Origin of the sequence: Nostoc sp. NMS9, assembly GCF_017114995.1 — a bacterium.
Lineage (GTDB): Bacteria > Cyanobacteriota > Cyanobacteriia > Cyanobacteriales > Nostocaceae > Nostoc.
In genome coordinates this window covers 1-45,996 of record NZ_JABXKL010000002.1, presented here as the reverse complement: position 1 = coordinate 45,996, position 45,996 = coordinate 1, and the positions used below count along the sequence as shown (strand labels likewise).

The following is a 45,996-nucleotide window of genomic DNA, read 5'->3' as shown; positions in this document are numbered from 1 at the left end:
GATCAACAAGCCACCGAAGAGATACTCTTCAACTTCACTGTCCCAGATGACACCTTCACTGATGCGGATGTTGGAGACATCCTCACCTACACTGCAACCCTAGAAAACGATGCTCCTCTGCCAAATGGGTTGAAGTTCAATCCTACTACCCGTACCTTCAGTGGCACTCCTGAAAATAAGGACGTAGGTAGTATAAACATCAAAGTTACCGCTAAAGATGTTGCTGGAGATCAAGCCAGTGATGTGTTTAAAATCACGATTAATAATGTCAATGATCCTCCAGTCTTGGTAAAAGAAATTGTAGATCAACAAGCCACCGAAGAGATACTCTTCAACTTCACTGTCCCAGATGACACCTTCACTGATGCGGATGTTGGAGACATCCTCACCTACACTGCAACTCTAGAAAACGATGAACCTCTGCCAAATGGGTTGAAGTTCAATCTTACTACCCGTACCTTCAGTGGCACTCCTGAGAATAAGGACGTAGGTAGTCTAAATATCAAAGTTACCGCTAAAGATGTTGCTGGAGAGCAAGCCAGTGATGTGTTTAAACTCACGGTTAATAATGTCAATGATCCTCCAGTCTTGGTAAAAGAAATTGCAGACCAACAAGTTACCGAAGACACACTCTTCAACTTTACAGTCCCAGCTGACACCTTTAGTGATGCGGATGTTGGAGACATCCTCACCTACACTGCAACTCTGGAAAATGATGACCTACTACCCACTTGGTTGAACTTCAATCCTACTACCCTTACGTTCAGTGGTACTCCTGAGAATGAGGACGTAGGTAGTTTGAACATCAAAGTCACAGCTAAGGATATTGCTGGAGAGCAAACCAGTGATGTGTTTAAACTTGCGGTTGCTGACGATACTGCTGTAGTGACAAAAATTACAGGCGATATCTTTAGTGTCAAGACTAAGCTGAACATTAAAGGTGATAAAGGAAAACTCTCAGTCAAGATAAAAAACAACACCTCTAAAGAGGTGAATGAACTAAGTGTATTTACTGTTGACGATGAACAAGGTAGGATTAACGGCATAGCCCCTGGTGCAGAAGGCTATACGCAAGCGGCTCTTTTGCGTTCAAAGGTGGTTTTCTCCGCTCTTGCCAATCTGCCTAATGGTTTTAATCTTGCTGACCTGAAAAACATATTAGAATTCGACTCTGATACCAAACTCAGATTTTATCTGGTATCCAACAGTACTACTCAGGGTGTACTGTCTGGAAAAACCCCCTTCTCAAGTGTGCTTTTTTCCTCAGCGACAAATAACAACATAGAAGATGAAGGGTTTTCTCTTAATTTCCAGAATTTGGTAGTGAATATTCAGCCAACCAATCAAGAGGTATCTTTGGGTACTGGTCTGCAAGGCAAATATCAAGGCGAACTGATTGATTTACGGAGTGTGACACAACCGATAACAGCTGAGTTTCAAGTCAACAGAGAGGCATCTTACAATAACTTTGTCGGCTTCTATCAGGTGACTGATGAGAATGGTGGTATTGACACCAATGGTGATGGCACAGCAGATATTCTCATTGGCCAGGCTGGTTACGCCGAAGCCGCTGTGCGTGGGCGTGTTGGAGGCATTGACTTGGCGGTGGACAACCAAGGTACTGCAAATTATACTGGCACTTTCGGCCCGAATTCTCTGTTTGCACCATTTATTATTGTGGATGGCAGACCCGATGCGATTCTGAATGGCAATGCCAATAAAAATGTTTACTTCACATTTTTGGGTGCTAACTCAGATAAGGTAGATCACATTCGGCTATTGGGAAATAATACCTTTGGTTTTGAAGATTTAGCAAATGGTGGTGACAAAGATTACAACGATGTGATTGTGCAGGTCAATTTGAGTACCAATCTTGCCTAGTATCAAAGGCGAGTAATTACTTAGGAAAATTAAACAACCTCATGCCGCAACCGGGATGAGGTTATTTTATGCATGGTGATTAAATGGACTCGCTATTAATTAAATTAGTAAATTTACTGAAGGCAGTTATTGTCTTTCCTTCATAAATTTAATAGTTGATTCCTCTAAGGTGAGAAAAAATCTTCACCTTTACTTTTCCAGTTAATTTTTATTAAATTAAGCTAGCAAAAAAGTGATGGAGAATTCTTTCATAATTAGGTATAGGTGATGTTTAACGAGGAAAGCTCCTGTTTTTCACCATTAGTGATATTCTCAATCTCTATATTCGAGAATTTGTAAAAAATAATTCAGAAATTTAAAGTTTTTTTATTACATAATTTTTCATTAGGGTATTTACTTAGGAAAGCATCTGTGATATTTTCATGTTGATTATCATAAAGTAAAATATGCAGCGCTAAATTTAACAACCACGTTTATGTGTTTTGGTTTGATGATGAGTATCCATCTTGCATAGCTGCAATACTAAGATATTGATTTTAATTTTGTATAAATTATGTAGTATTAACCAAGTGATAACTTGTCCTCAATCTATTTACAGTATGCTTTATTTTGAAAAACGCATAACAATCGTAACCGTGTGATATAAATACAGGTCTGCAATTAGACGAACTTACCCTCTGTGCTTTTACATATTTAAACGCCTGAATTCCACAGAACTCTTGTCACTGCTGGCATAAAACCAAACACTGCCACTGTTAGTAAAAGAGATACTCCCTAATATTTTGACTTAATTCCTCTCTTTAACTTGTTTTATATGACTTATATTAAGAACACTTTTCCCGAATTTCTCACCACCCTAGAGGGGTTTGAGCAGTTGCCAGATGGAGCGATCGCTAATCTATCAGAACAACTGCAAGCCTGGCGTTATCGCATAGGCCAGAAAATCATTGGTAAAGAAAGTCTTCCGGAACGCATCACGATCATTTATGAGGGACAAGTGCGGCTGTTGGGATACGATCCCCAGACGCAAATGCCAATCACCCTAAAATTACTGCAACCTGGGGAAATTATCGGTGAAATTGGTTTGTTGCGCGATATCGCCTGTGAAACAGCGATCGCTTCCACCGAAGTAGTCTGTTTAACCTTGAGTGCATCAGCATATTTTAGCTTTCTGGCTTCATACCCAGCTTTTGCCGAAGCTCGTAAGAACCGCAGTTATTTGGTAGAAGTTTTCGATATTCTCGGTTCCTATTGGCAAAAGCAAGCGATCGCTACCTTAAATCTCAGAGAACTGGCAGAAAAAGCCTTACCACAGGCGAAAATACACTATCTCCCTTTAGGAAAAATTCCCTTCCACCAACTCGATAGCAAAAGCGTTTGGTTTGTGAGTGGCGGTGGTACAGTCACGAATTTCTCACCTGGTGATCGCTTAGAATCAGATGATGACAGAGACAAGATCCAGGTCATCGGTCAAAACCCCGCACGCTTGCTTGGTATACATCCGTCAGATTTGATCTTAGAAGATAGTCATCAGATAGAACTTGCGGTAACTGAAACCAGAGTAGATAGAGATAGCGCTGACGACCTAGATATTATTCCCTACGCATCAGACGAAATAGTTCCAGAGACAGCCCCCCAAAACTCAAAGAATTCGTCAAAACAAAAATACCCATTTTTTGGCGGTAAAGGAGAACTAAATTCAGCCTTCGCCTGCTTCCAAATGATCGCGAAGCACCTAGAAATACCGTTTCGTCGAGAGGTGGTTCGCCGCATCTTAACTGAGCAAATCAAACGTCAGGGGACTATATCGTTTCAAGTTACTGCTTACCTGGCAGAGTTAATCGGACTTAAAGCGCAGTTGATAGAGTTACCAGTCGCCTCAGTGACGCGCATTCCGACACCGGCGCTGATTCATTATGGTGATAATTTTGCCGTTTTATATGAAGTAAATGCAAATACCGTGGTTGTGGGTGTTCCATCCAAAGGAATTGTGCGTTGCAAACCCGCTCAATTGGTTGAACAATTAGATGTCGATCCAACTGACTTTCCGCCCAAAGTTAGGGTATTACTGCTGAACGCTACCAATCAAACGCCGCAAGAGCGTTTTAGTTTGCGGTGGTTTATACCCTATTTGTCACGCCACCGTCGAGTCCTGATAGAGGTCTTTATTGCTTCCTTTTTCGTGCAGTTGGCAGCGTTGGCAAATCCCCTAGTCGTTCAGTTAATTATCGACAAAGTTATCACTCAAAATAGTATTGGCACACTACATATTTTAGGGGTTTTGCTATTAGTAGTCGGGCTATTTGAAGCAGTGTTGACTACCTTACGAACCTACTTATTTGTCGATACCACTAATCGGATCGATATGGGTTTAGGGTCACAAATTATTGACCACTTATTACGTCTACCGCTGCGCTATTTTGAACGCCGACCGGTGGGTGAACTTTCCACTCGCATCAACGAACTAGAAAATATCCGCCAATTCCTCACGGGTACTGCCTTAACAGTGGGGTTGGATGCTCTGTTCTCGGTGGTTTATATCGGTGTAATGCTGATTTATAGTTGGCAACTCACCTTAGTCGGCTTAAGCACAATCCCCGTGTTTGTAGTGATCACCTTAATTGCTTCTCCCACTATTAGCAGACAGTTACGTGCCAAAGCCGAACGCAACGCCGAAACTCAATCTTATTTAGTGGAAGTGATGTCAGGAATTCAAACAGTAAAAGCGCAAAATATCGAATTGCGATCGCGCTTTTCCTGGCAAGAGCGTTACGCCCGGTTTGTCGCCGCTGGTTTTAAAACAGTTGTGACTTCTACCCTCGCTAACTCTACCAGCAACTTTCTCAACAAACTCAGCAGCTTACTAGTTTTGTGGGTAGGAGCTTATTTAGTACTGCAACAACAATTAACTTTAGGTGAATTAATTGCTTTTAGGATTATATCGGGTTATGTCACCAGCCCAATATTACGTTTAGCTCAACTCTGGCAAAGCTTCCAAGAAACTGCCTTGTCTCTAGAACGTTTAAGCGATATTGTCGATACCCCACAAGAAGGAGAAACAGACCGCTACAATATACCCTTACCTACGATTAAGGGAGCAGTGAAATACGAAAATGTTTCCTTCCGGTTTGGTACAAGTGGTCCTCTGCAACTTTCTAATGTCAACCTCGAATTTGCGCCAGGGAAATTTGTCGGCATTGTCGGACAAAGTGGATCTGGTAAAAGTACGATGATGAAATTACTGCTGAGACTTTACGAAACTGAGTCCGGCAGAATTTTGATTGATGGTTATGATATTGCCAAAGTAGAACTTTATTCCTTGCGACGACAAATTGGTGTAGTTCCCCAAGAAACATTATTGTTTGACGGCAGCGTTCAGGAAAATATTGCCCTAACCAATCCCGATGCGACAACCGAAGAAATTATCGAAGCGGCTCAGGTTGCCTGCGCCCACGAGTTTATCATGAACTTGCCCAACGGTTACAACACGCGGGTGGGAGAACGGGGTTCTGCACTTTCAGGTGGACAACGACAAAGAATTGCGATCGCTCGTTCTGTTTTACAACGACCAAAATTATTAGTTTTAGATGAAGCAACTAGTGCATTAGATTATCCCACAGAACGGCAAATATGTCTCAACTTAGCCAAAGCATTCAAGGGTGATACAGTATTTTTTATTACCCACCGACTGAACACCGTGAGTAATGCAGACATGATTGTTGTGATGGATAACAGCAGGGTTATAGAACAAGGTAGCCATCAAGAATTAATGGCTACTAAAGGTCATTATTATTACCTGTATCAGCAACAAGATGTAAACTTGTAATTAGTCATTCTTGAGGGCAAAGGTTTTTGGCATCGGGAAACATTGCCCACCCTACAAAAAATTCAAAATCCAAAACCCAAAATCGTTATGACTCAACTTAATGGCAATCACCTCAACGGCAATCACAAAAATGGAGTGAAGCACGATTCACAGGTACTAACAAAACAACAGAAAGCTGCTCAAGAGTCTTTAATTAACTCAAACACTCAGGAATTTGAGCAATCTATTGTTTTGCGCCAATCTCCAATTTGGTCGCGTACAATCATGATTACACTCGTGGGGCTAGCCTGCTTTGGAATTGCTTGGGCTTATTTTGCAAAAATTGAGCAAGTAGTACCAGCAACAGGGCAATTAAAACCCCAAGGAACAGTCAAAGAAGTTCAAGCTCCTGTTAGTGGAGTGGTGAAAACAGTTAATGTAAAAGATGGACAAGAAGTAAAGCCAGGAACTTTACTGCTAACTTTTGATTCCATAGCCTCTGTTGCCGAATTAAATTCTTTGAATAAAATTCGCCTTGCATTAATGAAAGAAAACCAGATTTATCGCCGATTGATGAATGCAAGCACGGCCAATGGATCTGAATTGTTATATTTGCGCGGTAATTTGCCACAAGAAACTGCTTTTCTGCTGAAAAGTCGGGCAGCATTAGTAGCAGAAAATGAATTATTCCGCACTCAATTAAAAAATTCTGGTCAAGATTCTGGAGTAGGAATTGATGAACAACAACTTCTACGAGTTGCCAAACAGGAATTAGACTCTCGCTCCTCATCGGCGCGATTAGAAGTAGAAAAAACCAAAAAACAATTTACTCAAAATCAAATTAAATTGGAAGATAGTAAATCAAGTTTAGCTATTCAACAGGGGATTTTAAATAAGTTGAAGATATTAGCAGAAGAAGGTGGTATTTCTCAACTTCAGTATCTCAATCAGCAACAAGAAGTACAAAACCGCACGGCGGAAGTAGCGCAACTAGGTGAGGAACTGAAACGCCTCCAGTTTGATATAGAAAAAGGACAACAAGAGTTAAGCAATACGGTGGCTGTTTCTGATAAAAACATTTTGGATAAGATAGCTCAGAACAAACAGCAGATTGCCACAATCGATAGCCAATTCATGAAAGTTGTGCTGGATAATGAGCAGCGTTTGGCAGATGTCAATAGTAAAATATCTCAATCACAGTTAAACGTTAAATATCAAGAACTCCGCGCACCTGTGGCGGGAACAGTTTTCGATTTGCAAGCAAAAAATCCTGGATTTGTCGCAACTCCAACTACAAAACTGTTGCAAATTGTCCCCAAAGAAAACTATATCGCTGAAGTTTTCATCACTAACAAAGATATTGGGTTTGTGCGAAAAGGTATGAAGGTAGATGTCAGAATTGACTCCTTTCCTTACAGTGAGTTTGGCGATATCAAGGGAGAAGTGACTGGAATAGGTTCAGACGCATTACCGCCAGACCAAACCCATCAGTTTTACAGATTTCCGGCAAAAGTCTCATTAGATAAGCAATCCCTAGTGATTAAGGGCAAAAAAGTTAACTTGCAATCAGGTATGTCTATCAGTGCCAATATAAAAGTGCGCGAAGAACGAACTGTGCTTAGTTTATTCACTGAGTTGTTTACCAAGCAAGTTGATGCTCTTAAAGAGGTACGATGAAGAGGGTTGAGTTAAAAGACCGTAGTCACTCCACAAGCAGAGTTGCTGCTTCACTAAGTACATCAGTACTGAGTACTTTTTCCTCTCTCAGCACTCAACACTCTTGATGATGGTTAATTTTCAACGCATCGAACCTGCTCCTGGACAAGAATCAGTTTGGGATTATCCCCGTCCTCCTCTTTTGGAGGACACAACCAAACATATTCAAATAATCTTTAACGGCTTAGTAATTGTAGATACTCACAACGCCAAACGTGTTTTAGAAACTAGTCATCCTCCTTCTTACTACATTCCCCCAGCGGATATCAAAATGGAATATCTACAGATGACTCCGCAATCTAGCTTTTGTGAGTGGAAGGGAAGTGCTGGCTACTACACAATCCGAGTTGGTGATAAAGAAGTCCATAATGCTGCCTGGTTCTACCCCAAACCCACACCAGCCTTTGAATCTATCAAGGACTATGTAGCTTTTTATGCTCATTTAATGGATAAATGCTACGTTAATGGCGAAGAGGTGCAACCACAACCAGGTAATTTCTATGGCGGTTGGATAACCAGTGATATTGTTGGGCCATTTAAAGGCGCTCCTGGTACTTGGGGATGGTGAATCAATTTTGGATTTTAAATTTTGAATTCAAATTCAAAAATGTTGTTTCTAAATCCTGATGAAAGTAGAAGTAGTACCACATAATCCAAGATGGCGCGGCAAATTCGACGATGAATCAAAGCATGTTGCGCTTACACTAGGTGAAAATGTAGTTGCTATTCACCATATTGGCAGCACAGCAATTCCACATATATATGCCAAACCCATTATTGATTTGTTGGTTGAAGTTGAAAACATTGCCAAAGTCGATGATCATAGTTTGGGTATGGAAGCATTGGCTTATGAAGTAATGGGCGAGTTTGGCATACCAGGTCGTCGTTTCTTCCGTAAAGAGAATGCAGGTACAAGAACGCATCATGTCCACATTTTCACAGTCAGATCACCGGAAGTAGAACGACACTTAGCATTTCGGGATTACATGATTGCACATCCCGAAGATGCACAGAAATATAGTGAATTAAAACGTAAGTTAGCGAAACAATATCCTAACGATATCATCGGATATATGGATGGGAAAGATGGGTTCATCAAAGAGATGCAAAAGAAAGCATTGGTATGGTGGACACTTGATAAATTTGAATAACACAATCTTTTTTACGAGTCGTGATGCGTAAAGGATTGGACTCCGTACTATGGGGCACACAGGAACGTTAATCGCTTCTGGAGACATCGACCTCTGCGTGGGTGGAGAAATCCCTCCAAGTAAGTCGGGTCGTGGAAAGAGGAAAACCAAAGAGTGATCTTTGGAATCCCTGTCACTTTAGTGCGGGGAGGATGTCAATGAATTGATATTCTAGAGCTACCTAGCAGCTTTCGTTTCAAATATCAAATACGTCCCTCCTAGTCCTTCTACAATTGTGCGTGTATTGGCAATCATCATTTTCTGATAAGTGTCCGCGTCGCTTGCTGGTTCACCAAGTCCCTCAGCATATAGCTTTCTGTCAGAAATGTTCACTTCAGCTTCTGTGGCTACAGATTGAATCAGATTAGGATTAATTTCCACTTCAGCAAAAATTGTTGACACTTTAGCCCGTTTAATGTTTGTAGCCAAATTTTTGACTCGTTCGGCTGTCAGCTTTTCGTTAGTACTAATACTTTGCAATCCTCCTGCCAATGAAATACGGTATGCTTTGGCGTAATAACTCAGTGCATCAGAGGTTGTAACTAACTTACGTTCTTTGGTAGGAATACTAGCAATTCTTGACTTAATCCAGCTATCTAGTTGAGTGAGTTCATTTGTAATTTTTTTAGTATTACTGGTATAAGCTTCTGCATTACTAGATTGTAATTTTCTCAAATTACTATTAATTACCTCCACCATTCTGATAGTATTTTTGGTATTGTGCCAAACATGAGGATCGGTTACATTCTTACCACCTGCCTGAAATTTTTGTGGCTTAGGCACTGCCAGTTGAGCAACGGCTATTTTTGGTGTAGGGTTTTTAGTCGCTTTAATTAACTTGATCAGATTTGGTTCAAAATTGTAACCATTATAAAGAATAAGATTAGCTTGCTGAATGGCTTTACGATCTTCCGGTTTTGGTTTATAAAATTGGGGGTCGGCAGTAGGGGAAATTAAGCAGGTGAGGTTAACTGTATTTCCGGCAACCTGCCTGGTTAAGTCACACAGTACGCTTGTAGTCGCTACAACTTGGGGAAGATTCTCATTTACCTGGGTGTTAGTCTGAGTGAATGTAGTTCTTACAGCTTGATTTCCACACCCAACAAATCCAATCGTCAAGGCAGCAAGAATAGCTGGAAAGAAATTATTCAATGGTGATTTTTTTGACATCCTCAGCTCCTAGTGGATGTATAAAAAAAGATAATCATTATTGGTAAAGTATTAGTAAAATACCAGGGGAAAGTCTTCAGCAGGGAAGAGGTTAAGGGCTGACGGGGAAGCCTTCGGCAAAGAAAAGGGTAAAGGTTAAGGGAAGAGAAATTAATAGACTTTCTCCTTTATCAGTTGTCTGTTTCCTCAGTCCACACCCAGCAATTTTTGGTTGGCGAACCACTAGTGGTCTGTCCCATTAATTCTGATAGGTGAATCAAATTTCAATTTCTCTTTTTTCCTTCTCCCTTTGCGCTCTTCTCTAACGAGACGCTGCGCGAATGCGGTTCGTTCTCTTTTACAGGCAAAATATTAGTTAACTGCACACGACAGGCTGGAAAACTGGTAGAGGTAGGAGCACAATAATAAAAGCAATGCTGGGAGTCTCCAAGGAGTGTAGTTCTCTTATCATCTGTTGAAGGGTCTATACCATTGTGCTTACATCCCACAAAGGTCGCAAATTGACTAGGACGATCGGGTTAAAGAGTGGGAGGTAGTAATGATGGGGCTTATCGAGCATACGGGTTGATTTCGCAAACCGAGTCGTGAATCTAAGGCAATTGTAGCTGTGGTTTTGCGAGGTGTGGATATATCGTTGTTACAAAATTGGCAAATTGGCGATTTTTTAGGCATCAGCCTTTGTTACACTAATTTTCACCTAGTAAAACCTTTCAATAGCGCTTAGAGCATCATCTAACTACTTTTTATTGCCAAAATTCAGGATGTACTTTGCGCCATAAATTTTATCCTCTAGTTTCTTCATCATTAAATAAGAGCCAAATCAAGTATATAGAACAATTCCTCAAAGCTAATATTGGTCAAGATAAACAATGGTAATTTTAGTTGTCATAATTAACACCTTGATTTCACTGGTATTACTCTATGTAGCTTGGCGGGTGTGGCAACTTAAGCAGCAGCTAGCATATATAGCAGATAGGTTAACCGCCGATGAAAGTTGTACCAATGCAGCACTGAATAAAGCACCCGAAAATATTTATCTCAGCCAACAGAATATTTATAACTTACGGCAGAGAAATCAAGCGCTACAAATGCAAATTCAACAAGTGCGGCAAATTATCAGTCTACTTTTGCTAGGGCGGCAAATCTGGCAGCGTTATTTTCCGAAGCTAGAGTTAATATCTGGGAAAAGAACAGTTACAAAATGAGTTACAGCAGAATTCAGAATTCAGAATTCAGGAGTAAAACACGCTTTATACCTGGGAAACAGAATTAGCTTGTGTAACTCACCAACTTGAAATCTTCTGTATGCCAGGTTCAGATGAACATTTATGATTAGGGGTGATGCAGGGAGATAGAGAGAAGTCCGTAGTAAGATCCCATAGGGTGGATTGGCTTCTAGCGTAGGCGTAGCCCGCCGCAGGCATTGCTTCCCCTTTCCATACCCTAATCTTAAGCAACCTAGCCATACCGGGTACGAAACTACGCAAGACATAACACAAAGAAACGCCCGCCAGAAGGCTTACCAGAGGTATCAAAACTTTGGGAGATACAGGGAGTTTTGAATTATAAGTAATTAATGCTTTTAGTATTAATGAATAAAAGCAACATTTCTGGCTAATATTTTGTCACCATAGATTAACTGAATAAAATCGGTTGAGTCTTACAAGGGGAGAAAACCCACCTAAAATGGGTGTAAGGAGAGAAACAATAAGATGTCTAATAACCGTTCTGGAGTATTTTTTGGCGGTTTGATGCTAGGAGCTACCATCGGTGCTTTAACCGGTTTACTCGTAGCTCCACGCACAGGGCGCGAAACGCGTAAAATTTTGAAAAAATCTGCCAATGCTATCCCAGAATTGGCAGAAGATTTATCAATGAGTGTGCAAATTCAGGCAGATCGTCTCTCTGCTAGCGCATTACGAAACTGGGATGACACTTTAGATAGATTACGGGAAGCGATCGCAGCAGGTGTAGACGCCAGCCAGCGAGAAAACCAAGTCTTAAAGCGACAAACATCTGTTGAAGACTCAGATTCGCTTCCCCAGCAATTAGAACGCTCATAAATGACACAACCGTGATTGAACCCCTGTTTTGGTTGGGACTTTCCTTACTTTTAGTCGCCACAAGCTTGACTGCGGTTTTAGTGGCGGCGATACCGGCTTTGCAGGAGTTAGCACGCGCTGCTCGCAGTGCAGAAAAATTATTTGATACCCTCTCACGGGAGTTGCCACCCACTTTAGAAGCTATCCGCGTGACTGGCTTAGAACTCACTGACTTAACTGATGATGTCAGTGAAGGCGTAAAAAGTGCTAGTCAAGTCGTGAAGCAAGTCGATCAAAGCCTTGATAGCGCCAGAAAACAGGCTCAAAATCTGCAAGTAGGTACACGCAGCATCTTTATTGGTGCGAAAGCTGCTTGGAAAAACTTCACACGCCAAAAACCCGTAAGGCGGACGAGCGATCGCTTGCCAAGCAATGAAAAACCACCTCTAACGTTGCGAGAACGAGAAGTGCTAAGGCAAGAAAATCGCCGAATCAAAGCAGAAGTGTACCGCACTAATGACGGTTATAACGACGCTGCTAGCTGGGAAAACAATTTCGATGACGAAGATTGAATTAGGGCATTGGGCATTGGGCATTGGGCATTGGGCATTGGTATTTGAAAACTCTTTCCTAGTCCCTAGAGCGTGTTTTCAAACCCCAAATTAGACTTAATTGTAGGTTGGGTTGAGGGACAAAACCCAACATTTACGTTGTTTTGTTGGGTTGCGCTTCCCTACGGGACGCTACGCGAACGCTTAACCCAATCTACGTTTCCTGCCTCTTTCCCATGCCCCATGCCCAATGCCCCATGCCCAATACTCAAAAACGCTTTGCTTTGATCCCCTAGATTAGAGTAAAGTAAACAAGTGTAAAGAACTATCATTTTTCTAGTACTCTTTTAAAACAACTTGTTCGCTTTTACCGTTAATATTTGTATAAAAACGTCCATGCAATCTTGTTTTTGGCGACGAATTCTAGTATCTATTGCAATATTTTTCCTGGCTGGGTCAATTTGGGTCCTGCATTCTCCCCCAGCACTGGCTTATGACAATCCTGAGTTACTTCCTGACACCTTTACCCCAGTTGTAGATTTAGCTAAATCTCTGCCTGTGCTGCAAGAAGAAAAGCTTGTCAAAGATTTAGAGCAGTTTGAAGCTGACACAGGCTGGAAATTGCGAGTATTGACCCAGTATGACCGCACCCCAGGTCGCGCGGTTATCAAATATTGGGGTTTGGATGACAAAAGCATTCTACTCGTTGCTGATTCTCGTGGTGGTAACATCCTCAGTTTTAGCGTCGGTGATGCTGTTTATGAACTTTTACCCCGGACTTTTTGGATAGAACTGCAAACCCGCTTCGGTAATTTGTACTTTGTCCGCGAACAAGGCGAAGACCAAGCCATTCTACAAGCCTTAGAATCGGTTAAAGGCTGTTTGCTTAAAGGGGGTTGCAATGTTGTCCCCGGACTACCACGAGAGCAGTGGATTCTCACCTTGATTACCTCAGTTATTGGTGGGGTGATTTGTGGATTTGCAGCTCAACCCCGCGAAAAAGGACAAGTTTTTGCTTGGCAATGGGCTTTAATTTTCTCACCTCTGTGGGGAATATTGTTTATTGCCTTCGGCATTGGGCCAGTTGTGACACGTACAAGCGACTGGTTGCCTTTAGTTCGCAATATCTCTGGGTTTCTCATTGGCGTCTTGGTTGCCTACCTATCTCCTATTTTCAGTCGGTCTTCTAGTAATGAGTTATGAGTCAGTAGTTAGGAGTGAGTAGTTTAATTAACTCATAACTCCTAACTCCTAACTCCTAACTCTTAACTCTCTGAAGCTGATAAGCTGAAAGCTAATATTTGAGAAGCTCAACAAAAATGGAATGGCACGTAACTGATGCTCAAAGTTTAGCAATCATTGATAGTGAAATTGGCGATCATGTCTTTTCACCCGCAGAGTATGAGATTGTGCGTCGGGTAATCTACGCCACGGCTGACTTTGAGTATAAGTCTTTGATTCGTTTTTCTGAGCGTGCCTTGCAAGCTGGAGCAGCAGCGCTAGCCGCACGTACCACGATTGTGGTAGATGTCCCGATGGTACAAGTAGGTATTGCCTATGACATTCAAAACACCTTTGCGAATCCAGTGTATTGCAGTATGGAAGCTCTAACACGCCCTCAAAAAGAAAAAACTCGCACAGCATGGGGAATAGAAACCTTAGCAAAGCGTTATCCAGAGGGCATTTTTGTGGTGGGTCAAGCGCAAACGGCCCTGACTGCACTGGTGGATTTAATTGAAGTTGAGGAAATTAGACCTGCTTTAATAATCGCAACTCCAGTGGGATTTGTAAATGTTGATGAAGCCAAGGAGCGTTTACAAGACTCTCTAGTGCCTCACATCACAATTGACGGCCGCAAAGGTAATGCAGTTGTAGCAGCTGCGATCGTTGATGGATTGGTAGACTTAGCTTGGCAAGCCTATGGACAAGATAAAAATCGGGGGAGCTAGAAAAGTCGACTCTATCATACCCTTGATGCCAAATAGTATTTAAAAGTACTGACATATCCTGATATTATATTTTTGTTAAGTAGTGCCTATAAAGGAGCCTTTTGTTGTGGTAATTCGAGGTTTCAGGTTAAGCGCATATCTTGCAATTCCCGTGGTATTAGGTCTTTTGGTTGAGCGAGAAAGGATAAAAACATTTTTAGTTGAAAACATCCCTCAGGTATTCACTAACAAACAAATTATCCTATCTAGCCATCAGCTAATCAGCATTAGGGCAACTGCGAAAACATACTATGTTAGTGGTATTGGAAATGACAAAAATAGCGGACTCTCTACTTCATCTGCCTTTAGAACAATTCAAAGGGCAGCAAATCTGACTAACCCTGGCGATACAGTATTGATTATGAACGGAGTCTACAGGAATGCAAAACCAAGTGGGGACGTAGTATCTATTACTCGCTCTGGAACAGCAAATGCATGGATTAAGTTTAAAGCATATCCTGGACATCAGCCGAAAATTCAACACAATGGATGGCAGGGAATTTTCATTCACAAGGGAGCGTCATATATTGAGATAAATGGGTTGGAGGTGATAGGAAATAATGCCAACATAACCCTTGATTATGCGATGAGTCAGAAAACTAATAAACAAAACCCGCTAACGAATGGAAACTGCATTAATGTAGATGGACGAAAAGATGGTCGTAGTCACCATATACGTATTGTCAATAACAAGGTACATGGGTGTGGAGGAGCAGGCATTTCAGCGATTGAATCAGACTATGTGACAATAGATAATAACGAAGTGTTTGATAATGCTTGGTATAGCGTTTATGGTTGCAGTGGCATTTCGATTTTGAATAGTTGGAATTCTGACAACAAGCGGGGATACAAGATGTTTGTTACTAACAACAAAACCTACAACAATCGCATGTACATCCCTTGGATTGCAGTCGGAAAGATCACCGACGGTAATGGTATTATTATCGATAGTTCTAGAAACGATCAGAATAACTCCAAATTGGATGCATATAAAGGATATACTTTAGTTAAAAACAATCTTGCATTTAATAATGGCGGATCGGGTATTCATGCATTTTTAAGCGAGCATGTTGATATTGTAAATAACACAGCTGTTTTAAATAATCAGAGTCCAGAACTTAATGGCGGGCAAATATTTGCTCATACCTCATCTGACGTCAAAATCCTAAGGAATATTCTCTATGCTTTTCCTGGAAAAAATATTAATAATAAGACTAAAAATAAAAACGTTATTTATGATTATAATATCTACATTAATAGTTCTAAAATAAATGTTAAAGGGCCTCACGATATTGTTGCAGGCTCACAATTTTTAAGCAAGTATCCCACTCTAGAAAAAATATCTGGCGATTGGAAATCGCGGTTAGATAAACAAAATCCGCCAACACGGTCTTATATAGAACCTAAGTCGGCAGGTTTTGCCTGCGGGACAGTGACTTATCGTTTGCAAGGGAAACTCATCAAAGTGGGATGCTCTCGTTAGCAAGAAGGCAGGAGAGATTTATCCCGAATCTAAATGCTCGAACCTCTTGGACAACCATCGAGAAGTTTTGCGGTTGAGAGCAAACTGCAGAGATATTTGCGATATTCGGCTCGTAATTATTAAATGACTTGCACCCTGCGTAGATGCAAGGTGTAGGTCGTCTACTAATTACCTCTTCAATCCTCTACTCTACGACGCCGCCGACGCGGCTTTTGTTGTTGGTCTTCACGCAAGCGGCGACCGACTTCGTTAAAGAAATCCCGTCGCAGATAAGGATAATCGCTAACCCACAGGTCACGATTGGGAAAGTATATATCGCTGAATTCTTCAATACTGCTCAAATCTGGGCGATTTGACATCACTACCATTTCTGCAATTTGACCGCGAGTAATAACTTTGTGGGCAGGACGCAATGGTGCTACAAATTCAATGCTAAATCCTGTATCATCACCTATCTCTAAATTTATCTGTTTTTCTCGATTTTCTACAATCACCAATTCGCCTTTGTTGTTGACTGTTTCGGTTTTACCCATCAACTGGTCTGTAATCCACCAATCTAGGACTCGACCACGGAAAAAGCCGCCGTACTTGTAACGGCGGCATTGTAAATTCCGCATACTTGCTTGAAACACTGGATACCACAGCCAAAAAAAAGCGCTAATTACCCCTAGTACAAATACTATTGAAGCAAACTCAAGCTTGAAAACAACTGTTACAAGCAAAATAACAACTACCGCAACTACAGAAATTAACAGCCGTTGCAAAAAATTTGAGAACTTCCCCCAGTAGTACTTGTACTGCAAACCAGTGGCAATTAGGGGGACAACTTGTTCAAATTTCTGGCGAGTCAGTGGTACTAACATGAGTGCTAAGTAATGAATGCCCAATAGTGAGTTTAAAGTATCTTTTCTAATCCATATACTAACGACTTTAGCGTTAAGACTTTGCGAATCGCTAGTAGCACTCCTGGCATATAACAAGCGCGATCGCTCGTATCATGTCGTAAAGTATAAATCTGCCCTGCTGCGCCAAAAATCACTTCCTGATGGGCAATCAATCCCGGCAAGCGCACGCTATGAATTCTAATCCCTTCATCTGCGATACTGCCCCTCGCTCCTGCTAATTTTTCCGTTTCTTCTACAAGAGCAGGGTTAAAAGTTTTACCCAATTCTCCTAGTAACTGTGCCGTTTGAATCGCAGTACCACTGGGAGCATCAGCTTTTTGGTTGTGATGCAGTTCGATAATTTCCACATGGTCAAAATATTTGGAGGCTGCGATCGCAGCTTGTTGCAACAGTACCATCCCAATGGAAAAATTAGGAATAATTAGACAACCAGTGCTAGCTTTGTCGGCAAAGTCTGCCAAGTCTTGAATTTGTTCTGGACTTAAGCCAGTAGTGCCGACTACAGGACGAATACCGTAAGCGATCGCACTGCGAATATTGTCATAAACTGAATCGGGATGGGTAAAGTCTACAATCACCCCTGGAGGAGACTGTCTGTCGCCAGCCACATACCCCAACATCGGTTCTAATTGATTGGTAATCGGCACTTCCAGAGGTTCGCTTAAACCCGCCAATTCTCCAGCATCTTTATCTTGATGTTCTAAACTGTAGTCAATTGCACCCACTAGGTTTAAGTCAGGCGTTTGTGCCACCGCCTTAACCACCTCACGGCCCATTTTGCCAGCAGCACCGTTGACAATAACCGGGATAGGAGCTTGATTCGTCATAGGTCGAGAAATACTTTTTTGAGTCAACAAGGGAATTGTAAAGACTTTGGCGATCTAGTAGCTAGCTTCTCTAATCTCTGGCTTAATTCCACCTACCCTGAATTTTGCAGCTAATCGCTTAGTTTTTCTACTCCCCAAAAGATCGGTTCTCATTTTCATCCCACTATCTTACCCAGTAACCCGTTTTATTTGCCGCTCGTACTGCCTTGATAAGTAGTCTTTATAAAATATATCAGCCTTTGTTTGTCAAGTCTAGTTGACCATTTGTAAGATTATTGTTATATTTATTTACATAGCTTAGTAAAGTCCCAAAGCAAGCTGCATAGCTAAAATTGCACCTTGTCTATTACCTATATAGTTTTGGTTACGTTGGGTATTAACTAAGAAAAACAGACTTCGGTTTTACAATATCCCATCGACATTTGGACTTCTCCCATCTACCTCGGCTATTAAGTCGGGGTTTTTTATGTTCTCGATTAGCCCTTTATTTAACTTTTCTTTAGTAGTTATTGTTGATTTAATCATTTAGGTTGTGGTAATACTACGTATATCAAAGAATTTAAAAATACTTAAGCAGCATGACTCAGGGCAATTTCTCCCAAAGTGAAATCCAAATATTGAGTTCCTCGTTTGGAAGAAATTTAGATAATTGTTTAATGATTCCTAAGCGACTCTTAATCAACCTTAGTTTTCTGATATCTTCCAGTTCGCTATCAAACTTTTTTTGAGTTTCTTCTGGATTATTGGCTGCTAAAGCTTCTCTCCAATCTGTTGCTTTAATTAATGCTTCTTGGTAGGAAATGTGTAAATTATCAAAAAAATAAGTAACAATCTGCTGTATATCGAGAACTGGATTTCCTGGAAGGGCACCAAATTTTAGGATCATGTAAGCTCGTAATGTCATTAAAGAATCTAGATATCGCTCAGAAAAACTAGGATTATTTTCAGCTAAAAATTTGTAAACTGAACTTGCTATCTTTGCCCAAGCAAGGCTCTCTGAATGAGATTTATTAGATTCTTCATTGGCTAGTTCTTGCGCTCTGAAAGTAGACACTTCAGCCAAACCAAGCCAGTTAAATTTTTCTGGTACTTGCTGTTGCTCTGCCCAAACCATTCTCAACCAAGTTTGTACTTGCTCTGGATCTTTTTGAAGTAGAACTTTTAAGAAATTTGTTGCTTCAGTTTCAGCCATAGTTAATGATGAAGTCAAGGAAACTTCCGCTCTCGCACTTCCACAGCATAATCTTGCACGGCTTTGGTAATCGTCTCGCGCAAATTTGTGTAAACTTTGGCGAATGGTGGATGCTTTTCTGCCAGTCCAAGGACATCTGAAGTAACTAAAACTTGTCCATCACAGTGAATTCCCGCACCGATACCAATTGTGGGAATACTCAATTTTTGTGAAATCTGCATTGCCAAATCTGCGGGTATATGCTCTAAAACTAGAGAAAATACACCCGCTTGTTCGAGAGCGATCGCTTCTTGTAAAATCCTCTCACTAGCTTCTTGCGTCTTTCCTTGTTGTCGTAAACCCAGTTGATGTATTGATTGCGGTGTCAAACCCACATGACCCATTACCGGAATTCCGGCTTCTACTAAACGAGCCACAGTTTCAGCGATCGCTGGATAGCCACCTTCTAATTTTACCGCTTGAGCGCCCGTTTCCTTCAAGACTCGCCCAGCTGAGTGCATCGCTTGTTGGAGACTTTCTTGATACGTCAAAAAAGGTAAATCTACAACTACTAATGCCCGTTTAACCCCACGGCGCACAGATTTAGCGTGATATATGATCTCATCCAAAGTTATTGGCAGTGTTGTTTCATACCCTAAAACTACTGCCATAGAGTCACCCACAAGGATTAAGTCTACACCAGCTGCATCGAGGAGTTGAGCGATCGCATAATCCCAGGCGGTCAACGCGACAATTGAACGTCCCTGTTGTTTCCATTGAATTAATTGCTGGGTAGTGATTGCCATTTTTTGAGTGCTGAGTGCTGAGTAGTGAGTGCTGAGTTAAAAGTTAGGAGTGAGGAGTTTTGAATTTAAAAAATTTTTTAACTTATAACTCCTAACTCATAACTCTTAACTAATCATTTAACGGCGCGGCTGAAAGCAATATGGGGTTTTGCACTGTCCGTTTTGGGCATTAACCAAGCTAGACCTTCACTAGTGCCAATCCATAATTTATTGCCGATGTCAGGTGCAAGGGTAATAACCCGACTAGAAGGAAGTCCAGCAACTTCTCCGTCTAATACAGCTCCTGTATTTGGATTTAATCGTAACAAACCATTATTAGTTCCGACCCAGAGACTACCATCTTTAGCAAAACGTACCGCAGTCACGTCACGCCCACGCAAACGAGTTACAGACCGCAGTACTGCACCATTTTTTGGGTTAATAACTAGCAAATTATTCGGCATTCCCGCCCAAATTAACCCTTCTGGACTAATAGCTAAAGCTTGTACAGTTGTCCCTGGTAAATCGGCTATTCGCTTCATAATTGCAGCACTAGCAGTATTTATCCGCACCAATCCATCAAGAGTACCAACCCACAATTGACCTTCAGCATCTAAAGTCAGGGCGTTAGCGCTGACACCAGGCAGATTTTTTAATGTTGTCATAATCAAGCCTTGGTCAGGACTAATGAGAGCTAAACCGCTATCGGTTCCAGTCCACAAATAACCCCGTTTGTCAAGTAACAGTGACAACACGCGTTTTGAAGGCAAAAATAAATTTTGTGCAGTAATTTCATTAGTGCGGGGGTCAACTCGAACTAGTCCCTCATAACTTCCTACCCACAAACGTCCTACCTTGTCTTGGGCTAAAGCACCAATGGCAACATTTGGTAAGCTAACACGAGAAATAATCTTGCCGGTTTTAGGATCAATTCGCGATAGTCCCCGCCAAGAACCTACCCAAAGATTACCCGTAACATCTCCTAGTAAGTTACCAACACGATAATCAGTTTTTGGCGAATTTTCTTCAACTCCGCGCTCATCGGGTAAAGGTTCTACTCGCGGTGGCGGTGGGGAAAGTGGGTAAGCAGGGGTTACATCAGATGAATTAATGTCTGGGGTTTTTTGTGCCCATCCCATATTTGGCAAAGCTATCAACCCCAGCAAGATAGAAGTAATCAATAAACTAGTACGCTTGTAAAACAATACCACGGTGACATTTCCTTTGGAGACAGTACCCATAGCATTTACCTAAACTGGCTTTGGGTTAATTTCAGTGTTCCCCTAGCTGGGATTTTTTAAACATTGGGGATTGGGGATTGGGGATTGGGCATTGGGTACTTGTACTGTCCGTCCCTGCGGGACGCTACGCGAACGACTATGCTCAGGAACCGCGAACGTGAGTGCGTCTCGTAGAGAAGCCGAAGTATTGGCTGGGCAGAGGGGGAGAATTCCAAACTCCTAACTCCTAACTCCTAACTTCTAATGCCCCATGCCCAATCCCCAATGCCCCATACCATTAATGACACTTTGTAAAGTGTTTGTAACAAAAAGTTTAAATCTTTATGTAATAACTAAATTAAATAGATAAGTTAAAAACTTTCAAAGAATAACTTATCGAATTCTTGATATATTGTGAAACAAGTTACAAATTACGTGGTGTGCGATTCTTTTATCTTTTGCTCACCACTCTGCTAAATCTCTGTCAAGTAAATTCTTTTCTGGTATCTTTTCCATCAAAGGGAAGATATAAGGAGTGTAAAGGCGGGAATGTGTGCCAGCCAGCCCAATCCCCTTAATACCCGAATTTATGGGGGAATTATCTAAATCAAGCCGTAAAACGCGGAAGTTTTGGTGAAATTGAGAAGGTTTAGTTGGGTGCAAAGAAGAGGTAAAAAAGAATTTTGATTTTTAGCAAGAGGAAACAGTAGAAGCGCTAGGTCGTGTACCCCTAGAAGGGGAAAACACTGGTGAGGAGGGCTACCACCGCTACCAAAGTGTCCGCCGCAAAAAAACTGCTAAGCTTTGCCAAAGGCAACTCCTAACAAAAAGTTTTTCTGATCTTCCCCTCGCTCATGGGGGGCAAGAGCGGGGTGAGGGGAAGTTGCACAAAACGTGATTTGATAATTAAAAAGAGTGATTTCAGGGAAGGATAAAATTATGTCTTACGCTCAAACGAAGACTCAGAGCAAATCTGGGTATAAAGCCGGGGTTCAAGATTACAGACTAACTTATTACACACCGGATTACACTCCAAAAGATACCGATCTTCTAGCTGCGTTCCGCATGACACCCCAGCCTGGTGTTCCTCCCGAAGAAGCAGGTGCGGCTGTAGCGGCTGAATCTTCCACAGGTACTTGGACAACTGTGTGGACAGATTTGCTCACCGACCTCGATCGCTACAAAGGTCGTTGCTATGATATCGAACCAGTTCCCGGTGAAGACAACCAATATATTGCCTACGTTGCCTATCCTTTGGACTTGTTTGAAGAAGGTTCTGTAACCAACGTATTGACCTCAATTGTCGGTAACGTATTTGGTTTCAAAGCTCTACGGGCACTGCGTCTAGAAGATATCCGCTTTCCAGTAGCTTACATCAAGACCTTCCAAGGGCCTCCTCACGGTATCCAAGTTGAGCGCGACAAGTTAAACAAATACGGTCGTCCTTTGCTAGGTTGTACCATTAAGCCCAAATTGGGTCTTTCCGCTAAGAACTACGGACGCGCTGTATACGAGTGCTTACGCGGTGGTTTGGACTTCACCAAAGACGACGAAAACATCAACTCCGCACCATTCCAAAGATGGCGCGATCGCTTCTTGTTCGTAGCTGAAGCTATCAACAAAGCTCAAGCAGAAACCGGTGAAATTAAAGGACACTACCTAAACGTCACCGCCCCCACCTGTGAAGAAATGCTGAAGCGGGCTGAGTACGCTAAAGAACTCAAAATGCCCATTATCATGCATGACTACCTCACCGCAGGTTTCACCGCCAATACCACATTGGCTCGTTGGTGTCGCGACAACGGTATCCTGCTGCACATTCACCGTGCGATGCACGCTGTAATTGACCGTCAAAAGAACCACGGTATCCACTTCCGTGTATTGGCTAAAGCCCTACGTTTATCTGGTGGCGACCACATCCACACTGGTACAGTAGTTGGTAAGTTGGAAGGTGAGCGCGGCATCACAATGGGCTTCGTTGACCTGTTGCGTGAAAACTACATTGAGCAAGACAAGTCTCGTGGTATCTACTTTACCCAAGACTGGGCTTCTCTACCTGGAGTGTTTGCTGTTGCTTCCGGTGGTATCCACGTATGGCACATGCCCGCCCTAGTAGAAATCTTTGGTGATGACTCTGTACTACAATTCGGTGGTGGTACTCTAGGTCACCCTTGGGGTAACGCTCCTGGTGCAACCGCTAACCGCGTCGCCTTGGAAGCCGTTATTCAAGCTCGTAACGAAGGCCGCAACTTGGCTCGTGAAGGTAACGATATCATCCGCGAAGCTGCCAAGTGGTCTCCTGAACTAGCTGTTGCTTGCGAACTGTGGAAAGAAATCAAGTTCGAGTTTGAAGCAATGGATACCGTCTGATCTGAGTTAACAGTTAAGAGTTAAGAGTTAGAAGTAGAGAGGCGATTAATCGCGTCTGTACAGGAGTTAAGATTTGCATAAATTCATAACTCATAACTCATAACTCATAACTCTTCAGGGCTGGGGTCAAGCATGAATCTTAAGCAAATTGCGAAGGACACAGCCAAAACTCTCCAAAGCTATCTGACTTATCAGGCTCTAAGGACAGTATTGGCACAGCTAGGCGAAACTAATCCTCCATTAGAACTTTGGCTGCATAACTTTTCGTCTGGCAAAATTCAAAATGGTGAGTCATACATTGAGCAACTGTTGCGAGAAAAACCAGATTTGGCTTTGCGAATCATGACTGTCAGAGAACATATTGCGGAAGAAATTGCAGAATTTTTACCGGAAATGGTTCGCACTGGCATTCAGCAAGCCAATATGGAACAGCGTCGCCAGCATTTAGAACGCATCACACAAGTAGTAGACACATCTAACCCCAGTCTGCAACCAGAACAGCAAGCAACTTCAGATCCGAATTTGGATAACTTATCCAATTAGTTCGGTCAATCTACTAGTAAAAAATCGCAACCCATTATCAAAAGCTATGCAAACTTTACCAAAAGAGCGTCGTTACGAAACCCTTTCTTATCTTCCCCCTCTGTCTGATGCTCAAATTGCTAAGCAGATCCAGTACATTTTGAATCAAGGTTACATTCCAGCGATCGAGTTCAATGAAACTTCTGAGCCAACAGAATTATATTGGACAATGTGGAAGTTGCCTTTGTTCGGTGCTAAATCCACTCAAGAAGTATTGAGCGAAGTCCAAGGATGCCGTTCTCAATTCAACACCAGCTATATTCGTGTTGTGGGTTTTGACAACATCAAGCAGTGCCAAATTCTCAGCTTTCTTGTTCACAAACCCAACAAAGCCAACAGATACTAAGGCTAGTGAGCTTTAAGTAATTAGTTTATCCCCATAGGAGAGGTAGAATTATTTGCCTCTCCTGTTTACTAGATTTGTTTTTAAACGCAGAGAGACGCAGAGGTTTACGCAAAGTGACGCGGAGTTATTCTCTACGTTTTTTAAAAAGGTAAGAAATGGAATTACAGCATCTATAGAAGAGCGTTAGGGGGACTAGCAGACCACTAAGACCTATGCAACATTGCGATTAGACGTGAACCCAAGTAGTTCAGGAAGTATTTGCCGACATTTGTGCATTGACCCCTCAACATCTAATGCACTATCCGAAGCGTCCCGGTTGGTGGGAGAATAAAGACGAGAAATGATGCAAGTCTTGTGTTATCTCCAGCCCAAAGGAATCTCTAGAAATGTGGAAACGAATTGTATTAATTTTGCTATTGGTGTTGAGCTTCAGTCTGAGTAATTCGGATGTTGCGGCTGCGGCTGGACTCAAAAGCTTTGTAGACAGTAGTGATGGCTATCAGTTTTTATATCCTAACGGCTGGCTGCCAGTTAAAGTTGCCGATGGGCCAGATGTGGTTTTCCACGATTTGATTGAGGTGTCTGAAAATGTTTCGGTTGTGATTAGCCCAGTTCCTGAAGGCAAAACTTTGTCAGAATTGGGAACCCCAACAGAAGTAGGATACAAATTAGGAAAAGCGGCTCTTGCGCCTCCTGACTCTGGTCGTTCGGCGGAATTAGTCAATGCTGCACAGCGAGAAGTAGACGGTAAAATATACTACCTTTTAGAGTATGAGGTTAAACTCCCCAATCAACAGCAACGACACAACATCGCCAGTGTCGCTGTGAGCCGTGGTAAACTTTTTACCTTTAATGCCTCAATTCCTGAAAAACGCTGGCAGAAAGTCAAACGAATGATTGATGAGGTTGTCAATTCTTTTTCTGTTTATTAATTGGGGAGTAGGGAGAAATCAATTAAAAATTAAAAATTAAAATAAAGACCGGGGAAAAGGGGAACAAGGGAAATAAGCAATGCCCAATTAACAAATTTTTCTAAAATCTCATGAAAATTCCACCTTTTGTACTTGCTTCAGCTTCTCCAGCCCGACGCCGCTTGCTGCAAACTGTTGGTATTGAACCGATAGTTCGACCTAGTGACTTTGATGAGTCGCAAATTGAACTAAGTGAACCAGCAGAATTGGTCAAAACTCTTGCCCAGTATAAAGCAGAAACTGTAGCCCCAGAGTTTGAATCAGCTTTGATTATGGGTTGTGATTCAGTTTTGTCCATCAATGGTGAAATTTACGGCAAACCAGCAGACTTCTCTGAAGCGATCGCACGTTGGCAGATAATGCAAGGTAACTTTGGCGACTTGTACACAGGTCACGCCTTAATTGACCATGACCAAAACCGTACTTTAGTCAAGTCTCAAGTTACAAGAGTTTACTTTGCTCAAATGAGCGAGAAGGCAATTAAAGCTTATGTTGCCACAGGTGAACCCCTCAAGTGTGCTGGTGCCTTTGCCATTGAAGGTTTTGGAAGTTTCTTCGTGGAAAAAATTGAAGGCTGTCACAGCAATGTAATTGGACTCAGTTTACCCCTGCTGCGGCAGATGCTAGAGGAATTGGGATACGATGTCACTGATTTTTGGCAATAGTCATTTGTCATTTGTCATTTGTCATTTGTCCAAAGTGAATAACCAATGCCCAATGCCCAATGCCCAATGCCCAATGCCCAATAATTAATAACTAAATTGCCTGATATTGAGTATTGCCTCTCCATGATCTGGAATCCAGGCTAGCCACTCATCTGCTGAAACCGGACACAATAAAAGTGCTTCGTCAAAACTAAAGGGGTTGGGAAGTTGCAGAAGGTTTACCCAAGTAGAAGCTCTGAACCTCTGTAAGCCTTCCAGATTGTGCCTTCTTGCTTGCACAGCAAAATCCGGTCTATGAGAATCTAGTTTCATAGCTTTCTATTAGCCTTCACAAATGGGCTAATCTAAAATTATTTCTGTAACCTAGACTACAAAATAAATAATCATTGTGAAAAGCAACTGTCTTATAAATTTACGTTGGCTGGGTTTAAGTGTTTGCTTATATTGCAGACCACAACAGGTATGGCACGACAGGTTGTAGACTGGCCATTAGATCGCATTCCCAACTAGAATATGTCATTTACTTCTATGCCCTCGCTGCGTGAGCAACAACATCCCCTAATTCGTCAGCTAGCTGATTGTATTGAGGCAGCTTGGCATCAGCACCTGGATTTATCTCCCTACCATTTGCCTAATGAGTTGGGGTATGTGGAAGGTAGACTAGAAGGCGAAAAACTGACGATTGAAAACCGTTGCTATCAAACGCCCCAGTTTCGGAAAATGCACTTGGAACTGGCAAAAATCGGCAATATGCTGGATATTTTGCACTGCGTCATGTTTCCCCGTCCAGAATACAACCTGCCGATGTTTGGTTGTGATTTAGTTGGGGGTAGAGGTCAAATTAGTGCGGCGATCGCAGACCTTTCTCCTATCCAAGTAGAACGAACCTTACCAGAATCTTATACTTGTGCACTGACACAGCTAACAGTGCTTAACTTTTCCCAACCCCGTGAATTACCTGAATGGGGAAATATTTTTTCGGATTTTTGTATCTTTGTGCGCCCTAGTTCTCCAGAAGAAGAAACAATGTTTCTGTCGCGGGTGCGAGAATTTTTAGACATTCATTGTACCCAAGCGATCGCCTCACGTCCTGTTTCAGTTGAACAAGTCACCCAAAATCTCGCCGGACAACACAACTACTGCACCAAACAGCAGCAAAACGATAAAACCCGCCGCGTACTAGAAAAAGCCTTTGGTCCAGCTTGGGCAGAAAATTACATGACCACAGTTTTATTCGACCTTCCAACTTAATCATTCCCCCATCTCCCCATCTGTAGGCTCTGTTACGTTTTCGCATAACGGATAAATGTAGAATTCATTCAACGAGAGTTTAATGGAGTCCCAAAACAGCAACAGGGAGAGTAGTAAGGTCTTTGAAGCAAATATCACAAAATGGTTTGTTGTCTTGGCAGGTGCAAGCAACTAGAGACAGCTAACTCATTGACCAGAAAGTTAAGGAAACTCTGATATTAGGAATGTTCAAGTTGACAGATATTTTTTAGTTAGTTAATCGTTTATTGACTTAAGGAAGACTAACTTTTGTAGCAAGATTGTGTCCAACAAAGGCAACAGTCTATTTTTGATGTTTCTTTTCAATTTTGTGACTAACTATAGCCGTAGTGAATGTAGCAGTAAAGTACCGCATCATACCAATTTAGGATTTTGTGTAGAGATGTGATGTATCGCGTCTTTATATCTAGATTCATACTGCTTGTGAATTCTGCTAACTCTCATTGCACTCATGTGTCAATAATACTCAGAGTTATTGAATAGCCAGCTACTATAGCGTTTCTCAGTTTCAATACAGACCTAACCCCGCCCCCTAGTAAGCCTCAAAACCTCTCTCCTTTTAAAAGAGAGGTTTGCAGAGAGGTCAAAGTGTATTGCATACATACGGCTATAGAAAACACCATTTTGTAAAGCCATAGTGTTGAACGTTCATCACACAATGGATTTTTAAGCCATACCCAGCTTGAAACCACTGTTGTTTGTCCTAACAGCTGGCTGTTGATTAAAAACCCTTTTATTTTTACTTCCATCAGCACAATTCAGGTAAATGGGCAACATACTATGTCAAGGGTGACTGAAAAGCCAAAGCCAAGTGAACAGACACTTAATCACGAACAACCTAAGATTTGGTGGGGTATCGCTGTAGCCGTGCCAGTAGTAATCGCTGCTGGGATACTAGGTACGGCTAAAATCGAGCAGTTAAGAAAACTAACTACATCCGTACCAGTAATGCCATCTACCAATAGCATTAGTGCTGTAGGGCGTTTGGAACCGCGAGGCGAAGTTGTTAAATTGTCCGCCCCATCATCAGGATTAGCACCATCATCACGAATTCAGCAACTTCTAGTGAAAGAGGGTGAACAGGTAAAGCAAGGTCAAATTGTGGCAATTTTGGACAACCGCGATACCCAGATAGCCGGACTACAAGAGGCAAAAGCGAAAGTCCAAGAAGCCCGTGCAAATTTAGCACAAGTCAGGGCTGGCTCTCCAAGAGATATTCAAGCTCAAAGAGCAGTTATTGCTCGCCTACAAGCGCAGTTACTTGGGGAAAGGAATGCTCAACAAGCAACGATCGCGCGGATTGCAGCTCAGTTAAGTGGTGATAAACTTGTCCAACAAGCAACCGTAAATCGCCTAGAAGCTGAACTCAGTGGGCAAAGAGATGCTCTCAGAGCAACGCTTGTACGTATTCAAGCCGAACAGCGCAATGCTCAAGTCGATGCCGGACGCTATGATTTTTTATACAAAGAAGGTGCTATTTCTCAGCAAGAGCGGGACAGAAGACGCTTGAGTGCAATAACTGCTAATCAGCAGGTGGCTGAAAGCCAAGCTACCCTAAAGCAGACACTGGCAACCTTGCGACAGCAACTTGCTGAGGCTAGAGCCAACCAAATACAAAATTTAGCAACTTTGCAACAGCAGTTAATCGAAGCTAAAGTTAACCGTGATAAAACTGTAGCAACTTTGCAAAGACAAATTGATGAAGAAAAGGCCAAACTAAGCAGAATTTTAGATGTTAGTCCTACCGATGTGCAAGTAGCGCAAGCCCAAGTTAGTAATGCGATCGCAAATATCAGAAAAGCCGAAGCAGAACTAAGGTTAAGCTACGTTCAAGCACCAATCGCTGGAGAGATTTTAAAGGTTTACACCAAATCGGGTGAAGCGATCGGCGCAAATGGGATTGCTGAAATTGGCCAAACCAACCAAATGTTTGTAATTGCGGAAGTCGCTGAAGACAGCATTGGTAAAGTGCGTCTTGGTCAAAATGCTACTATCACCAGTGATAACGGCGCATTTAGCGGCGAATTAAAGGGAACTGTTACTGAAATTGGCAGAAAAATTGGTAAAAAAGATGTGCTGAATACAGATCCAGCAGCAGATGTGGATGCCAGAGTTGTAGAAGTTAAAATTGCTCTGTCTCTAGAAGATAGCCATAAAGTTTCTGGTTTAACTTACGCCAAGGTTATTGTCGATATTAATAATTAATTCAGTTGTCGGTGAGCAGTAATCCCAATCCATAATTTGATATTTTGGATTAAAAATATTCTTTAATAGTCTGTTTAATCAATTTTAAACATTCTATCAATCCGGTACGGCTGTCACCATAATGAGTTGAAAATCTAAAATCGCTAAACTTGCTAAAACGTCTATACAATGAATCAAAAAATACCTTTGTCATGGCTACAACTGACAAGAGAAAAAACTCGCCTAGCTGTGGCTTTAGCAGGAATTGCTTTTGCCGATATTTTAATGTTTATGCAACTCGGCTTTCGGGATGCTCTGTATTATAGTAACGTTCGATTCCATAATAGCTTGCAAGGCGATATTGTTTTAATTAATAGTCAATCTAACGCTATATTGGCAATGAGAGGCTTTTCTCAACGACGATTATATAAAGCTTTAGAATTACCCGCAGTTCAATCCGTACATCCGATATATTTGGACTTTACAATCTGGAAAAATCCTGTAACCGGTCGTCCTCGGAGTATCCTAATCTTTGGAATGAACCCAGAAACTAACCTAGTTAACTTACCTGGAGTTCAAGAAAATTTAGATAAACTTAAACTACCTGATGTAGTTCTATTTGACCGTTCTTCTAGGTTAGAGTATGGTCCGATCGCTGCTAATTATGAGCAAGGAAAGACTGTAACAGCAGAAGTACGAAGGCGGCGAGTTAAAGTAGAAGGGCTATTTACATTAGGCGCATCATTTGGCGCAGATGGTAATTTAATTACGAGTGATATAAACTTTCTGCGAATATTCAGCAATCGTCAAAAAGGATTAATTGATATTGGGCTAATTAGATTAAAACCGGGAGCCAATGCTAATGTTGTTGCCCAAGAATTACGAAAGTATTTACCTAATGAAGTAAATGTTTTAACTAAACAAGAATTTATTGACTTTGAGCGTAATTATTGGGCAAATAGTACAGCCATTGGCTTTATTTTCACATTAGGGACTGTCATGGGTTTCATTGTGGGGACTGTGATTGTTTATCAAATTCTTTATACAGAAGTTGCAGATCACTTAGCTGAGTATGCTACCCTGAAAGCAATAGGTTACACACAAAACTATTTATTGACAGTCATTCTTCAAGAAGCTTTATTATTAGCAGTTTTAGGCTATTTTCCTGGAATAGTTTTTGCCCTATTTATGTATAACAGCGCCAGAAATGCAACACTTTTACCAGTTTTTATGAGTTTTGACCGAGCGGTAATGGTATTGATTTTGACTATGATAATGTGCATTATTTCTGGGGCGATCGCAGTTAGAAAATTACGCTCTGCCGATCCAGCAGATATCTTTTAATTAATACAATATTAATTAAAATGTATTAATAATAAGTTTGATTTATGATAATAATTAAGCAAATTTAATTTCTGACAGTCACTACAGTTAAATTTTGGAACTACTAATTTATAACTAACAAAAATATGATGGAAAAAGAACCTGTAATCGCCATTAAAAATCTCAATCACTTCTATGGCAAAGGCGCACTGAGAAAACAGATATTATTTGACATCAACCTAGAAGTTTATCCAGGTGAGATTGTGATTATGACCGGCCCATCAGGTTCAGGTAAAACAACATTACTGAGCTTAATTGGTGGTTTGCGGTCTGTACAAGAGGGAAGTTTAAAATTTTTAGGTGAAGAACTTATTGGCGTCAGTCAAAACAAATTAGTGCAGATGCGACGCAACATTGGTTATATTTTCCAAGCTCACAATTTGCTAGGGTTCTTGACAGCCAAGCAAAATGTGCAAATGGCAGTAGAATTGAACGATAATATTTCTCAAACAGAAGCAGTGGCTAAATCAAAAGCGATGCTGGGGTCTGTTGGTCTAGAAGAACGAGTTGATTACTACCCAGACAATCTTTCTGGTGGACAAAAACAAAGAATTGCGATCGCCCGCGCCTTGGTGAACCGTCCCCCCTTGGTACTAGCAGACGAACCAACAGCAGCATTAGACAAACAATCAGGACGCGATGTCGTGGAAATAATGCAGAGTCTAGCCAAAAATCAGGGAACTACTATCTTATTAGTCACACACGACAACCGTATTTTAGACATAGCCGATCGCATCGTAGAAATGGAAGATGGTCTTTTAACCCGTAATTCCTCTAATACAGTTATTCAGTCATGATTTTAGTCATTAGTCATTTGTCCCTTGTGAATGACCAATGACTAATGACTAATGACTAATGACTAATGACAGCCATAATTTATTGTCTAGCCGAGCCTGATTTTTTAATTCCAGATGACTTTGGTGGAGTTGGAGTATTTGGTTGGCGACTAGTACGAAAAGTCACATTCACGCCTTCATTCGATTGTTCCAGTACTAGTAGAGGCGTAGGTTTAGCCTTTTGATCCCAATGCATGGTAGCAATCCGACCTTGAATTATTGGTTGCCAACTATCTTCATCTTCTATCGGGCTTAGGTAAGTTTCTATACAATCAATAATTTGACTAATAGTCGCAGAAGTTGCTTGCGTCGGTAATTTCATTAACCGGATTTGAATCCGAAACAACACCCGTTTAGCAGAATTTCCTGGACTACCAGTCTCATACTCGACATCAAAAATTTCATCTACTTGCCGTCCAGCACTATTAGCAATTCCAACCGATCCCTGTTGGGCTTGATTTGGACGCAGGGCTTGAGAAATTTTTTCTTTGATCTGAATCTTTATTTGATTAAGAATTGCAAAATGAAACACCTCTTCTGACATCCGCATTCGCAGATAATCCAGGTTAAAGTCCCGTGAGTTCACCAAATCGGGATTAGTTTCCATTTTGCGAATTGTTTCCAGCGCCAGCTTAAACTTTTTCTCTAGTTCTCGGGCGCGGAATTGTTCAAACTTAAGTTTTTTCTCCAGCTTATCCTTCTGGAGTTTAATATACACAATCAAAGCAATTACCACTAAAGCCAGTCCTCCAGAAGTTACCAACAATAATGGTGGTATTTGAGGATTACTTGCTGGCACTTCCTGGGATGCCTTTTTAGTAGTCTTTTTCCCGGAGGATTGGGCAAGAAACATTGAAGTGGACATGGTTGGAAACTGAAAAACTTGACTCCTGATGTTTAGGATGCCCAAATCTTCAAGGTCATCTTGCTGTATGATTAATATTTTTTACAGCCTTTTACAAATCCTATATGTCCAGACATTTGAGCCTCCCTCCTCTATCTGAGGTTTCATCTCCAAACTTTAGCAAGATTCGTCTGATAGCCACAGATATGGATGGCACCCTGACTAGACGAGGAAAATTTACTCCCGCACTGCTACAAGCTTTAGAGGATTTAGCCGCAGCTGATATTAAGGTGCTAATTGTCACAGGACGTTCTGCTGGGTGGGTAAGTGGATTGAGTAGTTTGATGCCAGTGGCAGGTGCTATGGCAGAAAATGGTGGTTTATACTTTCCACCTGGAAATCAGAAACCAGTAGTTTTGACACCCATTCCCGATTTAGCTCAACATCGCCAGCACTTGGCTACAACTTTTGAGAATTTACAAACTAAATTTCCCCAAATTCAAGAATCTGCTGATAATCGCTTTCGCGTCACCGACTGGACTTTTGATGTAGCTGGTTTGCGTCAAGACGAACTACAAACCCTAGATAATCTCTGTGAACAAATGGGCTGGGGATTTACCTATAGCAACGTGCAGTGTCACATTAAACCCCAAGGGCAAGATAAAGCTGTAGGATTGTTGCAGGTATTGCGCGAATATTTGCCCCAGTATTTATCAGAACAAATTGTCACTGTTGGCGATAGTCCCAATGATGAAAGTTTATTTAATCAGCGTTATTTTCCTGTTTCTGTAGGCGTGGCAAATGTCCTGGAATATGTGAATCAGTTGAAATATCAGCCTGCTTACATTACCACTGCTGCCGAAGGGGAAGGATTTTGTGAGTTATCTAGTTATATTTTAAAAAGCTTGTACATCCCAAGTTAGAGAGAAGTATAGTTGTTCTACAATAATCTCGTAGCACTGAGTTTACAACCATGACGGCTACTCTACCTGTTAGTGTCGAATCAGAAATCTTCTACCCCAGTGCTGATGGTCAACCAGTGGCAGAAACCTACGACCACCTTTATGCTTTACTAACTACCTTAGAAGTCCTGAAACAGTATCTGGCAACTCGTCAGGCAACAGTATTGGCAAATCAATTTCTTTACTATGCACAGGGCTTTCCTAAATTGCGGGTAGCCCCAGATGTGATGGTGATTTTTGATGTTGCACCTGGCGGTCGGGACAACTATAAAGTTTGGGAAGAGGGTCAAGTACCGACAGTTATTTTTGAAATGACATCCTTTGGGACTAAGGGACAAGACGAAATCTTCAAAAAGACCCTCTATGAACAGCTAGGTGTTAACGAATACTGGCTATTTGACCCGAAAGGCGAGTGGGTGGAACAACAGTTACGTGGCTATCGCCTGCGAGGAGAAATCTACGAACCGATACAAGATGGACGCAGTGAACCGTTACAACTACGCTTGGTGGTTGAGGGAAGGCTAATTGGGTTTTACCGAGAGGATACAGGGGAAAAATTACTGATCCCTGGTGAACTGGTAGAAGCTTTAAGGCAAGAAATTTTGGCAAGACAGCAGGCAGAAGAACTAGTAGAACAGGAACGCCAACGAGCAGAACAGGAACGCCAACGAGCAGAACAGGCAGAATTCCAGATAGAACAGTTAAAGGCAAGATTGCGATCGCTCAATGTAGACCCCGATACTATTGAGTAACATACACCAGAAGTTGCTATAGCTACGCCCGTCGTAGACATGGTAGGTGTTATAAACAAGTAGACAATTTGTTACCTGTGTGTTTGCCACATTTATTACCTGAGACAGAATACAATAGATGAGTCTCTAGTGCGTTTCAATCTAGTAAGTCTTAACAATACTGCTTTGATTGAGAAGACTGTTTTATACAGTCATTCACAAGCAAAACTGAATCAAAGGATAAATAAACCGCCAGCCCTTTAAGCACCCAGAGACGCTAAGAGACTAATAGATACTTGAAGGACAGGTTGGTGTTTTATTTCTAACTTCCACTAAAAAGTCCAAGACCAATGTCAAGTCAAGAATTTACCTTTAAATATTGAGGTATAAAATTATGCAAGAAATTGAAAGATTCTTTGGCAACTTGTTCAGTGGCATAATCAACCGCTTTAAGTATTCTGCGATGGACGCTGCCGATCGCAAAATGAGAGAAACTATCGACGATCAGATCGAACAACGGCGACAAAAACCCAAACCTAAAGATCAAGAAGACCGCGAGTAGACCTTTAAAACAGCAAGATTTTCATTACTAGTGCTGCTTGATTGTTGAGTAGGCAGCGCCATTTTCTTGACCTCACTCGGTCAAGCAACTACAACTCTTCAGAATATGCTAACCTAGTATGGTTAACTAATCTCGCACATCTAAGAATTCGGGTGTTTCCCGATTGGGAAATACACTTGGATGGAGGTTTAACCCGAATCGGAGTTGAAAATATATGCCAGTAGTTTCATTGGCTCAAATGATGGAGTCAGGGGTTCACTTTGGGCATCAGACCCGGCGTTGGAACCCAAAAATGTCTCCTTACATTTATACTTCCCGCAATGGCGTGCATATTATCGACTTGGTGCAAACTGCCCAGTTGATGGATAATGCTTACAACTACATGCGATCGCACGCAGAACAAGGAAAGAAATTTCTTTTCGTCGGCACCAAGCGCCAAGCAGCTGGAATTATTGCCCAAGAAGCTAGCCGTTGTGGTTCCCACTACATTAACCAACGCTGGTTGGGCGGAATGTTGACCAACTGGGCAACCATCAAAACACGGGTTGACCGTCTGAAAGATTTAGAACGCCGTGAAGAAACTGGCGCACTAGATTTATTACCGAAAAAAGAAGCATCAATGCTACGTCGGGAAATGACGAAGCTTCAGAAATACTTGGGCGGCATTAAAACAATGCGAAAAGTGCCCGATATCGTGGTAATCGTAGACCAACGCCGGGAATATAACGCAGTTCAAGAATGCCAAAAGCTGAATATTCCCATTGTGTCCATGTTGGATACAAACTGTGACCCCGATGTAGTAGATATCCCCATCCCAGCGAACGACGATGCTATCAGGTCAATTAAGCTGATAGTCGGAAAATTGGCAGATGCCATTTATGAAGGTCGTCACGGTCAGCTGGATGCTGAAGATGATTACGAAGATTACGACGGTAGTGAGTATGACGATGACTACGAAGAAACCGAATATACTGATGCCGTAATTCCCGATGAGGAAACAGAAGAATAGTGCTGAGTCAAGAGTGCTAAGTCCTGAGTAAGATAGAAAGACTCAGCAAATTGAATAGTGCTGAGTCTTGATTTTTGAAGTTGTAAGTTGTGATTTGTCAATGAAGAATAAAATTGATAACTGAACACTCAAAACTCAGCACGGGCTAAACGCCCCGCTAACGCTAACAAAACTCAGTACTAAGTACTAAATTAGGTGAGTGATTACAACTCGAGGTCAAGTTAGGAATTGAGGCAAAATGGCGGAAATATCTGCAAAACTCGTCCAAGAGCTACGCCAAAAAACTGGTGCCGGCATGATGGACTGCAAAAAGGCGCTGATAGAGACTGAAGGCAACGTAGAAGAAGCCGCAGACTGGCTACGGAAAAAGGGCATCTCTAAGGCGGGGGCAAAAAGCGATCGCATTGCGGCAGAAGGTCTAGTAGACACTTACATTCAGCCCGGAGGTCGAGTGGGTGTACTCATAGAAGTCAACTGCCAAACCGACTTTGTTGCTCGTAACGAGGCTTTTAAAGCTTTAGTTAAGAATCTAGCAAAGCAAGCAGCGACAGCTGATAGTGTTGAGTCTTTATTGGCTCAACCCTATATCGATAATGAAAGTGCGACTGTAGAAGAATTTATCAAGCAAACCATTGCCACCCTTGGTGAAAATATCCAAGTGCGCCGCTTTGTTAATTTTGCAATAGCAGAAGGCACACAAGGTGTAGTAGACAGCTACATTCACACTGGCGGTCGAGTTGGTGTATTGGTAGAACTAGGTTCCCAAACTGAGTCAGTGGCTGCTAATTCAGAGTTCCAAACCTTGGCACGGAACACTGCAATGCAAGTTGCGGCTTGTCCCAATGTCGAGTATGTGAGCGTAGACCAAATCCCCGCCGAAGTTGCCCAAAAGGAAAAAGACATTGAAATGGGCAAGGATGATTTGGCGAACAAGCCTGAAAACATCAAAGAAAAGATTGTTCAGGGACGGATTGAAAAACGCCTGAAAGAATTGACTTTGCTCGATCAGCCTTACATTCGCGATCAGAGTATTTCCGTGGAAGACTTGATAAAGCAAGTGAAGGCACAATTAGGCGAAGAGATTCAAGTGACTCGCTTTGTCCGTTATATACTGGGCGAAGGCATTGAAAAGCAAGAAATGAGCTTTGCTGATGAAGTTGCTGCACAAATTGGCACCAAGTAACATTAGTTAGGAGTTAGGAGTTAGGAGTTAGGAGTTAATAGGAAGTTAGCTTCATAATTCATAACTTATAATTCTTAATTCCTAACTGCTTAAAGGACAGGTCAAGCAAATAGCCTGACCTGTATTTTATTTAATAAAGACAGAAAATTTCGCATTTTAATTTAAAATCTAAAATTCTCTGAAAAGTTATCCTAAAATAAGTTTGTACATTTGTACTATGTAATGGTTCAGATGGGCAAGAGCAAAAAAATATGGCAAGAGCAATCGAGCGAATTGAGCAGGATATTGCAACACTCCAAGAAGCGATCCAGGCGATCGCAATCGAACTACAAAGCGCTTATGCTAGTTATCTAAACACCTTGGGGCTAGCTGTACGCAAACAGTTGATTCTTGCGAGTTATCACCTCTGCACCCAAGGATATCCCGAAAACTTTCTGCATTTGTCATTGAATCAGCGCCAACAATTACAACAAGCCATCCGCAAGTTGGGTCAACTGGCAGCTGAACAATTGCTCATTTATATTACAAGTGAAGAATCAGGGGAAGATGAGGTGGATGAGGTGGATGAGGTGGATGAGGTGGATGAGGTGGATGAGGTGGATGAGGAAGTAATATCCTCTTCATCTTCACTGTTTCTGAACACTTCTAGTTCTCAGTATCTCACTGCCAACACCTCCGATCCTATAGAACTGGCAAAATGGCAACAGAAATTAGAAGAGGTTGCGCAAGAGATACTGAAAAAACTTTCGCATGATGCTAATCTTTTGTTACAAAAAGCTGGAGTATTACCGAAAAAATTACCAGAACCGATTTTAGCAGCAGCGGCGGCAGCATCAGAAGCATCTGCTGAGGTCATGCCAGGGCCACCCAATTTATTAAACTTAGTAATTGAAATTGAAAATGAGCAACAGTCAGAAGATTCTGGACTGACTCAAATCATGGCTATTAACCTGCGGCTAGGAGAAATTGAATTTGCTGATGTGACACTTTCTTCTGAGCGCAAGCGAATCCGCAGTATTTTAGTTCAGCTAAACAAACTAGGACGAGAGTATAAAAAGAGATATAAAGAAAAGGCGATCGCTGAAGCGGAAGCTGCATGGCGCGCTAGTTGGTTTGAATAAAGTTATGAGTTATGAATTATGAGTTATGAGTTATTTATTCCTAACTCCTAACAGACGCGATTAATGAGCCAGCGCGTTGCGGGGGTTCCCCCCGTTGTAGCGACTGGCGTCGCGTCTCTACTCCTGACTCCTCACTCTGCTGACCAATGATTAATGAAAAACCAGATTGGATACGATTGCACAAAGCCTTGGCAATAGAAGCTGAACGTGGCTTTACAGACTTGATGGGCAGAGAATACCGTTTCAGTGAATTTCTGAGCCTAACTTTGGGCAAATTCCCAACAGGCTTACCCCAAACTGAACGCCGCCGTTGGCAAGGACTAGCGGTGCAATTTGCTAGTTATCCACATCTAGCACTGGAAGAAAGGCAGCATTTAGTAGCAGAGACTCGTAGGTATCTTTCCCAACTACAGCAAGAGGAGCAGCGAAAGGAGGAGCAGAGGGAGCAGGGGAGCAGAGGAGCAGAGGAGCAAGGGAGAATTTATCAATCCAAAATTAAAAATCCAAAATCTCCAATTGTTACTGAGGTGAGTCGGAGACTTGCACCAAAAATTGAGCAAAAACTCAGTGATTTACCAGAAATAGGCTTTAAAAAAGCTGATAATTTGGCACGGCTTGGTTTACATACCGTCCGTGACTTGCTTTTCTACTATCCTCGTGACCATATTGATTATGCGCGTCAGGTGAATATCCGCGAGTTACAGGCGGGTGAGACGGTGACAATAGTGGCTACAGTGAAGCGTTGCAACTGCTTTACTAGCCCTAAAAATCAGAAATTATCAATTTTAGAATTGGTAGTAAAAGATAACAGCGGTCAAATCAAAATTGGCCGTTTTTACGCAGGTACGCGCTTTAGCAGTCGCGCTTGGCAAGAAAGTTTAAAACGCCGTTATGCAGTAGGTAGCATTCTGGCAGCCTGTGGCTTGGTGAAAGAAAGTAAATACGGATTGACATTGGATAATCCAGAACTAGAGGTTTTGGCAAATCCAGGAGATACGATTGAGTCGCTAAATATTGGGCGGGTAGTGCCAATTTATGGACTAACTGAAGGCGTGGTGGCGAATACAGTGCGACAGGCGGTAATTGCTGCTTTGCCTGCTGCAGCTAACCTAAAAGATCCTTTGCCAAATGGTTTGCGGCAGAAGTATGGTTTGATGGAATTAAAAGATGCGATCGCTAATATCCATTTTCCCAGCGATAGCGCCGCCTTACAAGTTGCCCGTCGTCGCCTAGTTTTTGATGAATTTTTCTACCTACAACTTGGCTTACTCCAACGTCAACAGCAAGCAAGAGCGATTCAAACCAGCGCCATTCTTGTCCCACGCGGTCAACTTGTAGAGAAATTCCACGAAATACTGCCTTTTCAACTCACTGGCGCACAGCAACGAGTTCTCAACGATATTCTCAACGATTTACAAAAACCTGTGCCAATGAATCGTTTGGTGCAAGGTGATGTCGGTTCTGGGAAAACGGTCGTCGCAGTGTTAGCTATCCTTGCAGCAATTCAATCTGGCTACCAAGCGGCGCTGATGGCTCCCACAGAAGTTTTGGCAGAACAACATTATCGCAAGTTAGTTAGCTGGTTTAATCTACTGCATTTACCAGTGGAATTACTTACAGGTTCCACTAAAGCTGCGAAACGAAGACAAATACATTCTCAGTTAGGAACTGGTGAATTACCTCTGTTAGTAGGAACTCATGCCTTGATTCAAGACCCTGTAAACTTCCAGCAATTAGGGTTAGTGGTGATCGATGAACAGCATCGCTTTGGGGTAGAACAACGGGCACGTTTGCAGCAAAAAGGCAATCAACCTCATGTGTTAACTATGACAGCTACCCCAATTCCCCGAACCTTAGCACTGACGATACATGGGGATTTGGATGTGAGCCAAATTGATGAGTTACCACCGGGACGACAAAAGATTCAGACAACAGTGCTATCGGGTCAGCAACGCAACCATGCTTACGACCTGATCCGCCGAGAAATTGTCCAAGGTAGACAAGTTTATGTGGTTTTGCCATTAGTGGAAGAATCAGAAAAACTGGATTTGCGATCGGCTGTTGACGAGCATCAAAAGCTACAGGAAAGCGTTTTTCCCGATTTTCAAGTAGGGCTGCTACACGGTCGCATGAGTTCAGCCGAAAAGGATGAAGCAATAACCAAATTCCGTGATAACCAAACGCAAATTTTGGTTTCTACTACTGTTGTTGAAGTAGGTGTAGACGTACCTAATGCTACAGTAATGCTCATTGAAAATGCAGAGCGATTTGGCTTATCGCAACTGCACCAACTGCGGGGGCGCGTTGGTCGTGGCGCGGCTCAGTCCTACTGTTTATTGATGAGCAGTTCCAGAAGCCCTGATGCTCAACAACGGTTGAAAGTATTGGAACAATCTCAGGATGGCTTTTTCATTTCTGAAATGGATATGCGTTTTCGTGGGCCAGGGCAAGTACTGGGAACTCGTCAATCTGGAGTGCCAGATTTTACCTTAGCGAGTTTGGTTGACGATGAGGAAGTTTTACTTTTAGCGCGGCAAGCAGCGGAGAAAATAATAGAAATGGATATTACTTTAGAGCGTTGGTATTTAATGAAAGAAGAGTTGAAGTATCGGTATGAGCGCTTAATGGGTGGGGCGATTTTGACATAACATATTTGAGTTAGAAACCTACATCAAGCAATGAATCTTCAATTTGATTGCTGGGGGCAGGGCGGGGCACTCAAGTTGACCCCAAACACTGACACAATCCTTGCTGAATCTGCACGGGCAGCAACCGAGGTTGCCAAGGAAAGGACATTGAAACATTTAGGTAATGCGATCGCTGCTGCACTAAACTAACAATCTTCTTAGAGGATAAAGGCGATCGTGGTTTGGGGGTGCGATCGCATCAATTAAAAAAATGAGAAAATCAAAGCGACGATTAAAAGAGGACGATCGAGTAGAGTTTATTTCGCATGATGAGCAGTGCAAGCCATTCAAGCAGATAGGGATTGTTAGGCTCTACGTTTATCCACACAGTTTTAATCCCAATAGTTACATTGAGATTGTTGACGAAAACAAAGACCTGATCTTTTATGGGAATGCAGGCGATGATATTCAAAAGTCAAAGTGAAAAGGCGATTATACAGGGGTGTAGGAGTGCGATTTGGAAGAAGTAGGGAATTGCCAACGGTATCCGTATCCCGGCTCAAACTAGAGTAATAGCTCTTACCGCTACTTTTGTCAACGAAATCAAAAGTTTGTGGTTGATTGACTTTTTTGGTTGATTACTTTGTCCTGGTGTCACAGACTCGATTGCAAGATTGATGGTAGTTTATTTTTGCACAAACTCCTTTATCCCAATCGCAACACAAGCTATGACACTCAATTTGTATTTACTGCGACATGGAGAAACTACTTTTAGTCAAAGTGGTAATTTCTGCGGTGAAACTGATGCTCAGTTGACCTCTGAAGGGATACAGATGGCAGAGAGTTTTGCCGATGTTTATCAAAGCTTGTTGTGGGAGGCTGTTTATGTTAGCCCGATGAAGCGCACAATTGCAACTGCCAAGCCATTTTGTGATGCTATCGGTATGAATATGCAGTTGCGTGACGGACTTAGAGAAGGTAGTTACGGCTCTTGGGAAACTTTGAGTAAATCGTTTGTCCAAGAGAATTACGCCCAAAACTATGTAAAATGGTTGACAGAACCGGCTTGGAATGCACCCATTGGTGGAGAAACTGCGGTAGATATTGCTAACCGTTCTATGCCTGTAATTGCTGAAATTCAAGAAAAACATCCCCAAGGTAATGTTTTAGTAGTTTCCCATAAAGCCACGATTCGGATTATGCTTTGCAGTTTACTAGGAATTGATTTGGGACGCTATCGCTATCGAGTGAATATTTTGGTCGCGTCGGTAAGTATGGTTAAATTTGACGTTAATGGCCCCTTGTTAGAAATATTAGGCGATCGCCATCATATACCCGATGGTATTCGCTCTCGTCCGGGAACATAACAGTCCTTAAACAAAAACCGAAGACCAACACAAAAGGATTTGATTCACCGGACGAATGGCAAGAAATCTAAGGGCAAGAAAAAGTAATTAATCTGAAGTTATCCCATAAATGCTTCTGGTTGACCCAAGATAGCTGCAATTTCGTCCCCTGACAATCCAAGCATCACTTTCTCAAGGTTAACGCAGTCCTGCTCTCACTGGTGGGTACTAACGCCTTCAATGCCCAAGAAAGAGATCGCATTCTTTCAGGATTTGTATAGAAACTGGTACAGACGGGCGCACCTCGCACCTAATCGCTTTTTCCTCTAAGAACTGCTTTTCGGGGCAGTGCTACTTCCCAAAGGTGTTTAAATCACGATGCTTGCTGCATTTGAGCATAGGCTTCATAAACACCCTTCACGTTGTACCAGTTGAGAAAAATTCGAGCAATTTCTAAAGCTAATTGAGGTTTACCTAAATTAATTAGCCATTGCAATAACGGAGCCATTGTCCGCTCATTTAGTGTGCCATTAAGTGACAAAATTCCCCAAAGTAAGCGATGCAGCCAAGTCATTTGAATCATCATTCGTACTTCCCATGTAGGATGCTTCTGATAAAACAAAACTCCCATCCGTCCGCGTTGAATTTCTTGGTCAATTAATCGGGGAATTTGCTCTAAGTTAAATGCTGGATGCCAGTGATATCCTACGGCTTCTGGACATTTAATTAGTGTCAAACCTAGTTTTTTCAGCCGCACACCTAATTCTAAATCTTCCCAGCCATAGAGTTGAAAACTAGTATCAAAAAGTCCCGCTTTATCTAACCAATGTTTAGGAATTGCTACATTTCCCGTAGCAAAAAAAGCGGCTGAAAAATCTGTGACTTTGTAGGGTTCAGCCGTTGGATTGTTGAAATTACAAGTATTAATAACTGCACCGTAAGTGAAAAAGCGATCGCTCCCCAATTTCTCTTTACCCTGCACTAGTGCCGACTCATGAGCTTGCAGGAAATTCTTCAGCACTACTAAATCGCTATCAATAAAGATAATTGTGTCTCCCTGCGCCTTCTCTACCCCCAAATTCCGAGCCGCAGCTGGGCCAGCATGATCTTGCTCAAACCAGCGCACATGAGGAAATTCCTCTTTGTGTGCTGCTAACCACTCCAACGTCCCATCAGTAGAACCATCATCTACCAAGACAATCTCGTAATTAGTAACTGAACTTGGCTGACTCAACTCCTGCACCTCCAAGGCGCGGAGGCACTTTTCTAAAATCGGTTGGCGATTATAAGTCGGTATCACAACGCTGAAAAACACAGTCTCACCCACAACACTATTGATTTATCCTTCTTCAGGATAGGACAGATGGGGCGTTGACACTGTTCCTTACTTAATTCGAGCTATAGTAAGAGGTGATAATTTTTAGTTAATTAATTTATAACCTAAGCTTAATCATTGTCAACTAGAGTAAATAATAAAATAATCATACTTTTATTATTAATAGCTTATTAGTTATTTCAAATACCGCAAACTTTTAGAAATTAGAGTTTATTTCTACTAAATTTTTCTGTTACACCAGAGGAAAGTTTTATGTCTAAATTAAGTCGGAGAGAACTTTTAAGATTTTTTGCTGGTAGTGCTGGTGCTGCTATTTTGGGAAATAAACTTCTAAATAATTTTGCTAGAGTTGCAGAAGCAAAAACCGCTAGTATAAGCTTTACACCTGTACGCTTACCACATCCCCTACCAATTTATCAACAACAGAAAAATTTCTTGCCAACAGGAATTGGTCAGGGAGAAGTAGTTAAAGCATCTACGGATATTAAGTTAAGTAGCTACAACGTTATTGATGATGTGGTAGTGCCACCAGAGTACGAACGTTATGTAATTGTCAGTTGGGGTGATCGCGTCTTTCCTAACAAAGATGATTATTTTGGTTATAACAACGATTTCACTGGGTTTATTTCCCTTGGTAAAACTAATGATGTCGGGTATTTATGGGTAAATCATGAATACGTTAGTTTTCCATTTTCTAGTTTAGTCGTAGAAGATTCATCCGAGCTGAAAGGACTACCAGACGCATTTGAAAACGTCATTGGTTGGGCTTTACCCTCCAGCAGAAATATTGAAGTTGAAGGGGAATTTTTATATAATCAAGGCGGCTCGATCGTCCGCATTTCTCGCCAGAATAGAAGTAAACGTTTTGCTGTAGTCAAAGATGCCAAAAATCGCCGCATTCATGGTCTGTCTGGGTTAGGAATCAATAGCCAACGCAATGATGACTACAAAAATATCACCACTTGGGGAAGTCGTAACCACCAAAAAGGTGACAAAAATTATTTAATTGGGACTGGTCCAGCTGCAAGCCAAGTTTTTAATCTCTCCTCTGACGAATTGGGCAACAAAATTATTGGTACTGCTTTCAACTGTTCTGGCGGTAAAACTCCTTGGGGAACGATTTTATCTGCGGAAGAGAACTTCCAAAATAGCGTCACAGAAGGAGTCAAAGCTAATGGCACTCAGACAGATTACACAGATAAAACTATCGGCAAGACTTTTGGATTAGTTGGCGAAAAATACGGCTGGATTGTCGAAATTGACCCCAAAAATCCGAAATTTCGCCCCCCCAAACATACTTCGTTAGGTCGTTTCCGCCATGAAAATGTTGCCCTGCGCGTTGAAAAAGGCAAGAAATTAGTTGCTTACTTGGGTGATGACAGACGGGGGGGACATACTTGGAAATTTGTCAGTGCAAGCACTATTGCTTCACCAACGAGTAAAACGAACAGTAGGTTGTGGGAAAATGGGACTTTGTATGTTGCCCGTTACAATCCAGACGGTACAGGTAAATGGATACCCTTACTTTTAACTACTGCTACCAATCCAATTACGCCGACAGTTCTATCTTCTGTAGAATTTGCGGCGTTACAGAAGGTACAAAAAGAAGGTCTTTTACCACTACCAAGACGCAATGAGATTGCAGGTGAAACCAAAGATGGTGGTACATTTAAATGCGATCGCACTAACGAAGCAAAAGCACTACCTGATTATCAAAATAAAAAGCTATCTGACTTCTACTCTAGCCAAGGTGCTGTACTTAGTGATGCTTTTTTAGCTGCAAACTTAGTCGGGGGAACTCCCACAGCGCGTCCAGAAGATATAGAAGTGCATCCAACCACCAAAGAAGTATTCATTGCCTATACTGATGGTGCGCCAGGAAGCGATGGTTATCCTGATTCGCGGATTTTTCAAGTTGCCAAATTAAGTACAGATGCCAATGCGACTCAGCAATCAGGAGGACTGTACAAGATTATTGAAGATAGCCCCGATGCTACAGGTTTAACCTTCCGGTGGCAGAGATTTGCCCAAGGTGGCGAAGCCGGAACTGTTAATGGTGCTGGTTTTGCCAACGTCGATAATCTAGTTTTTGACAATCAGGGAAATGTTTGGGGTGTTACGGATATGTCTACCGGCACTCACAACGGTTTTGATGTAGGTGCTGAAGGTAAGCAAACCAAAATCGATCATACAGTTAGTGGTAATGTTTCTGATTTTACTGGAGTTTTCGGTAATAACTGGCTATTTTTTATCCCTACCAGTGGTGTAAATGCCGGACAGATAATACCATTTGCTTATGGGCCAGTGCGCTGCGAAATGACCGGGCCAAGTTTTGTCGGAAATACACTGATTGTTTCAGTACAACATCCTGGTGAAGATTGTCCAATTAACGATGGCACGATCTTGAGTCGCAGCATTGAATTACTAGATTTGAATGGTACTACATTCAATCAAACTCGGAGTTTACCTCGTGGCAGTAGTTGGCCGAGTAATATCTCAAAAACTGATGGTGGTAGGGAGCAAGCTACAGGTGTTCCCCGACCATCTGTAATTGGTATCTGCCCGAAAAATTTTCGCAGTAAGTTTATTTAACCTGATATCTTGGATCATTTTTAATTGGCATCCTAGTCCACTAGTGGAATATGTTAGTAATTCCTCTGCGTAACTATGCCAACGCAGCGAGTGTCGAGTTCCTGTTTTCTGAGTTTTTCTTTCGCCAATACAAAATTCCAATACCGCACTATGAGGCTTTTGTCCAACTCAACCGTATGGGTAAACTGCTGCTAATTTTCGATGGTTTTGACGAAATGGCAGCTAAAGTAGACCAACAAAAGATGATTAACAACCCCCCTTCCGCACCCCCAAGTGTCACAGAGGGAAATTACTGGGATCAAAAAGTCAAGCAGGAATTAAA

Annotated in this window: 40 protein-coding genes; 31 read left to right on the top strand and 9 right to left on the bottom strand. The window is 41.9% G+C overall.

Going from position 1 to position 45,996, the window contains the following annotated elements; translation table 11 throughout:
• From HWQ40_RS00705 to HWQ40_RS00685, 5 genes are all read left to right on the top strand, one after another.
• Positions 1-1,881, top strand: a 1,881-nt coding sequence (locus HWQ40_RS00705) for a putative Ig domain-containing protein (protein ID WP_292774317.1), incomplete at its 5' end; no start/stop codon positions are given.
• An 814-nt stretch (positions 1,882-2,695) separates the two neighbouring features.
• Positions 2,696-5,707, top strand: coding sequence for a peptidase domain-containing ABC transporter (locus HWQ40_RS00700; protein ID WP_292774314.1), 3,012 nt, complete (start codon positions 2,696-2,698; stop codon positions 5,705-5,707).
• An 87-nt stretch (positions 5,708-5,794) separates the two neighbouring features.
• Positions 5,795-7,363 carry an HlyD family efflux transporter periplasmic adaptor subunit gene (locus HWQ40_RS00695; RefSeq protein WP_292774311.1) on the top strand — a complete coding sequence of 523 codons (1,569 nt, stop codon included), beginning with the start codon at positions 5,795-5,797 and terminating at the stop codon, positions 7,361-7,363.
• A gap of 109 nt (positions 7,364-7,472) precedes the next feature.
• A complete protein-coding gene (locus HWQ40_RS00690; protein ID WP_292774488.1) occupies positions 7,473-7,970 on the top strand; it encodes a DUF427 domain-containing protein in 498 nt (165 codons plus the stop codon).
• A gap of 58 nt (positions 7,971-8,028) precedes the next feature.
• Positions 8,029-8,553 (top strand): GrpB family protein, encoded by a 525-nt coding sequence (locus tag HWQ40_RS00685; protein ID WP_292774308.1) that lies wholly within the window; start codon positions 8,029-8,031, stop codon positions 8,551-8,553.
• A 216-nt stretch (positions 8,554-8,769) separates the two neighbouring features.
• Here HWQ40_RS00685 and HWQ40_RS00680 read toward each other — a convergent pair whose 3' ends face one another.
• Positions 8,770-9,762 (bottom strand): zinc ABC transporter substrate-binding protein, encoded by a 993-nt coding sequence (locus HWQ40_RS00680; RefSeq protein WP_292774304.1) that lies wholly within the window; start codon positions 9,760-9,762, stop codon positions 8,770-8,772.
• 869 nt (positions 9,763-10,631) lie between these two features.
• On the opposite strand from HWQ40_RS00680, the gene HWQ40_RS00675 reads away from it, so the two are divergent.
• The 6 genes from HWQ40_RS00675 (at position 10,632) to HWQ40_RS00650 (ending at position 15,826) form a co-directional block, all read left to right on the top strand.
• The gene (locus tag HWQ40_RS00675; protein ID WP_292774301.1) at positions 10,632-10,967 is read left to right on the top strand and encodes a hypothetical protein; all 336 of its coding nucleotides are present in this window, start codon (positions 10,632-10,634) and stop codon (positions 10,965-10,967) included.
• 507 nt (positions 10,968-11,474) lie between these two features.
• On the top strand, positions 11,475-11,825 hold the full coding sequence (locus HWQ40_RS00670; protein WP_292774298.1) for a YtxH domain-containing protein: 351 nt from the start codon (positions 11,475-11,477) through the stop codon (positions 11,823-11,825).
• Positions 11,826-11,836: 11 nt separating this feature from the next.
• Positions 11,837-12,376, top strand: a complete 540-nt coding sequence (locus HWQ40_RS00665; protein WP_292774295.1) for a DUF948 domain-containing protein — start codon at positions 11,837-11,839, stop codon at positions 12,374-12,376.
• Positions 12,377-12,751: 375 nt separating this feature from the next.
• Complete coding sequence (locus HWQ40_RS00660; RefSeq protein WP_292774291.1) at positions 12,752-13,558, top strand: TPM domain-containing protein; 807 nt, start codon at positions 12,752-12,754, stop codon at positions 13,556-13,558.
• Between the two features lie 116 nt (positions 13,559-13,674).
• Entirely contained in the window at positions 13,675-14,304 is a 630-nt protein-coding gene (locus tag HWQ40_RS00655; RefSeq protein WP_292774288.1) for a precorrin-8X methylmutase, read from the top strand.
• Positions 14,305-14,410: 106 nt separating this feature from the next.
• A complete protein-coding gene (locus tag HWQ40_RS00650; protein WP_292774283.1) occupies positions 14,411-15,826 on the top strand; it encodes a right-handed parallel beta-helix repeat-containing protein in 1,416 nt (471 codons plus the stop codon).
• Between the two features lie 176 nt (positions 15,827-16,002).
• Here the strand turns inward: HWQ40_RS00650 and HWQ40_RS00645 are convergent, their stop codons facing one another.
• From HWQ40_RS00645 to HWQ40_RS00625, 5 genes are all read right to left on the bottom strand, one after another.
• The gene (locus HWQ40_RS00645; protein ID WP_292774279.1) at positions 16,003-16,689 is read right to left on the bottom strand and encodes a phosphate ABC transporter permease; all 687 of its coding nucleotides are present in this window, start codon (positions 16,687-16,689) and stop codon (positions 16,003-16,005) included.
• 32 nt (positions 16,690-16,721) lie between these two features.
• Complete coding sequence (gene dapB / locus HWQ40_RS00640; protein WP_292774277.1) at positions 16,722-17,558, bottom strand: 4-hydroxy-tetrahydrodipicolinate reductase; 837 nt, start codon at positions 17,556-17,558, stop codon at positions 16,722-16,724.
• Between the two features lie 583 nt (positions 17,559-18,141).
• Positions 18,142-18,768: a hypothetical protein gene (locus HWQ40_RS00635; protein ID WP_292774275.1), complete on the bottom strand. Its 627-nt coding sequence runs from the start codon at positions 18,766-18,768 to the stop codon at positions 18,142-18,144.
• The gene (gene panB / locus HWQ40_RS00630) at positions 18,765-19,535 is read right to left on the bottom strand and encodes a 3-methyl-2-oxobutanoate hydroxymethyltransferase (protein WP_179063826.1); all 771 of its coding nucleotides are present in this window, start codon (positions 19,533-19,535) and stop codon (positions 18,765-18,767) included. The genes HWQ40_RS00635 and panB overlap by 4 nt, the downstream gene beginning before the upstream one ends.
• A 113-nt stretch (positions 19,536-19,648) precedes the next feature.
• Positions 19,649-20,755 carry a two-component regulator propeller domain-containing protein gene (locus HWQ40_RS00625; protein ID WP_292774273.1) on the bottom strand — a complete coding sequence of 369 codons (1,107 nt, stop codon included), beginning with the start codon at positions 20,753-20,755 and terminating at the stop codon, positions 19,649-19,651.
• A gap of 918 nt (positions 20,756-21,673) precedes the next feature.
• On the opposite strand from HWQ40_RS00625, the gene HWQ40_RS00620 reads away from it, so the two are divergent.
• The 5 genes from HWQ40_RS00620 to HWQ40_RS00600 all read left to right on the top strand — a co-directional run bounded on the left by HWQ40_RS00620 (position 21,674) and on the right by HWQ40_RS00600 (position 25,668).
• Positions 21,674-23,104: a form I ribulose bisphosphate carboxylase large subunit gene (locus HWQ40_RS00620; protein ID WP_292774271.1), complete on the top strand. Its 1,431-nt coding sequence runs from the start codon at positions 21,674-21,676 to the stop codon at positions 23,102-23,104.
• A gap of 132 nt (positions 23,105-23,236) precedes the next feature.
• Entirely contained in the window at positions 23,237-23,647 is a 411-nt protein-coding gene (locus HWQ40_RS00615) for a chaperonin family protein RbcX (protein WP_292774269.1), read from the top strand.
• A gap of 46 nt (positions 23,648-23,693) precedes the next feature.
• Positions 23,694-24,032 carry a ribulose bisphosphate carboxylase small subunit gene (locus HWQ40_RS00610; protein WP_292731826.1) on the top strand — a complete coding sequence of 113 codons (339 nt, stop codon included), beginning with the start codon at positions 23,694-23,696 and terminating at the stop codon, positions 24,030-24,032.
• Positions 24,033-24,418: 386 nt separating this feature from the next.
• Positions 24,419-24,964, top strand: coding sequence for a photosystem II reaction center PsbP (gene psbP / locus HWQ40_RS00605; RefSeq protein ID WP_292774267.1), 546 nt, complete (start codon positions 24,419-24,421; stop codon positions 24,962-24,964).
• Between the two features lie 110 nt (positions 24,965-25,074).
• On the top strand, positions 25,075-25,668 hold the full coding sequence (locus tag HWQ40_RS00600) for a nucleoside triphosphate pyrophosphatase (RefSeq protein ID WP_292774265.1): 594 nt from the start codon (positions 25,075-25,077) through the stop codon (positions 25,666-25,668).
• A gap of 84 nt (positions 25,669-25,752) precedes the next feature.
• On the opposite strand, the gene HWQ40_RS00595 is transcribed toward HWQ40_RS00600, so the two are convergent.
• Positions 25,753-25,980: a hypothetical protein gene (locus HWQ40_RS00595; protein ID WP_292774263.1), complete on the bottom strand. Its 228-nt coding sequence runs from the start codon at positions 25,978-25,980 to the stop codon at positions 25,753-25,755.
• 201 nt (positions 25,981-26,181) lie between these two features.
• Here HWQ40_RS00595 and HWQ40_RS00590 point away from each other — a divergent pair, with 201 nt between their 5' ends.
• From HWQ40_RS00590 to HWQ40_RS00575, 4 genes are all read left to right on the top strand, one after another.
• Positions 26,182-26,919, top strand: a complete 738-nt coding sequence (locus tag HWQ40_RS00590; RefSeq protein ID WP_292774261.1) for a phycocyanobilin:ferredoxin oxidoreductase — start codon at positions 26,182-26,184, stop codon at positions 26,917-26,919.
• Between the two features lie 819 nt (positions 26,920-27,738).
• Entirely contained in the window at positions 27,739-29,163 is a 1,425-nt protein-coding gene (locus HWQ40_RS00585) for an HlyD family efflux transporter periplasmic adaptor subunit (protein ID WP_292774259.1), read from the top strand.
• 168 nt (positions 29,164-29,331) lie between these two features.
• Entirely contained in the window at positions 29,332-30,486 is a 1,155-nt protein-coding gene (devC, locus tag HWQ40_RS00580; protein WP_292774257.1) for an ABC transporter permease DevC, read from the top strand.
• 128 nt (positions 30,487-30,614) lie between these two features.
• Positions 30,615-31,322: a DevA family ABC transporter ATP-binding protein gene (locus HWQ40_RS00575; RefSeq protein WP_292774487.1), complete on the top strand. Its 708-nt coding sequence runs from the start codon at positions 30,615-30,617 to the stop codon at positions 31,320-31,322.
• Between the two features lie 79 nt (positions 31,323-31,401).
• On the opposite strand, the gene HWQ40_RS00570 is transcribed toward HWQ40_RS00575, so the two are convergent.
• On the bottom strand, positions 31,402-32,226 hold the full coding sequence (locus tag HWQ40_RS00570) for a hypothetical protein (RefSeq protein WP_292774255.1): 825 nt from the start codon (positions 32,224-32,226) through the stop codon (positions 31,402-31,404).
• Positions 32,227-32,330: 104 nt separating this feature from the next.
• Between HWQ40_RS00570 and HWQ40_RS00565 the strand changes: the two genes are divergently transcribed.
• The 9 genes from HWQ40_RS00565 (at position 32,331) to HWQ40_RS00525 (ending at position 41,767) form a co-directional block, all read left to right on the top strand.
• Entirely contained in the window at positions 32,331-33,128 is a 798-nt protein-coding gene (locus HWQ40_RS00565) for an HAD family hydrolase (protein WP_292774253.1), read from the top strand.
• A gap of 50 nt (positions 33,129-33,178) precedes the next feature.
• The gene (locus HWQ40_RS00560; RefSeq protein ID WP_292774251.1) at positions 33,179-33,919 is read left to right on the top strand and encodes a Uma2 family endonuclease; all 741 of its coding nucleotides are present in this window, start codon (positions 33,179-33,181) and stop codon (positions 33,917-33,919) included.
• Between the two features lie 373 nt (positions 33,920-34,292).
• Complete coding sequence (locus HWQ40_RS00555) at positions 34,293-34,460, top strand: hypothetical protein (protein WP_292774249.1); 168 nt, start codon at positions 34,293-34,295, stop codon at positions 34,458-34,460.
• Between the two features lie 214 nt (positions 34,461-34,674).
• The gene (rpsB, locus tag HWQ40_RS00550) at positions 34,675-35,469 is read left to right on the top strand and encodes a 30S ribosomal protein S2 (RefSeq protein ID WP_012411819.1); all 795 of its coding nucleotides are present in this window, start codon (positions 34,675-34,677) and stop codon (positions 35,467-35,469) included.
• A 238-nt stretch (positions 35,470-35,707) separates the two neighbouring features.
• Positions 35,708-36,652: a translation elongation factor Ts gene (gene tsf, locus HWQ40_RS00545; protein WP_292774247.1), complete on the top strand. Its 945-nt coding sequence runs from the start codon at positions 35,708-35,710 to the stop codon at positions 36,650-36,652.
• A gap of 251 nt (positions 36,653-36,903) precedes the next feature.
• On the top strand, positions 36,904-37,773 hold the full coding sequence (locus HWQ40_RS00540; RefSeq protein WP_292774245.1) for a hypothetical protein: 870 nt from the start codon (positions 36,904-36,906) through the stop codon (positions 37,771-37,773).
• Positions 37,774-37,919: 146 nt separating this feature from the next.
• Positions 37,920-40,421, top strand: a complete 2,502-nt coding sequence (gene recG / locus HWQ40_RS00535) for an ATP-dependent DNA helicase RecG (protein WP_292774243.1) — start codon at positions 37,920-37,922, stop codon at positions 40,419-40,421.
• 250 nt (positions 40,422-40,671) lie between these two features.
• Positions 40,672-40,884, top strand: a complete 213-nt coding sequence (locus HWQ40_RS00530; protein WP_292774241.1) for a hypothetical protein — start codon at positions 40,672-40,674, stop codon at positions 40,882-40,884.
• Between the two features lie 244 nt (positions 40,885-41,128).
• Positions 41,129-41,767: a histidine phosphatase family protein gene (locus HWQ40_RS00525; protein WP_292774239.1), complete on the top strand. Its 639-nt coding sequence runs from the start codon at positions 41,129-41,131 to the stop codon at positions 41,765-41,767.
• A 352-nt stretch (positions 41,768-42,119) separates the two neighbouring features.
• Here HWQ40_RS00525 and HWQ40_RS00520 read toward each other — a convergent pair whose 3' ends face one another.
• Positions 42,120-43,073: a glycosyltransferase gene (locus HWQ40_RS00520; RefSeq protein WP_292774237.1), complete on the bottom strand. Its 954-nt coding sequence runs from the start codon at positions 43,071-43,073 to the stop codon at positions 42,120-42,122.
• Between the two features lie 261 nt (positions 43,074-43,334).
• Here HWQ40_RS00520 and HWQ40_RS00515 point away from each other — a divergent pair, with 261 nt between their 5' ends.
• Both HWQ40_RS00515 and HWQ40_RS00510 read left to right on the top strand, forming a co-directional pair.
• Positions 43,335-45,674 (top strand): PhoX family phosphatase, encoded by a 2,340-nt coding sequence (locus HWQ40_RS00515; RefSeq protein ID WP_292774235.1) that lies wholly within the window; start codon positions 43,335-43,337, stop codon positions 45,672-45,674.
• 50 nt (positions 45,675-45,724) lie between these two features.
• A partial coding sequence (locus tag HWQ40_RS00510; RefSeq protein WP_292774233.1) for a hypothetical protein occupies positions 45,725-45,996 on the top strand: 272 nt, incomplete at its 3' end.

Excerpts from the sequence above, each read along its gene's own strand:
- HWQ40_RS00700 (WP_292774314.1), top strand. The coding sequence starts at position 2,696 with ATGACTTATATTAAGAACACTTTTCCCGAATTTCTCACCACCCTAGAG.
- HWQ40_RS00695 (WP_292774311.1), top strand. The coding sequence starts at position 5,795 with ATGACTCAACTTAATGGCAATCACCTCAACGGCAATCACAAAAATGGA.
- HWQ40_RS00690 (WP_292774488.1), top strand. The coding sequence starts at position 7,473 with ATGGTTAATTTTCAACGCATCGAACCTGCTCCTGGACAAGAATCAGTT.
- HWQ40_RS00685 (WP_292774308.1), top strand. The coding sequence starts at position 8,029 with ATGAAAGTAGAAGTAGTACCACATAATCCAAGATGGCGCGGCAAATTC.
- HWQ40_RS00680 (WP_292774304.1), bottom strand. The coding sequence starts at position 9,762 with ATGTCAAAAAAATCACCATTGAATAATTTCTTTCCAGCTATTCTTGCT.
- HWQ40_RS00675 (WP_292774301.1), top strand. The coding sequence starts at position 10,632 with ATGGTAATTTTAGTTGTCATAATTAACACCTTGATTTCACTGGTATTA.
- HWQ40_RS00670 (WP_292774298.1), top strand. The coding sequence starts at position 11,475 with ATGTCTAATAACCGTTCTGGAGTATTTTTTGGCGGTTTGATGCTAGGA.
- HWQ40_RS00660 (WP_292774291.1), top strand. The coding sequence starts at position 12,752 with ATGCAATCTTGTTTTTGGCGACGAATTCTAGTATCTATTGCAATATTT.
- HWQ40_RS00655 (WP_292774288.1), top strand. The coding sequence starts at position 13,675 with ATGGAATGGCACGTAACTGATGCTCAAAGTTTAGCAATCATTGATAGT.
- HWQ40_RS00645 (WP_292774279.1), bottom strand. The coding sequence starts at position 16,689 with ATGTTAGTACCACTGACTCGCCAGAAATTTGAACAAGTTGTCCCCCTA.
- dapB (WP_292774277.1), bottom strand. The coding sequence starts at position 17,558 with ATGACGAATCAAGCTCCTATCCCGGTTATTGTCAACGGTGCTGCTGGC.
- panB (WP_179063826.1), bottom strand. The coding sequence starts at position 19,535 with ATGGCAATCACTACCCAGCAATTAATTCAATGGAAACAACAGGGACGT.
- HWQ40_RS00625 (WP_292774273.1), bottom strand. The coding sequence starts at position 20,755 with ATGGGTACTGTCTCCAAAGGAAATGTCACCGTGGTATTGTTTTACAAG.
- HWQ40_RS00620 (WP_292774271.1), top strand. The coding sequence starts at position 21,674 with ATGTCTTACGCTCAAACGAAGACTCAGAGCAAATCTGGGTATAAAGCC.
- HWQ40_RS00615 (WP_292774269.1), top strand. The coding sequence starts at position 23,237 with ATGAATCTTAAGCAAATTGCGAAGGACACAGCCAAAACTCTCCAAAGC.
- HWQ40_RS00610 (WP_292731826.1), top strand. The coding sequence starts at position 23,694 with ATGCAAACTTTACCAAAAGAGCGTCGTTACGAAACCCTTTCTTATCTT.
- psbP (WP_292774267.1), top strand. The coding sequence starts at position 24,419 with ATGTGGAAACGAATTGTATTAATTTTGCTATTGGTGTTGAGCTTCAGT.
- HWQ40_RS00600 (WP_292774265.1), top strand. The coding sequence starts at position 25,075 with ATGAAAATTCCACCTTTTGTACTTGCTTCAGCTTCTCCAGCCCGACGC.
- HWQ40_RS00595 (WP_292774263.1), bottom strand. The coding sequence starts at position 25,980 with ATGAAACTAGATTCTCATAGACCGGATTTTGCTGTGCAAGCAAGAAGG.
- HWQ40_RS00590 (WP_292774261.1), top strand. The coding sequence starts at position 26,182 with ATGTCATTTACTTCTATGCCCTCGCTGCGTGAGCAACAACATCCCCTA.
- HWQ40_RS00585 (WP_292774259.1), top strand. The coding sequence starts at position 27,739 with ATGTCAAGGGTGACTGAAAAGCCAAAGCCAAGTGAACAGACACTTAAT.
- devC (WP_292774257.1), top strand. The coding sequence starts at position 29,332 with ATGAATCAAAAAATACCTTTGTCATGGCTACAACTGACAAGAGAAAAA.
- HWQ40_RS00575 (WP_292774487.1), top strand. The coding sequence starts at position 30,615 with ATGGAAAAAGAACCTGTAATCGCCATTAAAAATCTCAATCACTTCTAT.
- HWQ40_RS00570 (WP_292774255.1), bottom strand. The coding sequence starts at position 32,226 with ATGTCCACTTCAATGTTTCTTGCCCAATCCTCCGGGAAAAAGACTACT.
- HWQ40_RS00565 (WP_292774253.1), top strand. The coding sequence starts at position 32,331 with ATGTCCAGACATTTGAGCCTCCCTCCTCTATCTGAGGTTTCATCTCCA.
- HWQ40_RS00560 (WP_292774251.1), top strand. The coding sequence starts at position 33,179 with ATGACGGCTACTCTACCTGTTAGTGTCGAATCAGAAATCTTCTACCCC.
- HWQ40_RS00555 (WP_292774249.1), top strand. The coding sequence starts at position 34,293 with ATGCAAGAAATTGAAAGATTCTTTGGCAACTTGTTCAGTGGCATAATC.
- rpsB (WP_012411819.1), top strand. The coding sequence starts at position 34,675 with ATGCCAGTAGTTTCATTGGCTCAAATGATGGAGTCAGGGGTTCACTTT.
- tsf (WP_292774247.1), top strand. The coding sequence starts at position 35,708 with ATGGCGGAAATATCTGCAAAACTCGTCCAAGAGCTACGCCAAAAAACT.
- HWQ40_RS00540 (WP_292774245.1), top strand. The coding sequence starts at position 36,904 with ATGGCAAGAGCAATCGAGCGAATTGAGCAGGATATTGCAACACTCCAA.
- recG (WP_292774243.1), top strand. The coding sequence starts at position 37,920 with ATGATTAATGAAAAACCAGATTGGATACGATTGCACAAAGCCTTGGCA.
- HWQ40_RS00530 (WP_292774241.1), top strand. The coding sequence starts at position 40,672 with ATGAGAAAATCAAAGCGACGATTAAAAGAGGACGATCGAGTAGAGTTT.
- HWQ40_RS00525 (WP_292774239.1), top strand. The coding sequence starts at position 41,129 with ATGACACTCAATTTGTATTTACTGCGACATGGAGAAACTACTTTTAGT.
- HWQ40_RS00515 (WP_292774235.1), top strand. The coding sequence starts at position 43,335 with ATGTCTAAATTAAGTCGGAGAGAACTTTTAAGATTTTTTGCTGGTAGT.